Raw genomic sequence first — 57518 nt, 5'->3', positions numbered from 1 at the left:
CTCGCCCGAATCCATCGGCGCATCGGGCAGGTTGATCTCCTTCATGGAGACCTCGCAGGCCAACTCCTCGTCGTACGCCAGCCAGACGCGGCCCATACCGCCCGCGCCCAGCGTGCGCAGCAGCCGGTACCGCCCGCCGATCAGCCTGCCTTCACCCCGACCCGGTGTGTCCCCCGACATACAGCCTCCCCCGAGACAGCGCGCCTCCCCCGAGGACGCGTGCGTTCTGTCTCTCGAAGGTAGCTTCGCACGTACCACTGACAGGAGACCTTTTGCGTACCAATCACGCCAGAACCGACACATCAGGCTCATCGGCACAGATACACATCAGTCGTGTCGCTCCCGACCGGTCGCCGACGACGAGTTCACGTCATCCGGCGGGCCCGGAGCACCGCTGCGTCGGCCGCAACGGCCCGCCTCCCGGCGCCTCCTGGCGCCCCATGGCGTCACCGTGACGTCAGTGCGCCACGGGCTCGATGAATCCCTGCTCGACCAGCAGCCGGATCTGGGCGGGCGTCCGGTCGCGCAGCAGCACCGGGTCCTCTCCGACCAGCTGGGCGATGGCGTCCAGGATGCGTCCGGCGCTCAGTGTGCCGTCGCAGACGCCCGCGAAACCGGCGCCGACCGTGTCGACCTTCGTGGCCCGCCGCATCCCGCGGTGCTGGCGCAGCACGACGTGCTCGGGGTCCTCGGCGCCGGGCAGCCCGACCTGCTCCTGCACGATCTCGCCGCCCAGCCTGAAGTGCGCCGCCAGCAGGGCCGCGTCGTCGTGCTCACGCAGATAGTCGACCCGCTCGAAGTGCGCGCGCACGGTGTCGCCGAGCGGCTGCTCGACGGAGTGCGGCCACTCCTCCAGGACGACGGAGGGCAGCTCCGCGTCCGACCTGCGCAGCGTGATCCAGCCGAAGCCGACGGCCTTCACCTTGCGCGCCTCGAACTCGTCCAGCCAGGCGTCGTACCGCGCCTGGTACTCCACGGGATCGGCGTGGTGGTCGCCCGCGTCGCGCAGCCACAGTTCGGCGTACTGCGTGACGTCCTGGACCTCGCGCTGCACGATCCACGCGTCGCAGCCGCGCGGCACCCAGGAGCGCAGCCGGTCCTGCCAGTCCTCGCCCTCCACGTGCTGCCAGTTGGCCAGGAACTGGGCGTATCCCCCCGCGTTCAGCCGGTCGCCCGCCTGCGACACGAGCGTGCGGCACAGATCGTCCCCGCCCATCCCGCCGTCGCGGTAGGTGAGCCGGGCGCCGGGGGAGATCACGAAGGGCGGGTTGGAGACGATGAGGTCGAACGTCTCGTCGCCCACCGGCTCGAAGAGGGAGCCCTCGCGCAGGTCTGCCGCCGGAGCGCCGGACAGCGCGAGCGTGAGCGCGGTGATGTGCAGCGCGCGGGGGTTGAGGTCGGTCGCGCTCACGCGCGTGGCGTGCTGTGCGGCGTGCAGCGCCTGGATCCCGGAGCCGGTGCCGAGGTCGAGCGCGGAGGCGAAGGGGCCGCGCACGGTGATGCCCGCGAGGGTGGTGGACGCGCCGCCCACTCCGAGTACGACGCCTTCGTCATGGCTGCCGATGCCGCCGGCCCCGCCGACCGCGCAGCCCAGGTCCGAGACGATGAACCAGTCCTCGCCGCCCGGTCCGCCGTACGGCCGTACGTCGACGACCGCCGCGACCTCGTCCCCGCCGACGCGGGTCAGCCAGCCGCCCTCCAGGCAGTCCTCCACCGGCAGAACGTCCGCCACGCGCGCGTGCGGCACGGGCTGCTGCAGCAGGAACAGCCGTACGAGGGCTTCCAGCGGGGAGTCGCCCCGGGTGGCCCGGAGCGCGGGCACGGTCTCGCTGCGGGCCAGCGCCGCGTACGCGGGGGCGCCGAGCAGGTCGAGCAGCCCGTCGGCGCTGAAGGAGGCGCCCAGGAGGGCGTCCCGCAGCCGTGCGGTGACGTCGGTGCGGTCGGACGAGGGCAGCGGTGCCAGGCTGGTGTTACTCACCCGCCCATTGTGACCCGCCCCCGGCGCCGCGCGGGTGGGCCCGCGCCGGAGGGCCTGAGCGGCCCCCGGCGCCGGGCAGCGGATCCGCCGGGGTTCAGCTCTTCGACGCCGAGGCGGACGGGGACGCGCTCTTGCAGCTCTCCTGCTTGGCCATCGCCTTGCCCACGTCGCCCTCCTCCAGCTTCGCGAGGGCGTCGTTGCCGCTCTGGCTCAGCTTGTCGAGCTGGGTGGCGATCCCCTTCAGACCGTCGGCGAACTTCGCCTGGTCCTTGGTGTCGAGGTCGTCGACCTGCTTCTTGAGATCGCCGTACGACGCGGAGATGGTGTTGAGCTCCTTGACGGCGTCCGTCTTCTTCTTCTCGCCGCCCTCCACGTCCGGCGCCCCGGCCTTGTTCACGGCACTGCCGATCGCCTTGTAGGCGTCGGACATGTCCTGGAAGGCCTGGGCGTCGGTCTTCTGGACGTCCGCCGGGGTGCTGTTGTCCGAGGTCTGCTTCTGGATGGCGGTGTTGGCGGCCGAGATCTTCTTGGCCTGCGGCTTCACCGCGTCGCAGACCTGCTTGGCCCAGGCGTTCAGCTTGTCGCTGTTGTCGTCACTGCTGCTGCATCCCGACAGCGCCAGTACCAGTACCGCACCGCCGGACAGCGCGGCCGCGAGCTTCTTGTTCACCGGGTTGGTCCCTTCCATGGCTCTCGGCCCCGGAACATACACGCCAATCGGGCGACACCACCGTGACGAACATCCGTTTGGACCGTTATTGAAGCCATTTGCACCAGGCGGGGAACGGGCGAGATAAGGCTCACGAAACAGGGCGTACACACAGGCATACACACCGGCGTACGCACGGACGGGCGGGCGGACGGCACGTCAGTACGTACTGTCCGCCCGCCCGTTGGACGGAAACCGCTCAGCCGGACCCGGGGGCTACGAGACCACCGCCGGATCGACCGGTTTGGCCACCCGCTCGGAGTTGCCCTCGTCGCCCACCGCGATGCCGCGCCGCTTGGACACGTACACCGCGCCGATGATGACGGCGAGCGAGAGCACCGCGATGAGGACCCGCATGCCCACGCTCTTGTCGTCGCCGTAGCTGAATTTGACCACTGCCGGCGCGATGAGCAGCGCCACCAGGTTCATCACCTTCAGGAGGGGGTTGATCGCGGGTCCCGCGGTGTCCTTGAAGGGGTCACCGATCGTGTCGCCGATCACCGTCGCGGCATGGGCCTCGCTGCCCTTGCCGCCGTGGTGGCCGTCCTCGACGAGCTTCTTGGCGTTGTCCCACGCGCCTCCGGAGTTGGCCAGGAAGACCGCCATCAGCGTGCCGGTGCCGATGGCGCCCGCGAGGAAGGCGCCGAGCGCGCCCACCCCGAGCGTGAACCCGATCGCGATCGGTGTCAGTACGGCGAGCAGACCGGGCGTGGTCAGCTCGCGAAGCGCGTCCTTCGTACAGATGTCGACGACGCGCCCGTACTCGGGCTTCTCGCTGTAGTCCATGATCCCGGGGCGCTCACGGAACTGCCGCCGCACCTCGTAGACCACGGCCCCGGCGGACCGGGACACCGCGTTGATCGCCAGCCCCGAGAAGAGGAAGACGACCGCGGCGCCCGCGATGAGCCCGACCAGGTTGTTGGGCTGCGAGATGTCCATCATCAGGTTCATCGGGGCGCCCGGACCCGACACCTTCTGCCCCACGTCGTTCGCGGCCGTGAGGATGGCGTCCCGGTACGAGCCGAAGAGCGCCGCCGCCGCCAGTACCGCGGTGGCGATGGCGATGCCCTTGGTGATGGCCTTGGTGGTGTTGCCGACGGCGTCCAGGTCGGTGAGCACCTGCGCGCCCGCGCCCTCGACGTCGCCCGACATCTCGGCGATGCCCTGCGCGTTGTCGGAGACCGGCCCGAAGGTGTCCATGGCGACGATGACGCCGACCGTGGTGAGCAGGCCCGTTCCGGCGAGGGCCACCGCGAACAGCGCCAGCATGATCGACGTACCGCCGAGCAGGAAGGCCCCGTAGACGCCGAGGCCGATCAGCAGCGCGGTGTAGACGGCCGATTCGAGACCGATCGAGATACCGGCGAGGACGACGGTGGCCGGGCCGGTGAGCGAGGTCTTGCCGATGTCCTTCACCGGGCGACGGGTCGTCTCGGTGAAGTAGCCGGTCAGCTGCTGGATCAGCGCGGCCAGCACGATGCCGATGGCGACCGCGAGGAGCGCGAGGATCCGCGGGTCACCGGCCTTGCCGAGGATGGCCTCGTCGGTGACACCGTCCAGGTCGGCGTACGAGGACGGCAGATAGACGAAGACGGCCACGGCCACCAGCGCCAGCGAGATCACCGCGGAGATGAAGAAGCCACGGTTGATGGCGCTCATCCCGCTGCGGTCCGCACGGCGCGGAGCGACCGCGAAGATGCCGATCATCGCGGTGAGTACCCCGATCGCGGGCACGATCAGCGGGAAGGCGAGCCCGGAGTCCCCGAACGCCGCCTTGCCGAGGATCAGCGCGGCGACGAGCGTGACGGCGTACGACTCGAAGAGGTCGGCGGCCATACCGGCGCAGTCACCGACGTTGTCGCCCACGTTGTCCGCGATGGTCGCGGCATTGCGCGGATCGTCCTCCGGAATGCCCTGCTCGACCTTGCCGACCAGGTCGGCGCCGACGTCGGCGGCCTTGGTGAAGATGCCGCCGCCGACACGCATGAACATGGCGATCAGCGCGGCGCCGAGACCGAAGCCCTCCAGGACCTTCGGCGCGTCGGCCGCGTACACCAGCACCACACAGGAGGCGCCCAGCAGACCGAGCCCCACCGTGAACATGCCGACGACGCCGCCCGTACGGAAAGCGATCTTCATGGCTTTGTGCGAGACGGCGGTGAGATCCTTTTCGGGCTCACCCTCCGCCGGGGTCGCTTCCCGTGCCGCGGCGGCCACGCGGACATTGCTGCGTACGGCGAGCCACATGCCGATATATCCGGTGGTCGCCGAGAACGCCGCGCCGATCAAGAAGAAGACCGATCGGCCGGCACGCTGATTCCAGTCGTCCGCGGGCAGCAGCATGAGCAGGAAGAACACCACGACGGCGAATACCCCGAGGGTACGCATCTGCCGCCCCAGGTAGGCATTCGCGCCCTCCTGGATCGCGACCGCGATCTCCTTCATGCTTTCGGTGCCCTCGCCCGCCGCGAGCACCTGGCGGACCAGGACCCCGGCGACGGCAAGCGCCGCAAGGGCGACGACCGCGATCACCACGACGATGAGACGGTTGTCGTCTGTCAGTACTGCGGCTGCGAAGGTAGTGGGCTGGTCAAACTGATGAGGGGTAGAAAGCCCCGCCATTCGTCCTCCTTGACGCTTGGACCGAGCTCAAGATGTGGACGGATTGTAGGTACCGGATCCTGATCAAAACAGTGCGCGGTAAGCGGAATTGGCCTTCGCATGCCCTTCAGCAAATGATCCGGGGATCCACAGGGGGCTCGAAAGTGGTAATGCCTCAAACGCATTGACGCCAGGTCCATTGGCATGCGGCGCGACGTATAGCTGATCGTATTGCTGATCGTAATCCGGATCGTGAATTCATTCACGAAATAGGGGTGGCTTGATCCGGAGGGCTGCGCCGCACTCCGGAGACGTTCCCGGGGGCGGCTGTCGACACCTGGGGGGTAGTCTCTACGGTCCGCCAGGGGGCCGGGGCGGTGGCTCTGGGCTGCGCCGCTGACCCGCGTCGGTCAGCGGCCGGGCCGGGCAACGGCACGGGCGCTGTCCGGCGATACGGCACTGTGTCGCCGGACAGTCGCCGGGCATGCCAAAGGGCCCTGGTGAGCAGGGCCCTTTCGCACAGGTTCAGGCAGTACCAAGAGGGGTGGATCAGGGAACGAGCGTGGCCGGCGGCGTGGTGGGCCAGCTCATCCTGATCAGTCCGCCGTTCTCACCGGCGGTCACTTCCACGTCGTCGACGAGGCCGCTGATGACCGCGAGGCCCATCTCGTCCTCCTCGGTCTCGACGTCCGCGCCGTCGGCTCCGCCATGGGCACCCGGCGACGTGTCACCGGGAACCGTGTGCGGCGCCTCATCACCGACCTCGATGGAGAACAGCTTCTCCTCCTCGATCAGCGAGACCCGCACCGGCGCCGAGATTCCGGCGCTTTGATGCAGGCCGACGGCCCGGGTGCAGGCTTCGCCGACGGCGAGCCTGACCTCGTCGAGGACGGCCTCGTCCACTCCGGCCCTGCGCGCCACCGCTGCCGCCACCAGTCGGGCGGTCCTGACGTGCTCGGGCAGCGCGCTGAAGCGGAGTTCAACGGTGGCCATGCATCCCCCTCGGAACTACGGGCGTGCGGTCGGGGGGTCGGGTCGCCGAGACCCGACCCCCCTCCATTGACTTCTGCCTCCCGGGCCGCGCCCGGGATTCGGCTGTGGCGGCTGACCGGCCAGTCAGCAGGGACGGGCCGGACCGTGGCCGCTCAGTCGGTGGCCGCCACCGCTTCTTCGACCGAGGTGTGGATCGGGAACACCTTGGTGAGACCGGTGATGCGGAAGATCTTCAGAATGCGCTCCTGGTTGCAGACCAGCCGGAGCGAACCCTCATGGGCACGCACCCGCTTCAGGCCGCCCACCAGGACGCCGAGACCGGTCGAGTCGAGGAAGTCCACGCCCTCCATGTCGACGACAAGGTGGAAACTGCCGTCGTTCACCAGCTCGACCAGCTGTTCGCGCAACTTGGGCGCGGTATATACATCGATTTCGCCACCGACCTCGACGACCGTACGATCGCCGACGGTACGGGTCGACAGGGACAGGTCCACGGATCCTCCAGCACCTTGCTAATCGAGCGGTCATCCCAAGGGACACCTCGGCGGAGCCCCCGGGACGGTTCGCCAGCCGCGATGGCATTCAATCACTTACCGGCAGGGGTGCACGACGCCTTGGGCCCATTGTCCGTCATGCCAGTGACACACTCGATGCCGATGGCCAATAATCTCCGACCCGATCGAACCTCGACGGACACCGCGTCCCGCCCCTCGCCGGGCGAGATCCTGGACCGGCTGGCCTCTGGGCCGAGCCGGGCTTCGCGCATCACTCATACGGAGCACTTGCCCCCACGTGAGGGTCGCCATGCCGTGTGGCCCGACCGGATCCGTTCCGAGGTCGTCGCGGCGGTGCAGTCCGCCGGTATCGAACACCCCTGGGCCCACCAGGCACTCGCGGCCGAGCACGCCCTGGACGGCGAATCGGTGATCGTCTCCACGGGTACCGCCTCCGGCAAGTCCCTGGCGTACCTCGTCCCGGTCCTGTCGACACTCCTCGACGGTTCCGAGGCACCGAACGGCCGCGGCGCGACCGCCCTCTACCTCGCCCCGACCAAGGCACTCGCCGCGGACCAGCGCCGATCCGTGAAAAAACTCTCACATCCGCTGGGCCACGCCGTCCGTTCCGCGGTCTACGACGGGGACACCCCCGTCGAGGAACGCGAGTGGGTACGCCAGTACGCCAACTACGTCCTCACCAACCCCGACATGCTGCACCGCGGGATACTCCCCTCCCACCCCAGGTGGGCCTCCTTCCTGCGCGCCCTGCGCTATGTCGTCATCGACGAGTGCCACACCTACCGGGGTGTGTTCGGGTCACATGTCGCCCAGGTGCTGCGCCGACTGCGCCGCCTGTGCGCCCGTTACGGCTCCTCCCCCGTCTTCCTCATGGCCTCGGCCACCGCCGCCGAGCCGTCCGTCGCCGCCTCCCGCCTCACCGGCCTGCCCGTGGTGGAGGTCGCCGACGACGCCTCGCCCCGCGGTGAACTGGTCTTCGCCCTCTGGGAACCGCCGCTCACCGACCTGCACGGCGAGAAGGGCGCCCCGGTCCGCCGCTCCGCCACCGCCGAGACCGCGGACCTCCTCACCGACCTGACCGTGCAGGGCGTCCGCTCGGTGGCCTTCGTACGGTCCCGCCGCGGGGCCGAGCTGATCTCGGTGATCGCCCAGGAACGGCTCTCCGAGGTCGACCGCTCCCTGGCCCGCCGCGTGGCCGCCTACCGCGGCGGCTACCTCCCCGAGGAACGCCGCGCCCTCGAACACGCCCTCCACTCCGGCGAACTCCTCGGCCTCGCCGCCACCACCGCCCTCGAACTCGGCATCGACGTCTCCGGGTTGGACGCCGTCGTCATCGCCGGCTACCCGGGCACCCGTGCGTCCCTGTGGCAGCAGGCAGGCCGTGCGGGCCGCTCCGGACAGGGGGCGCTCGCGGTGCTGGTGGCCCGTGACGACCCGCTGGACACCTTCCTCGTCCATCACCCGGAAGCCCTGTTCGACCAGCCGGTGGAGTCCACCGTCCTCGATCCGGACAACCCGTACGTCCTCGCGCCCCACCTGTGCGCCGCAGCGTCCGAACTCCCGCTCACCGAGGAGGACTTCGACCTCTTCGGCCCGACCACCGCCGAACTCATGCCGCAGCTGGAGGCCGCGAAACTGCTCCGCCGCCGCACGAAGGCCTGGCACTGGACCCGCCGGGAACGGGCCGCCGATCTGACCGACATCCGCGGCGGAGGCGGCAACCCGGTGCAGATCGTGGAGTCCGGCTCCGGACGGCTGCTGGGCACGGTCGACGCCGGGGCCGCGCACACCACCGTCCACGAAGGCGCGGTCCACCTCCACCAGGGCCGCACGTACCTGGTGGACGAACTGCATCTGGACGATTCGGTCGCCCTGGTCACGGAGGCCAACCCGCCGTATTCGACGGTCGCCCGTGACACCACGGCCATCTCCGTCCTGGAGACGGACGTCGAGATCCCCTGGGGCGACGGCCGGCTGTGCTACGGCTCCGTCGAGGTCACCAATCAGGTCGTCTCCTTCCTGCGTCGTCGTCTCATGACCGGAGAGGTGCTCGGCGAGACGAAACTCGATCTGCCTCCCCGCACGCTCCGTACGCGTGCCGTGTGGTGGACGGTCACCGAGGACCAGCTCGACGCCGCCCGGGTGAACCCCGAGATCCTCGGCGGCGCCCTGCACGCCGCCGAGCACGCCTCGATCGGCATGCTGCCGCTCTTCGCCACCTGCGACCGCTGGGACATCGGCGGCGTCTCCGTCCCGCTGCACCCGGACACCCTCCTGCCCACCGTCTTCGTGTACGACGGCCACCCCGGCGGCGCGGGCTTCGCGGAGCGCGCCTTCCACACCGCCCGCGAATGGCTCACCGCCACCCGCCAGGCCATCGCCTCCTGCGAGTGCGACGCAGGCTGCCCGTCCTGCATCCAGTCCCCCAAGTGCGGCAACGGCAACGAGCCACTGCACAAGCGGGGGGCCGTGCGGCTGCTGACAGTTCTCCTGCAGGGAGCACCGCCGGCACCGGCTGAACCGGAATCACCGGAGGCACCGGAGGCACAACTCTGCGAAGGTCCCTCCGAAGCGGCGCAGCGACAGGACGTCGGCCGGCCGGACGCCGCCGTCACCGCGGCCGGGCCCGCGGAGGGTCAGGGCCCGGAGCCACGGGGCCGGCCGGACCTGCCCGTGACCTCACCTCGGCCGTCAGCGGCCCCCGCCCCGCCTCGACCGTGACGTCCGCGATCTCGCCCCGGACGGCGCACCGCACGATCCGGGTCCCCTGCGCCCGTGCCACACGGTCCGCCCGGGCGCAGGCCTTGGTCCCGCCGTACAACCAGTGGTCGGCCGCCGCGAGCGCCGCCAAGTCGGCCGCGCCACCGGCACGATGACGGACCACCACCGCCTGCCCCATCGTGAGCACGGCACCGAAGACCACGCACAGCACCGCGATCGCGCCGACGGTCCAGACGGTCGCCGACCCCCGGTCCGACACCACCCCCGCCGCCCACGGCCTCGTACGCCACCCGAGGCCGCCTCTCCTCCCAGCTCCCGGCGTTCTGAGCCCCCTCCGTCTCTCCGCCGTCCCCGCCGTTCTCACCGAACCGCCCCGACCGTCTCCTCCGCCAAGGCGGTTGCCTCCTGTGTGAGGTCGAGGGTCAGCGCGTCCGGACCGGGGGTCTCGGCCCGTACCCGGACGTGCACCAGGTCGCCCTCGCGTCGGACCGAGATCCTGGCACCGCTCGGCGCCGCCCGGCGGGCGGTCTTCAGCACCGTGCCCGGCGGTTCCTGCCGGGCCGCCGCGCGAGCGCCGGCCCGGGCCGCGTCCACGCACTGGATCAGCGCGGCCGCGGCCAGCAACGCCCAGACCAGCGCCATCGTGAACGCGACCAGCACGGGCAGCACCACAGCCGCCTCCGCCGTCACGAAACCGCGGTCCCGGGTCACCGACCTCTCACCCGCACCCGCCCTCACACTCGCACTCGCACTCACCTCAGAACTCCCCACTGAGCGCCCGTCCCACGATGTCCTGCAGAAACCCGCGCACCTGCCCGCTGGTCAGCACCTCGTAGAGCAGCGCGGCGAACCCCACCGCCGCGATCAGCCCCATCGCGTACTCGGACGTGACCATCCCGGCGTCCCTCCGCACCGACCCTGCCCGTCCCACCCGGGCCCGCCCCTTCAGAACCCACGCCCACGCCCGCGCCTGAACCCGAACCCGCACTGCCTTGTCCATCCGAACCCCCGTACAGCTCTGTCCCGTTGACCTTTGAACCGCGACCCTCGGCATCTGGCCTATGGCCGCTGACCTCTGCCCGCTGACCTCGCTCACGCGTGGCTCAGCCCGTCATCCGTCGCCCCCGTCCGTCACCCCCGTCCAGCACCCCCGTCCAGCACCCCGCTCGCCAGCCCGAGCACCACCGGCAGTACGCCGATCGCGATGAACGCGGGCAGGAAGCACAGCCCGACGGGAGCGGTGATCAGGACACCCGCCCGTCGCGCCCGTGCCGTAGCGGCGCGCCCCCGTTCCGCACGGGCCTCGGAGGCGAGGCGCGCGACCGGTACCGCCGCCGGTACTCCCGAATCGCCGGCCCGCTCCAGCAACCGGGCCAGCCCCCGGGCCCCGGGCAACGCGGCCAGTGCGGTCCAGGCCTCCGCCGGTTCACCGCCGAGTCGTACCTCGGCCGCTCCCCGCGCCAGCCGCGCTCCCACGGGCCCCTCCAGCGCCTCCCCCACCGCCCGGGCAGCCACGACGGGACTCGCGCCCGCCGCGATGCAGGCGGCCAGCAGATCAGCGGCAAGGGGCAGTTGCCGCGCGGCCCGCGCCGCGTCGAACTCCGGCTCCGACGCCGACGCCGATCCGCGCCGCCACCGCCACATCCCGAACGCGGCCACAAGTCCCACCGCGGCCCCGGCCGTGCCCCCGACGAACACCCAGCAGGCGAGCAGGGCGCCGATCACCGGCAGCCATCGCCGCACCACGTCACGCAGCTGCGAGCGCAGCCCGAAGGAGGCGTCCTGCCCAACCGGTTCGCGATCGTCGGCCAGGATCGTCAGCAGGGCCTCCGAGCGCCTGCGGACCCTCCGCTTCCGCCGTGCCGCTCCCAGGGACCGGGCGAGCGCCCACAATCCCGCCGCCACCCACACCGCCGCCCCCAGCCTGTGGACAACCTCCGCACTCATCCGTCCTCCGCTCCCCGTACGATCCGCAGCGCCCACCACAGGCCGACGCCCTCCAGCAGACCGCCGACCAGCAGGCAGCCGAGGCCCGCACCGGTGTGCAGAACGATGTGCAGCGGGTCGGCGCCGAGCGCGGTGCCCAGGAGCAGCCCGAGCGCCGGCAACCCCGCGAGCAGCACCGCGGTCGACCGGGCGCCCGCCAACTGGGCCCGCAGGTCGGCGCGTTGGTCCCGCTCGGCGCGCAGCGCCCCCTCCAGCCGGTCGAGCCCGGCGGCGAGACCCGCACCCCGGTCCACGGCGACCCGCCAGCAAGCGGCGAGCCCCAGCAGTCCTTCGGCCCCGGGCCGCCTGGAGGCGTCGGTGAGCGCGCCCGGCACATCCCCACCGAACCGCGCGGCCGCCAGGACCGACGCCTGTACGTCCCCGAGCCCTCCCGAGTCCTGGGCGGCGCCCAGCAGCGCCTCGCCCGGCTGCCGTCCGGCCCGGACTTCCCCCGCGAGCGCCCCGCACAGCGCGATCACCGCGGCGGCCCGCCGTTCCCGCGCCCGCCGCGCCGCTCCGGCCCGCCGGGCCCTGCGTACCAGGGGAACTCCGAGCGCCCCCAGGACCACCGGCACAACAGACGCTCCCAGCAGGCCGACCACCGACCCGGCGACCAGCGCCCACCACTCGCCCCGCGTCCCGTGCAGCCGCCGAAGCCACTCACCGGTTCGCAGCGCCCGGCTCCACGGCGACGACGGCGACGGCGGCCGGGGCCCGGTCGCAGCCGCCCCGCCACCCGCACACACCAGCCGCGCCCGCCGCGTCCCGTGCCCGCCCCCACCCATCACCCAGACCGCCGTCCCGGCACACGCCACCGCCACCACCACCGACACCCCGGCGACCCCCGTCACAACCCACCCCTCCGTTCGCTCACGCCACCCACGTCTCTCACGCCTCCCATGCCGCCGAGCAGCCCCCGCAGCCGCTCCCACCCGCGCCCGTACGTGAAGGCCTCCGCGCCCCATCGCAGTGCGGGCACCGTCACGACCAGTCCCGCCGGATCCCGCTCCAGCACATGGACCTCGGCGATCCGCCGCCGCCCGGCCCGGTCGCGTACGAGATGGAGCACCACCGACAGCGCCGCCGCCACCTGGCTGTGCAGCGCGGCCCGGTCGAGACCGGCGGCCGTGCCCAGGGCCTCCAGACGGGCCGGTACGCCGGAGGCGGCGTTGGCGTGCACCGTTCCGCAGCCGCCCTCGTGTCCCGTGTTCAACGCGGCCAGCAGCGCCACCACTTCGGGCCCCCGGACCTCGCCGACCACCAAGCGGTCCGGCCGCATGCGCAGCGCCTGGCGCACCAGGTCCTGGAGCGTGACGAGCCCGGCGCCCTCCTGGTTGGGCGGTCTGGATTCCAGCCGGACGACATGGGGGTGGTCGGGGCGCAGCTCCGCCGAGTCCTCGGCGAGCACGATCCGCTCCCCCGGCCCGACGAGGCCGAGCAACGCGCTGAGGAGGGTCGTCTTGCCGCTGCCCGTGCCACCGCTGATCAGGAACGAGAGCCTCGCGTCGAGCAGCGCGCGCAGCAGCCGGTCCCCGCCGGGCGGTACCGTCCCCGCGGTCACCAGTTCGGCGAGGGTGAACGCCCTCGGCCGGACGACCCGCAGGGACAGGCAGGTCGAGCCGACGGCGACAGGCGGCAGCACCGCGTGCAGCCGGGTGCCGTCGGGCAGCCTGGCGTCCACCCAGGGGTGGGCGTCGTCCAGGCGCCGCCCGGCCACGGCCGCGAGCCGCTGTGCGAGGCGCCGTACGGCCGCCGCGTCCGGGAAGGACACGGCGGTCAGTTCCAGGCCGCCGCCGCGGTCCACCCACACCCGGTCGGGCGCCGAGACCAGCACATCGGTCACCGAGGGGTCGTCGAGCAGCGGTTCCAGCGGGCCGCTCCCCACCAGCTCCGACCGCAACCGCTCGGCCGCACCGAGGACTTCGGCGTCCCCGAGCACCCGCCCCTGCTCCCGCAGGGCCTGCGCCACGCGCGCGGGAGTCGGCTCGCCCCCGCTCGCGGCCAGCCACTGCCGGACCCCGTCCAGCAGTCCCGTGTCGGAGGCCGGGCCGCCGTGCGGCGGCCCGCCCACGAGCGGCCCCGGGCCCGGGCGGCCGAGTGTTCCGGCGCCTGGGCGGCCGAGCGGCCCCATGCCCGGGCGACCGGGGGTGCCCGGGTCATTGCGCCCTCCGAAGAAGCGGCCCCTCGACGACCCCGCACGCACCGGAGAACCGTCACGCAGGCCCGTCCCCCCGCTCATACGCCCCCTCCGGCGACCGCGGCCCGCTCCCAGAACGCCGAGCAGAAGCGGGCGAGCGGCCCGCGGCCGTCCCCGCCGGGCGGAGCTCCGCGCTCCTGGGCGGCCGGCAGCCCTGTCTCCGTGGGCACCTCGCCCATCAGGGGCAGTCCGAGAAGCCGGGCCACCTCACGGTCGTCCAGACCTGGCGCGTACGGCCCGCGGACCGCGACGCGCAGGTCCCTCAGGACCATGCCGACCGCGGACGCCACCCGTCCGGCCGCCGCGACGGCACGCAGCTCGGCCGGGACGACGAGCACTCCGAGGTCGATCTGGGCGAGAGCCTCGGCGACCCCTTCGTCGATCCGGCGCGGCAGGTCGACGACCACCACCCCGCCGCGCCGTCTGGCGGCGGCCAGGACCGCGCGGACCGCTTCGGGCGCCACGGTGACGCAGTCGCCCCGGTCCCAGCTGAGGACGCGCAGGGCGTGCAGTGAGGGCAGCGACTCCTCCAGGGCGCCCCCGCCGACGCGTCCGTGCGAGGCGGCGAAGGCGGGCCAGCGGAGCCCCTCGACGGATTCACCGCCGAGGAGTACATCGAGTCCGCCGCCCAGCGGGTCCGCGTCGACAAGGAGCGTGCGGGCGCCCTGGCGCGCCGAGGTGACCGCGAGCGCGCAGGCGAGCGTGGACGATCCGGCGCCTCCGCGGCCGCCGATCACGCCGACGGTGAGGGCGGGCGGTCCGACTCCCTCGGCCACGTCGGCGATGCGGTCGACCAACCATTGTTCGCCATCCGGCAGCATCAGCACGTGGTCGGCGCCGATCTCCACAGCCCTTCTCCAGACCCCCGGATCGTCCTGATCCCGACCCACCAGGACGACTCCGCGGCGGCGGGTGGCGCCGCGCACCCGGCGCGAGGCGTCGTCGCCGACGAGCACCAGCGGTGCCGTGTCCCAGCCGCCGCCGCGCTCCGGCACCCCGTGATGGACTTCGGGCCGGGCGCCGGCCGCGGCGCACAGCCGCAGCAGGTCGTCCAGCAGATCCGCGTCCTCGGTGACGATCAACGGTCCGCCCTGCCGCCCCTCGGCGGCCGACGGCCGGTCGTGTGTGATGGCTCCCGCCACGCTCTCCAGCCCCCTTCGCTGCTTCGTCGCGGGACCCCTGCGGTCCCGCGAATCCCGCCCAGCGCAAGAGCGGCCAACCGGCCCTCCATATGAACCGCCGATACGAACCGGCCATAGCCGCCGAACAAACGGAACCGGCCATGAACTTCCGCAAGCGGTACGCGCTGGAATCACGGTGCAGCGAAGCCGGAAATCGTGTGGATCTTGCTCGATAACTGTGGACAACTCGGCGCCTGTGAATATCGCCTTCACCCAAACCGGTGACCGTTGTACGACTTCCTCGCGCTTCCCTCACGCGATCCCACAGCTACGGACAGTGACGAATCCTGTGCGGAGACAGAGAAACGCCGGGCCCCGCAGTGCGGGGCCCGGCGTTCTCAACAACGGACGGGAAAACCCGTCCGGACATGCGACGACCCCCGCCGGGGGGGAGAGCGGGGGTCGTCCCCACGGTTTGACTCGGGGGGGGAGGAGCCAAACCGGGTTAGCACGGTCGCGAACGATCCGTGACTTCCATGGTGTACCCGAGAGCTCTCTCAGGCAAACCCACACGTCCCACACTAGCCCGAATGGCGGGCGCATATGCTCAACCCGTGGAAAACCACTCCTTGCCTCGTACAGCGGCCTTCTTTGACCTGGACAAGACGGTCATTGCGAAGTCGAGCACGCTCACCTTCAGCAAGTCGTTCTACCAAGGCGGCCTGATCAACCGCCGGGCGGTGTTGCGTACCGCATATGCCCAGTTCGTGTTCCTCGCCGGCGGCGCCGACCACGACCAGATGGAGCGCATGCGCGAGTACCTGTCCGCGCTGTGCCGCGGCTGGAACGTCCAGCAGGTGAAGGAGATCGTCGCCGAGACCCTGCACGACCTGATCGACCCGATCATCTACGACGAGGCCGCCTCCCTCATCGAGGAGCACCACACCGCCGGCCGCGACGTCGTGATCGTCTCCACCTCCGGCGCGGAGGTGGTAGAACCGATCGGCGAACTCCTGGGCGCCGACCGGGTGGTGGCCACCCGCATGGTCGTGGGCGACGACGGCTGTTTCACGGGCGAGGTGGAGTACTACGCGTACGGCCCCACCAAGGCCGAGGCCGTCAAGGAGCTGGCCGCGTCCGAGGGATACGACCTGTCGCGCTGCTACGCGTACAGCGACTCGGCGACCGACATCCCGATGCTCTCGGCGGTCGGCCACCCCCACGCGGTGAACCCGGACCGTGCGCTGCGCCGCGAGGCCCTCACGCGCGCGTGGCCCATCCTCGACTTCAACCACCCGGTGCGCCTCAAGCAGCGGCTGTCCGTGACACCCCGCCCGGCCATCGTCGCGGCGGCGGCCATAGGGGCGGCGGCGGCCACCGCGGGGCTCGTCTGGTACGCCAGCAGGCGCCGCGCGGCGGTGGGCTGACACCGCCGAGGAGGCACCACTCCAGCCCCCTCGGCCCTCATGGGCCTCTCCTTGTTCACTTCTTCGGGCCTGCCATCCGGTTCGCCCGGTTCTGTCCGCAAAAGTAAAGAAGTACGGCGAGGGGTTCCGCTTGCCCCGGACCAGGAGTACAAAGGGATTAACGGCCCGCGAGACCAAGGACATCCGAAAGGATCACCTTCAAACGCAACCGAGGCCCCACGGACCGCGCATGAACACCGGGCACCCACGCGACGTCGACCCGTCGATTACGGGCCAGCCGCACCAGGCGACGGGCAACAGTTCCCGACCTGATGGGCAACACTCCGAGGACGCCTGGTACCCCGGTGGACATGCCAGCGGCGGTACGGAGATCCGTACCGCCGCAACCCTGTTCAGGGACCCGAACCGCACCCGAGCGGTACCTACGCAGCGCCCCGCTGCAGCGCCTCGCACACAGCCGTCGACTCCCTGGCGCCGAGTTCGACCGCCTTGCCGCAGTGGGCGATCCAGGCCGCCATCCCGTCCGGAGTGCCCGAGGCGTAGCCGTCGAGAGCGGCGGCGTAGGCCGCCCGTCCGAGTTCCGCGTGGCCGACCTCCGGCGGGCAGACCGACTTGGGGTCGAGACCGCTGCCGACCAGGACGATCCGTTCGGCCGCGCGCGCGACCAGGCCGTTGTGGGAGCCGAAGGGGCGCAGCGCGAGCAGTTCGCCGTGCACCACGGCGGCGGTCACCAGGGCGGGCGCCGAACTCCCCGCGATGACCAGCCGCGCCAGACCGTCGAGCCGGCCCTCGACCTCACCGGCGTCCGGCAGGGGGAGCCCGACCAGCGGGGGTCCCGCGGCGCCTGCCGCCGGGGTCTCCGTGGCCGGCTCCCCGTCCCGTCGCGGACGTCCGACCGCGTCCCCGTTGTCGGCGGCGGCCACCAGATGCAGCCTCGCCAGCACCCGCAGGGGCGACTGCCGCCAGATGGACAGGAGTTCACCCGACTCGGCGGTCAGCCTGAGGGCCGCGCCCACCACCCTGGCCTGGTCGTCCCCGCTGAAGTCGGCCCTGCGGCGCACCTCTTCGAGGGCCCAGTCCGCGCCGGACAGCGACGCGGATCCGCGGGAGCCCCGCAGTGCGGCCTCTCCGGTGATCTCGTTGCTGCGGCGCCGCATGATGCGGTGCCCGTAGACCCGGTCCACGGCCTTGCGCACGGACTCCACGGACTCCGCCACACCGGGCAGTGTGCCGAGCGCCGCGAGGGGGTCGGCGTTCGTACCTGTCGCACCCGCTCCTGTCGTACTCATGAGTACGACCCTACGCACCCCCGGCCCGTGCTCCACGAACGAGTGGTCTTCTTCACGTCCGGCGACCCCGCGGGCCAGCGGCACGACTACGCTACATGAACATGAAAATTGCTTTCGTTGGGAAGGGCGGCAGTGGCAAGACCACCCTGTCCTCGCTCTTCGTCCGTCACCTCGCGACCACCGGGTCGCCGGTCGTCGCGGTGGACGCCGACATCAACCAGCACCTCGGCCCGGCACTCGGCCTCACCGACACCGAGGCGCGGGACCTGCCCGCGATGGGCGACCGCCTGGGCCTCATCAAGGACTACCTGCGCGGCTCCAACCCGCGTATCGCCTCCGCCGAGACGATGATCAAGACCACGCCGCCCGGCGAGGGCTCCCGGCTCCTGCGGGTGCGCGAGGACAACCCGGTGTACGAGGCCTGCGCACGTCCGGTGGAACTCGACGGCGGCGCCGTTCGTCTGATGGTCACCGGGCCGTTCACCGAGGCCGACCTGGGAGTGGCCTGCTACCACTCCAAGACGGGCGCGGTGGAACTGTGCCTGAACCACCTCGTCGACGGCCCCGGCGAGTACGTCGTCGTGGACATGACGGCAGGCTCGGACTCCTTCGCGTCCGGCATGTTCACCCGCTTCGACATCACGTTCCTCGTCGCGGAGCCCACCCGTAAGGGCATCTCGGTCTACCGGCAGTACAAGGAGTACGCGCGCGACTTCGGCGTCACCCTGAAGGTCGTGGGCAACAAGGTGCAGGGCCAGGACGACATCGACTTCCTCAGGGGCGAGGTCGGCGACGACCTGCTGCTGACGGTCGGCCACTCGGACTGGGTACGCGCCATGGAGAAGGGCCGTCCGCCCCGCTTCGAGGAGCTGGAGGACGGCAACCGCCGTGCGCTGAGCGCTCTCCTGGCGGCTGCCGACGCGACCTACGAACAGCGCGACTGGGAGCGCTACACGCAGCAGATGGTCCACTTCCACCTGAAGAACGCGCAGTCGTGGGGCAACGAGCGCACGGGGGCCGACCTGGCCGCCCAGGTCGACCCCGCCTTCGTCCTGCGGGAGGCCGAGACCGCCACGGCGTGAGCCGCACGCCGTCCGGGCGCTACGGCTTGACCGCCGGGGCGCCCGGCACTCCCTTCGGGGCCGGAGCGGGGGCCGGCCGGTCGGACAGGAACGACGCCCAGTCCTGCTTCGGGGACTGGCCCACCTTGAGCGTGCGGAGCTTGTCGAGGGTCTTGGGGTCCTGGGCGTCGAGCCAGTCGGCGAGCTGCCGGAAGGACACACACCGCACCTCGCGCTTGGTGCAGACGCGCTCGATGGTCTCCTCGATGGCCCGCATGTACGTGCCGCCGTTCCAGGACTCGAAGTGGTTGCCGATGATCAGGGGCGCGCGGTTGCCCTCATAGGCGCGGGAGAAGCCCTTGAGCAGACCGTCGCGCATCTGGTCGCCCCAGTACTCGTGCTTGCCGGGATCGCCCTGGGACGTGGTGCCCGACTGGTTGACCATGAAGTTGTAGTCCATGGTCAGCGTCTCGAACCCGCGGCCCGGGACCGGGACGAGCTGCATCGACAGATCCCACAGGCCCGCCTTCTTCTTGGGCCAGACCTGGTCGTTGACGCCGCTGGTGTCGTAGCGGAAGCCGAGTTCGCGGGCGGCCCGCATGAAGTTCTTCTGCCCCTCCAGACAGGGCGTGCGGGCGCCGATGAGCTCCTTGTCGTAGTCGAAGGGCAGCGGTGAGCCCTTCGCCGTACCGGTGTTGGTCTTCCAGGACTTGACGAAGGACTTGGCCTGGGCGATCTCGTCCTTCCACTCCCCGACCGACCACTCGCCCACTCCGCCGCCGCTGCCGCAGAAGTGGCCGTTGAAGTGCGTACCGATCTCACTGCCTTCGAGCCAGGCGCCGCGCAGTTGCTTCACGGTGTCCCTGATGCCCTGCTCGTCGTTGAAGCCGATGTCGGAGCGCCCAGGCGAGTGCTGCGGCGGCCGGTACAGATCACGCTTGCCCTCCGGGAGCATGTACACGCCGCTGAGGAAGTACGTCATGGTCGCCCGGTTGTCCTTGGCCACCTTGCGGAAGTGTGAGAACAGCTTCTGGCTGTCCTCGCCGGCCCCGTCCCAGGAGAACACCACGAACTGCGGTGGCCGTTGCCCGGGCTTCAGCTTCGCGGGCCGGGGCAGCCGCGGCTGCGCGCCGGTGAACGCGGTGGAGCCGTCGCCGATCAGCCGGACCGGGTTCTTCGGCGCCGGAGCGCCCACGGCCTTCCTGGCGCCCTGCGCGCCCTCGCCCCGCGCCCCGTCACCGTGGGCTCCCTCGCCCCGTGGCCCCTTCCCGGCGCCGGTGTCGCCGATCCCGCATCCGGCGAGCGCCGCGGCACAGACCGCGATGACGGCGACGCCCGTGGTGAACCTCTGAGTGGCGGCCATGTTCCGCCCACCTTCTTCCTTCAATCGGGACAAAACAGACGGCGAGGCCAAGGTCGCAGGGGTCCCGGAAGGAGGCGGTACGACAAGCCGATCAAAATGACTAATCACTCTCCGGAGTGAACCAATGGACTATTTGCGCTATTTTTCCTGACACGTCCTTTACTCTCCATTACGATTCATTTACCGAGCGTTGATAAATCCCGCCGCTGTACGCCGTGACCCACGGCCGCGCCCCCAAGCGACCGCGTAGCCCCGGAAAGACGGGAACCATGACTGCCTTCGTCCCCACTCGCACCGACGACTCTTCGCACACCCCGGACGAGGGGCGGCCGCACAGCCCCCCTCCGCCCGGCCGCCGCACTGCCCTGATCCCACGGATCCCCCGGCTCCCGAAGCCTCCTCGGCTCCCCCGGATCGCGGGCGCCGACCTGTCCGCCTCGGTCGCCGTCTTCCTGATCGCCCTGCCCCTGTCCCTGGGCATCGCCCTCGCCACCGGAGCACCGCTGCAGGCGGGGCTCGTCGCCGCCGCCGTCGGCGGGCTCGTGGCCGGCCGCCTCGGTGGCTCACCGCTCCAGGTGAGCGGACCCGCCGCGGGACTCACCGTGGTCACCGCCGACCTCATCCAGAAGTACGGATGGCGCACGACCTGCGCCATCACCGTCCTCGCCGGACTGGTCCAAGTCGGCCTGGGCTTCCTGCGGGTGGCCCGTTCCGCACTGGCCGTCAGCCCCGCGATCGTGCACGGCATGCTGGCCGGTATCGGCATCACCATCGCCGTCGCCCAGCTGCACATCGTGCTCGGCGGATCCCCGAGCAGCTCGGTCGTCGACAACCTCCGGGCGCTGCCCGCCCAGTTGGCGCACCCCCAGGTGGCGGCGCTGTCGATGAGCGCCCTGACACTGTCCGTCCTGCTGGCCTGGCCGCGCGTCCCCGGGCGCGTGGGGCAGCTGCTGCGCACCGTCCCGGCCGCACTCGTCGCCGTCGCCGCGGCCACCACGACGGCCGCGCTCGCCGCGCTCACCCTCCCCAAGGTCGATCTGCCGTCCTGGCGGAGTCACGCGCTGGCCGGACTGCCCGAGGGTCCGGTGCTCGGGATCGTGGCCGCCGTGCTCACCACCACGCTGGTGTGCAGTGTCCAGTCCCTCCTGGGCGCCGTCGCCGTGGACAAGCTCACGGCCAGACGACCGGCCCAGCAGGGGCGCTCCGACCTCGACCGCGAGCTGCTGGGACAGGGCGCGGCCAACATCGTCTCCGGCACGCTCGGCGGGCTCCCCGTCGCGGGCGTGGCCGTACGGAGCTCGGCGAACGTCCACGCGGGCGCCGTCAGCCGGAACTCGACGATGCTGCACGGCGTCTGGATCACGGTGGCCGCGCTGCTGCTGGTGCCGCTCCTGGAGCTGATCCCCCTCGCGGCACTGGCCGCCCTGGTGATGGCCGTCGGCATCCAGATGGTGTCCCTGCACCACATCCGCACGGTCACCCGCCACCGAGAGGTGCTGGTGTACGCCGTCACCACCCTCGGCGTCGTCGTCCTCGGAGTCCTTGAGGGCGTCACCCTCGGGATCGCCATGGCCGTCGGCGTCGCCCTGCACCGCCTCACCCGGACGCGGATCACCCGCTCGGTGGGCCCGGACGGCGTCCACCACGTGCGCGTGCGCGGGCAGTTGACGTTCCTCGCCGTGCCCCGCCTCACCCGCGCACTGCATCTGGTGCCGCCGGGGGCCGAGGCGGTGATCGAGCTGGACGGCTCCTTCATGGACCACGCGGCGTACGAGTCGCTGCACGACTGGCAGAGCGCGCACACCAACCGCGGCGGCTCCGTCGAGCTGACCGGGCGCACCGGAGCGCGGCTCGCGGAACCGCGCACCAGGGACGACGACGGGCAGACGGCGCACTGCCACTGCCGCCCCTGGACGCCCTGGCGCAACCACCACTGCGAGAGCCCCGAGACACCGCCGCCCGGTGGACACCGCAGCGGGCATCAACTGGCGAGCGGCATCAGCACGTTCCAGCGCAACACCGCGCCCCTGGTGCGCGGCGAGCTGGCCCGGCTGGCCCGGGAGGGCCAGCAGCCCTCACAGCTCTTCCTGACCTGCGCCGACTCCCGGCTGGTCACATCGATGATCACCTCCAGCGGCCCCGGTGACCTCTTCGTCGTCCGCAATGTCGGCAACCTCGTGCCGCCGCCCGGCGAGGAGAGCGGCGACGACTCGGTGGCCGCCGCGATCGAGTACGCGGTGGAGGTGCTGCGGGTGCGGTCCATCACCGTGTGCGGGCACTCCGGATGCGGGGCGATGCAGGCACTGATGAACACCGAACCGGGAGGCGCCCGGACGCCGTTGAAGCGGTGGCTGAGACACGGACTGCCGAGCGTGGAGCGCATGACCGCCGAGGACCGGCCCTGGACCCGGATCGCCGGACGCGCGCCCGCCGACGCCACCGAGCAGCTCTGCCTCACCAACGTCGTGCAGCAGCTGGAGCATCTGCGGGCACACGAGGCGGTGGCCCGGGCACTGGAGCAGGGCACGCTCGAACTGCACGGGATGTACTTCCACGTGGGCGAGGCCCAGGCCTACCTCCTCACGGAAGCCACCTCCCACGACGAAGAGGAGGGTGAGCTCTTCGACAGGGTCGCGGCGACGGCCCTGTCCGACACCCAGGGCTGACGCGTCGGCACCGCGCGACACCCCGCGCCTGAACCGCTCCCTTCCCTCGTCCGTGCACACGTGTGGCCGCCCGTTTCGGCGGGCAGGCCACACGCACACAGGATCCCGCGCACCCGATCCGGCACACAGGTCTAAACCAATTCTCGGACGGCCCTTGTCACCAGGGGCCCGCGTCTGATGAGCTGTGGCCCGGGACACAACGGGCGCCCCTGGCACAGCACCGCAAGGGAGATGTCGTGAGCAACGAAAGCCTGGCCGACCTGCTGAGCGAGGAGGGGGAAGTATGAGTGAGCCGTCCTCCCTCTCCAACCTGCTCAAGGAAGAACGCAGGTTCGCGCCGCCCGCCGACCTGGCCGCGAATGCCAACGTCACCGCGGAGGCGTACGAGCAGGCCAAGGCTGACAGGCTCGGTTTCTGGGCCGAGCAGGCCCGCCGGCTGACCTGGGCCACCGAGCCGACCGAGACCCTGGACTGGTCGAACCCTCCGTTCGCGAAGTGGTTCCAGGACGGCAGGCTCAACGTCGCGTACAACTGCGTGGACCGGCATGTCGAGGCCGGCCACGGCGACCGGGTGGCCATCCACTTCGAGGGTGAGCCCGGTGACAGCCGTGCCATCACCTACGCCGAGCTGAAGGACGAGGTCTCACGCGCGGCCAACGCCCTCACCGAGCTGGGGGTCGAGAAGGGCGACCGGGTCGCCGTCTATCTGCCGATGATCCCCGAGGCCGTCATCTCGATGCTGGCCTGCGCCCGCATCGGCGCCGCGCACTCGGTCGTCTTCGGCGGCTTCTCCGCCGACGCCATCGCCACCCGCATCCAGGACGCCGACGCCAAGCTGGTCATCACCTCGGATGGCGGTTACCGCCGCGGCAAGCCCGCCGCGCTCAAGCCGGCCGTGGACGAGGCGGTCTCCCGGGTCGACGGCGTGGCCAAGGTCCTCGTCGTACGGCGTACGGGCCAGGACGTCGCGTGGACCGAGGGCCGCGACGTGTGGTGGCACGAGATCACGCAGAAGCAGTCCGCCGAGCACACGCCCGAGGCGTTCGACGCCGAGCACCCGCTGTTCATCCTCTACACCTCGGGGACGACGGGTAAGCCCAAGGGCATCCTGCACACCTCCGGCGGCTACCTCACCCAGGCCGCGTACACGCACCACTCCGTCTTCGACCTCAAGCCGGAGACCGACGTCTACTGGTGCACCGCCGACATCGGCTGGGTCACCGGGCACTCCTACATCACGTACGGACCGCTGGCGAACGGCGCGACGCAGGTGATGTACGAGGGCACGCCCGACACCCCGCACCAGGGGCGCTTCTGGGAGATCGTCCAGAAGTACGGCGTGACGATCCTCTACACCGCCCCGACGGCCATCAGGACGTTCATGAAGTGGGGCGACGACATCCCCGCGAAGTTCGACCTGTCGAGCCTGCGGGTCCTCGGCTCGGTCGGTGAGCCGATCAACCCCGAGGCGTGGATCTGGTACCGCAAGCACATCGGCGGCGACCGCACCCCCATCGTGGACACCTGGTGGCAGACCGAGACCGGCGCGATGATGATCTCGCCGCTGCCGGGCGTCACCGAGACCAAGCCGGGCTCCGCGCAGCGGGCGCTGCCGGGCATCTCGGCGACGGTCGTCGACGACGAGGCGCGCGAGGTCCCCGACGGTGGCGGCGGTTATCTCGTCCTGACCGAGCCGTGGCCGTCGATGCTGCGCACCATCTGGGGCGACGACCAGCGGTACATCGACACCTACTGGTCGCGTTTCGAGGGCAAGTACTTCGCGGGCGACGGTGCCAAGAAGGACGACGACGGCGACATCTGGCTGCTCGGCCGGGTGGACGACGTGATGCTCGTGTCCGGGCACAACATCTCGACCACCGAGGTCGAATCGGCACTCGTCTCGCACCCGTCGGTCGCCGAGGCGGCCGTCGTGGGCGCGGCCGACGAGACGACCGGCCAGGCGATCGTGGCCTTCGTGATCCTGCGCGGTTCCGCGTCGGAGACCGAGACCCTCGTGGGAGAGCTGCGCAACCACGTCGGCAAGACCCTCGGCCCGATCGCCAAGCCCAAGCGGATCCTGCCGGTGGCCGAGCTGCCGAAGACCCGCTCCGGCAAGATCATGCGCCGGCTGCTGCGCGACGTCGCGGAGAACCGCCAGCTGGGTGACGTCACCACGCTGACCGACTCCACCGTCATGGACCTCATCCAGACGAAGCTCCCCGCGGCGTCCAGCGAGGACTGAGGCAAACCCCGTACGGACGCGGACACAGGTCTCGTACGGACGAGGACCAGGTCCCGTACGGACACGGATCGAGAAAGGGCACCCGGTGGCGGACCCGCCGGGTGCCCCTTCTCGATCACGGGTAGGCTGCGAAACACGTAAATACGTGACAACACGACGTCCGGGGTCCGAAAGAGCCCGGAGTTTTCCATAGGTGCGCCGGGAAGTCTGGTCGGCATGTGCTCTGCCCTGCCCACCGACCGGAGGTCGACCCCGTGCCCGCGCCCACCCCCCAGCCAGGCGATGACCGTCAGGCCGCCAAGAACCGCAAGGCCCTCGCACGGCTCTCGCTGCCCGAGCGGACCTTCGTCGCGGACGCGCTGCGCACGGAGACGGTCGGCGGCGTCCTCCTGCTCGTCGCCGCCGTCGCCGCGCTGATCTGGGCGAACACCCCCCTGCGGGAGAGTTACGAGGCTGTCCGCGACTTCCACGTCGGACCCGCCGCACTCGGTCTGAACCTCTCCGTCGAGCACTGGGCCGCCGACGGACTTCTCGCGGTCTTCTTCTTCGTCGCCGGCATCGAGCTCAAGCGCGAACTGGTCGCGGGCGATCTCAAGGACCCGCGGGCCGCCGCGCTGCCCGTCGTCGCCGCGCTCTGCGGCATGGTCATGCCCGCACTGGTCTACACCCTGGTCGGCGTCACCGGCGGCGGCTCGCTCGCCGGCTGGGCCGTACCCACCGCGACGGACATCGCCTTCGCGCTCGCCGTCCTCGCCGTCCTCGGTACGTCGCTGCCGAGCGCCCTGCGTGCTTTCCTGCTGACCCTCGCCGTCGTCGACGACCTCTTCGCGATCCTGATCATCGCGGTCTTCTTCACCGACGACCTGGACTTCGCCGCGCTCGGCGGCTCCGTCGTCGGCCTCGCCGTCTTCTGGCTGCTGCTCAGAAAGGGCGTACGCGGCTGGTACGTGTACGTGCCGCTCGCGCTGGTCGTCTGGGGCCTGATGTACAACAGCGGCATCCACGCCACCGTCGCCGGCGTCGCGATGGGCCTGATGCTGCGCTGCACCACCCGCGCGGGCGAGGAGCACTCACCGGGCGAACAGGTCGCACATCTCGTACGTCCCCTGTCGGCGGGCCTCGCCGTACCGCTGTTCGCGCTGTTCAGCGCCGGGGTCGCGGTGTCGGGCGGCGCGCTCGGCGAGGTGTTCACCCAGCCGGAGACCCTCGGGGTCGTCCTCGGCCTCGTCGTCGGCAAGGCGGTCGGGATCTTCGGCGGTACCTGGCTGACGGCCCGCTTCACCAGTGCGTCGCTCTCCGACGACCTCGCCTGGCCGGACGTCTTCGCGGTGGCCTGTCTCGCGGGCATCGGCTTCACCGTGTCCCTGCTCATCGGCGAACTCGCCTTCGCGGACGACCCGTCGCTCGGCGACGGTGTGAAGGCCGCCGTCCTGACGGGCTCCCTGATCGCGACCGTCGTGTCGGGCGTGCTGCTGAAGATGCGCAACGCCAGGTACCGCGCGCTGTGGGAGCAGGAGGAGCGCGACGAGGACCTCTCGGGCGTCCCCGACGTGTACGAGCAGGACGATCCGGCCTACCACCTGCGCATGGCCGAGATCTACGAGCGCAAGGCCGCCGAACACCGAAGGCTTGCCGAAGTGACGGGCGGGGCAGGCGTGGAGCACGACGGTCCGGCATGATCTGACACACACGGTCCGAAACGTACGGCCAGGACCTGACGGTCCGATACCACCGGCCGGCACATCCGGACCGCCAGGACAACGGCGCCACGACAAACAAGACAACCAAGACAACAGGGAGAACGCGATGAGCGCACCCGACGGCAGCCCGGTCGGCGCCGAACGCAGCATCGGCCAGCTGGTCGCCTCGGCGACGACCGAGATGTCCGCGCTGGTGCACGACGAGATCGCACTGGCGAAGGCGCAGCTCAAGCGGGACGTCAAGCGCGGGGCGGTCGGCGGTGGCGCGTTCAGCGCGGCCGGCGCGGTACTGATCTTCTCCCTGCCGATGCTGAGCTTCGCCCTGGCGTACGGCATCCGCACCTGGAGCGGCTGGAACATGGCCGTCTGCTTCCTGCTGTCGTTCGCCGCGAACGTGCTGGTGGCCGCGGTCCTCGCGCTGATCGGTGTGGTCTTCGCGAAGAAGGCCAAGAAGGGCAAGGGCCCGCAGAAGACGGCGGCCTCGGTCAAGGAATCGGCGGCCGTACTGCAGAACGTGAAGCCGCACCCCCGTGAGATGACCACGGTGTACCGGGTCGGTGACGGGGTCGAGGCTGTGACACGCTCGTCCTCATGACGGGCTCCTCCCTCCCTGCGGGGCAACCATCCTCGGCGCAACCCACCTCTGTGGTCCGGCTCGACGTGCCCGGCGCCAAAGAGGTGATCCACCGGGATGTCGCCGCGAACGGGGCGCGCTTCCACATCGCCGAGATGGGTGACGGGCCGCTGGTCCTGCTGCTGCACGGCTTCCCGCAGTTCTGGTGGGCCTGGCGGCACCAGCTGGTCGCGCTTGCCGACGCGGGTTTCCGCGCGGTCGCCATGGACCTGCGGGGCGTCGGCGGCAGCGACCGCACCCCGCGCGGCTACGACCCCGCGAACCTCGCGCTCGACATCACCGGGGTCGTACGGTCCCTCGGTGAGCCCGACGCCGCGCTGGTCGGCCATGACCTGGGCGGCTATCTGGCGTGGACGGCGGCCGTGATGCGTCCCAAGCTGGTGCGCAGGCTCGTGGTGTCCTCCATGCCGCATCCCCGGCGCTGGCGCTCGGCGATGCTCTCGGACATGAAGCAGACCGCGGCCGGTTCGTACGTCTGGGGCTTTCAGCGGCCCTGGATCCCGGAGCGCCAACTGATCGCCGACGAGGGCGCCCTGGTCGGCCGGCTCATCCGGGACTGGTCGGGGCCGCGGCTGCCGGAGGACGACGTCGTGGAGGCCTACCGGCGGGCGATGCTGATCCCCTCGACCGCGCACTGCTCGGTCGAGCCCTACCGGTGGATGGTCCGCTCGATGGCCCGTCCGGACGGCATCCAGTTCAACCGGCGCATGAAGCGGCCGGTGCGGGTGCCTACGCTGCATCTGCACGGATCGCTCGATCCGGTGATGCGCACGCGCAGTGCGGCGGGGTCCGGGGAGTACGTCGAAGCTCCGTACCGCTGGCGGCTGTTCGACGGGCTCGGGCACTTCCCGCACGAGGAGGACCCCGTGGCGTTCTCCACCGAATTGGTGAACTGGCTGAAGGACCCCGAGCCGGACCGCTGAGACCGCCTCGGAGGGCCGGTCGTGGGGGTTGTCGCCCCGTGCGTCACTCGGGTCCCAGGAACGTCTGTTCTACGAACGCCAATTGCCTCGCGCATAGGCCAATTGGGGGGCGTGGGGGCGGTTATCGACCTTGGGGCTGGGGCAGACGTCGGTGTATGGGCTGGACGCACGACTACAGTGACGCAGCACGCAACCGCCGCTCGATCGGCGGGCTGAGTTCCCACCGGAGGGGCGCCCCGCAGTTGCAGGGCACGGACCCCCGGCTGGGAATCCCGCACATTCTCAGGCGCCGGGCCCGGTGGGTCTCGGCGCGTTTGCGTCATCCCCGCGGCTGAACCGCCCGGGGACTTTCACTCGGGCCTTCACTCGGATCTTCACCCGCGTGGCCCTTGCCGACCGGTGACTCGCACGACCCGGGTGACGGGTTTCAGAGCGCGCAGCTGTCGCTGTCCACCTGCTGGTTGGCGGTGCGGCCCTTGGTGATGTCCTCCTGGATCTCGTCCACGGTCAGCGCGTAACCCGTCTCGGGGTCGTCGAGGGACTTCGCGAACACCACGCCGTACACCTTGCCGTCCGGGGTGAGCAGCGGGCCGCCGGAGTTGCCCTGGCGGACGGTCGCGAAGAGCGAGTACACCTCGCGCTTCACCGTGCCCCGGTGGTAGATGTCGGGGCCGTTGGCCGTGATGGAGCCGCGCACCCGCGCCGCGTTGATCGTGTACGAGCCGTTCTCCGGGAAGCCCGCGACGATCGCGCCGTCCGACCGGACCGCCGGCCGGGAGGAGAACTGCAGGACGGGTGCCTGCAGTTCGGGCACGTCGAGTACGGCGATGTCGCGCTCCCAGTCGTAGAGCACGACCTTCGCGGCGAGCCGCCTGCCCTCGCCGCCTATCTGGACGTAGGGCTCGTCCACCCCGCCCACCACGTGCGCGTTGGTCATCACGCGGCGCTGTCCGAAGACGAAGCCGGTGCCTTCGAGGACCTTGCCGCAGCTCTGGGCGGTGCCGGTGACCTTGACGATGGAGCGCTGGGCGCGGGTGGCGACCGGGCTCGTCGCGAGGGCCGGGTCGGGATCCGGCACCGGGGCGATCTGCTCGTCCGAGAAGGGGCTGAAGACCTGCGGGAAGCCGTTCCGTGCGAGGACCGAGGAGAAGCCGTCGAACCAGGTGTCGGCCTGGGCGGGCAGGGCCCGCGCCACTCCGAGGAGCACCTTGGAGCCGCGGACCTCCTTGCCGAGCGTCGGCAGCGTCGTACCGGCGAGGGCCGAGCCGATCAGCCAGGCCACGAGGAGCATCGCCACTACGTTGACGAGGGAGCCGCCCGTGGCGTCCAGGGCGCGGGCCGGCGACCAGGTGATGTACCGGCGCAGCTTGTTGCCCAGGTGGGTGGTGAGGGCCTGGCCGACGGAGGCGCAGACGATCACCACGACCACGGCGACGACGGCGGCGGTCGTACCGACCTTCGCGTCGTCCGTCACCGCGCCCCAGACGACGGGCAGGAGGTAGACGGCGACGAGGCCACCGCCCAGGAAACCGATCACCGACAGGATGCCGACGACGAACCCCTGGCGATAGCCGACGATCGCGAACCACACGGCGGCGACCAGCAACAGGATGTCCAGCACGTTCACTGCTTCAAGCCTCGCCTCATCACTTTGCGGTAGCCACGTCCTGGCCGGGGGGCCGGCCCGCCGCGCAGCGGCAGGGGGACACGGAGCCTCCCGGGAAGACACAGCACAGAGGCCACCCTGTCATGCGCGCCAGTCGAGCGGGACCTGCTTGTCGTGGTCCCAGGGGCGCTCCCAGTCGGCGTAGTGCAGCAGGCGGTCGATGATTCCGGCTGTGAAGCCCCACACCAGGGCCGATTCGACCAGGAATGCCGGACCTCGGTGGCCACTGGGGTGGACCGCCGTCGCGCGGTTGGCCGGATCCGTGAGATCCGCCACGGGCACCGTGAAGACCCTCGCGGTCTCGTTCAGGTCGACCGCGTCGACCGGTGTCGGCTCGCGCCACCAGCCGAGGACGGGGGTCACGACGAAGCCGCTCACCGGGATGTAGAGCTTCGGGAGCACGCCGAAGAGCTGGACGCCCCGGGGGTCGAGCCCGGTCTCCTCCTCGGCCTCGCGCAGGGCGGCCCGCAGCGGCCCGTCGGCCTGCGGGTCCCCGTCCTCGGGGTCGAGGGAGCCCCCGGGGAAGGACGGCTGTCCCGCGTGCGATCTGAGCGAGGTGGCGCGCTCCATGAGCAGCAGTTCGGGGCCGCGCTCGCCCTCACCGAACAGGATCAGGACGGCCGACTGGCGTCCCGCGCCGTCCTCCGGCGGCAGGAAACGGCTCAACTGGCGGGGCTGGACCGTCTCGACGGCGCGCACCACCGGGTCCAGCCAGCCGGGCAGCCCGGCCGTGGTCACGGCCGGAGCGTCGTACCGCGTGCCGTACGTGCCGTCCTGTACGTCGTGCGTGTGGCCCGCGCGCGTCATCGCCACCCCCGTTCTGCCGCTCTCAACGCCCGCGAGCGTTCTGCTGCTCTCAACGCCCGCGAGGCCGCAGATCGTTCCGTCATCCGGTGCCCCGCGAGGGTGAATCGGTCGCGGGCCCGGCGGTACCGGTCGAGGGTGAGGCGGGTGCGGCGGTGGTCGCGCCGAGCGGCGGCGCCGGGATGCCGCCCGCGTCCAGGTAGGACTGCGGGGGGTTGAGGCGCTGGCCGGGGAAGCCGCCCTTCTCGTACTTGAGGAGCTTCTTCGCCTTCTCCGGGTCCGTCTCACCCTCCCCGTACGCCGGGCAGAGCGGGGCGATGGGGCAGGCGCCGCAGGCGGGTTTGCGGGCGTGACAGATCCGGCGGCCGTGGAAGATCACGTGGTGCGACAGCATCGTCCAGTCGGTCTTCGGGAAGAGCTCGCCGATCGCCCGCTCGATCTTGTCGGGCTCCTTCTCGGCGGTCCACTCCCAGCGTCGTACGAGGCGCTGGAAGTGGGTGTCGACGGTGATGCCGGGCCGGCCGAAGGCGTTCCCGAGGACGACGAAGGCGGTCTTGCGGCCGACGCCGGGCAGTTTGACCAGGTCTTCGAGACGGCCGGGCACCTCGCCGCCGAAGTCGTCCCGCAGGGCTTTGGAGAGGCCCATCACCGACTTGGTCTTGGCCCGGAAGAACCCGGTGGGCCGCAGGATCTCCTCGACCTCCTCCGGGTTCGCCGCGGCCAGGTCCTCGGGCGTCGGGTACTTCGCGAAGAGCGCCGGTGTCGTCTGGTTCACCCGCAGGTCGGTCGTCTGCGCCGACAGGACGGTGGCGACGACCAGCTGGAAGGGGTTCTCGAAGTCCAGCTCCGGGTGGGCGTACGGGTACACCTCGGCGAGCTCGCGGTCGATACGCCGGGCCCGCCGGACGAGAGCCGTGTGCGACTCGTTCCGGGGAGGCCTGGCAGGGGCGACCCGCTCGGGGGCCACGGCTTTCTTGACGACCGCGGACTTCTTGACGGCCGCGGACTTCTTGACGGCCGCGGACTTCTTGACGGCCAGGGTCTTCTTGACGGCCAGGGTCTTCTTGACAGGCGTGGCCTTCTTGGCGACGGCGCTCTTCTTGACCGGTACGGACTTCTTGACGGCCGCGGCTTTCCTGACCGGCGTGGCCTTCTTGACGGCCGTGGTTTTCTTGCCCGACGCGGACTTCTTGGCAGGCGTGGCCTTCTTGGCGGCCACGGTTTTCTCGACCGGCGCGGCCTTCTTGGCGACCGCGGTCTTCTTGGCAGGTACGGACTTCTCGGCTGACACGGTTTTCCTCACGCGGGCGGCTTTCTTGGCGGAAACCTTCTTGACAGGTGACTTCGCCGGCGCGCTCTTCCTCGCGGTCTCCTTGGCGGTCCTCTTCGCCGCGGCGGCCTTCTTGGCGACCGCGGCCTTCTTCGCGGCCGCGGCCATCTCCGAGGCAGCGACCCCCGCGGCCTTCCCGGCGGCCCCCGCCGCGGTCGTCGCCGGTCGCGACCCTGCCGCTTTTGTCGTTTTCTTCGCTCCACCGGAGCCCTGTTCGCCCACAGCGGAATCACGACGTACACCCACGCGCCCAGCCCCCTTGGCCTGTGCTCTCACCGGCGATTTGGACACCCGGCCAGCCTAGAGCCCACCACCGACATCTGCCCCGGCCACCATCCATCAGCCCCCAATTGGCCCCCTGCCGCACTGTCGGACACGCCGGTGCGGCAGACTTGTGACTGATCACACTGTTTGGACCGTCCAGCAAAACGGGGAACACGGACCCCTGGTACACCGGGACCAAGATCCCCTGAGCAGGTCGACAAGGAGAGAACTCGTGGACGACGTTCTGCGGCGCGCCCCGCTCTTCGCGGCGCTCGATGACGAGCAGGCCGCGGAGCTCCGCGCCTCCATGAGTGAGGTGACCCTCGCACGCGGTGACGCGCTCTTTCACGAGGGCGACCCCGGAGACCGCCTGTACGTGGTCACCGAGGGCAAGGTGAAGCTGCACCGCACCTCACCCGACGGCCGCGAGAACATGCTGGCGGTCCTCGGACCCGGCGAGCTCATCGGTGAGCTGTCGCTGTTCGACCCGGGCCCGCGGACGGCGACCGCCTCAGCGCTGACCGAGGTGAAGCTGCTGGGCCTCGGCCACGGCGACCTCCAGCCCTGGCTGAACGCACGGCCCGAGGTGGCCGCCGCCCTGCTGCGCGCGGTCGCCCGGCGGCTGCGCAAGACCAACGACCAGATGTCCGACCTGGTCTTCTCCGACGTGCCGGGCCGGGTGGCCCGCGCGCTCCTGGACCTGTCGCGCCGCTTCGGCGTGCAGTCCGAGGAGGGCATCCACGTCGTGCACGACCTGACCCAGGAGGAACTGGCCCAGCTGGTCGGCGCCTCCCGCGAGACGGTCAACAAGGCGCTCGCCGACTTCGCGGGCCGCGGCTGGCTCCGCCTGGAGGCCCGCGCGGTGATCCTGCTGGACGTGGAGCGCCTCGCCAAGCGTTCGCGCTGAGCGCTCGGCCCAGTGCTTGCGCGAGCCGTACAGCTCGGCTCGGCTTCTTGCTGGCCGTACCGCTCGACTTCTTACTGAAGGGCCCCGCCGAACGGCGGGGCCCTTCGGCGTCGTGCTGGAAATGACATGCCCCCGCCGCCGCCTCCGGGCACAGTGGTGCCATGGCGGCGGACAAGGGGCTCGATGCCCTGGGCTACATCAGGCGCGAAGGCTCCCTCGGGCGGGTACCGACGGCGTTCCGGCCTGTCGTCGCCGCGGCCCGCGACCGGGTGCTCGACGTCTTCGGAGGGCGGCTGCACAGCGCGTACCTCTACGGATCGGTCCCGCGCGGGTCCGCGCGCGTGGGCCGTTCCGATCTCGACCTGCTGCTCGTTCTGCGCGAGGAGCCCACGGAGGCGGACCGGGCGGACGCACGCACGCTCGACGAGGCCCTCGACAAGGAGTTCACCCAGATCGACGGGGCCGGGACGCTGCTGACCGGACGGGCGCAGGTGCTGAGCGACCTGGAGCGGCACGACCTCGGGTGGTTTGTCGCGTGCCTCTGTACGCCGCTGCTGGGCGAGGACCTCGCCGAGGAGCTGCCGCGCTACCGGCCCGACACCCTCCTCGCCCGCGAGACGAACGGCGAACTCGCGCTGCTCCTCCCCCGCTGGCGCGAGCGGATCGCCGCGGTCACCGGGGACGCGTGGGCCGCTGGGGCCGATGGGGCGGACGGCTCGCAGGAGGCGGCCCTGCGGCCTCTGGTGCGTTACATGTCCCGCCACCTCGTCCGGACGGGTTTCACGCTCGTCATGCCCCGCTGCAACGGCTGGACGAGCGATCTGACGGAGATGGCCGAGGTGTTCGCCGCGTACTACCCGGAGCGGGACCACCCGCGGCGGGCCGCCCAGCTGCGGCAGGCCGCCGTGCTCAGCCGCGAACCGGTCGGCGACCGCGTCGTCCTGCGGTCGTACGTCGACGACCTCGGGCCGTGGCTCGCCGAGGAGTACGCGCGCGTGCACGGCGTCAAGACCCCGTGTCCATGAGAGCCTCGCGGGGCGTCACTCAAGGCCGATGAGCCCGTGCTCCTTGAGGTAGTCCAACTGCGCCCGTACCGACAGCTCCGCCGCCGGCCACAGGGACCGGTCCACGTCCGCGTAGACGTGCGCGACGACCTGGGAGGGGTCCGTGTAGCCGTCCTCGACGGCCGTCTCGACCTGGGCGAGGCGGTGGGCGCGGTGGGCCAGGTAGAACTCGACGACGCCCTGGGCGTCCTCCAGGACCGGCCCGTGGCCCGGCAGGACCGTGTGCACGCCGTCGTCGACCGCCAGGGACCTCAGCCGCCGCAGGGAGTCCAGGTAGTCGCCCAGGCGCCCGTCGGGGTGGGCCACGACGGTGGTGCCCCGGCCCAGGATCGTGTCGCCGGTCAGTACGGCCCGGTCGGCGGGCAGGTGGAAGCAGAGCGAGTCGGCGGTGTGGCCGGGCGTCGGTACGACCCGCAGCTCCAGGCCGCCCGTCGTGATGACGTTCCCGGCGGCCAGGCCCTCGTCGCCGAGCCGCAGCGCCGGATCGAGCGCCCGTACCTTCGTGCCCGTCAGCTCGGCGAACCGCGCCGCGCCCTCGGCATGGTCAGGATGCCCGTGCGTCAGCAGGGTCAGGGCGACCCGCCTGCCGGCCTTCTCGGCGGCGTCCACGACAGCGCGCAGGTGTACGTCGTCCAGGGGCCCCGGATCGATCACCACCGCCAGTTCGGAGTCCGGCTCGGCCACGATCCAGGTGTTCGTGCCGTCCAGGGTCATCGCGGACGCGTTCGGGGCGAGGACGTTGACGGCGCGCGGGGTGGCGGGGCCGGAGAGCACCCCGCCGCGCGGCTGGCCGGGAAGTGCTGCGGCGTCGGTCATGCGGAGGCTCCACCCGTCGGGATGTGCTTGGTGAACTCGTCGTGGCCCGGCCAGCTGAGGACCAGCTCGCCGTCCACCAGCTTCGCCTGTGCCAGGACGGGTGTCATGTCCCGCCCGGGCGCCGCCGCGAGGGCCTCGGCGGCGGTCCCGTACGCGCCGAGCTGGCGCAGGGTCGCGATGGTGGGCGGCATCATCAGGAGGTCGCCCCTGTCGTAGCCGTCCATCGCCTCCGAGGGGCGGATCCAGACGGTGCGGTCGGCCTCCGTGGAGGCGTTCCGGGTGCGCTGGCCCTCCGGGAGGACGGCCACGAAGAAGAACGTGTCGTAGCGGCGGGGCTCGAACTCGGGGGTGATCCAGCGCGTCCAGGCGCCCAGGAGGTCGGAGCGCAGCACGAGCCCCCTGCGGTCGAGGAACTCGGCGAAGGACAGGTCACGGGCGACCAGCGCCGCCCGGTCGGTCTCCCAGTCGTCCCCGGTGGTGTCGCCGACCACGGTGTCCGCGGCCGGGCCCGCGAGCAGGACGCCCGCCTCCTCGTACGTCTCACGGACCGCCGCGCAGACGATCGCCTGGGCGGCGGCCTCGTCGACGCCGAGCCGGGACGCCCACCACGCGCGCGTGGGGCCCGCCCAGCGGACGTGCTGGTCGTCGTCCCTGGGGTCCACCCCGCCGCCCGGATACGCGTACGCGCCCCCGGCGAAGGCCATGGAGGCGCGTCGGCGCAGCATGTGCACGGCGGGACGAAGGCCGGTGTCCCCGGAACCCGGACCGGTCTCCTGCGAGACGGGGCCCGGGCCGGTGTCCTTGAGCAGCATGACGGTGGCCGCCCGCCTGGGGACGACCGGTGTGAGCGTGCCCTCCGCGAGCGCGCGAATCCTCTCGGGCCACTCCGGGGGGTACCACTGCCCATTCGCCATGGGCGGAGGCTATCCCGGAGTGAGCTGATGTTCGAGAGACAACGATCGCTCCCTCCGGAGAGCCGAAAGAGCCGAAGAGCCGGAGAGGCTTACGCCTCCGTCAGCTCCACCTGGATCTCGACCTCGACGGGCGCGTCGAGCGGCAGCACCGCCACGCCGACCGCGCTGCGCGCGTGCACGCCCTTGTCGCCGAGGACCTCGCCCAGCAGCTCGCTGGCGCCGTTCAGGACGGCGGGCTGGCCGGTGAAGTCGGCCGCCGAGGCGACGAAGCCGACGACCTTCACCACGCGCGCGATGCGGTCGAGGTCGCCCGCGACGGACTTGACCGCCGCGAGGGCGTTCAGCGCGCAGGTGCGGGCCAGTTCCTTGGCCTCCTCCGGGGTGACCTCCGCGCCCACCTTGCCGGTGAGCGGAAGCTTGCCGTCCACCATCGGGAGCTGGCCGGCCGTGTACACGTACACGCCCGACCGCACGGCGGGCTGGTACGCGGCCAGCGGCGGTACGACGGCCGGCAGGGTCAGTCCCAGTTCGGCCAGTCTCGCCTCGACAGCGCTCACGCGGCCCGCTCCCGCTTCAGGTAGGCGACGAGCTGCTCGGGGTTGTTCGGCCCGGGCACGACCTGGACGAGCTCCCAGCCGTCCTCGCCCCAGGTGTCCAGAATCTGCTTCGTGGCGTGGACGAGCAGAGGCACGGTTGCGTATTCCCACTTGGTCATGGGGGCGACTGTATCCGCTGGCGCGGGCCGCCCTTCCTGGACCTCCGTCCGCCGCCGGGCCGGTGCAGGGGCGGTGCGGGGCCGATGCGGGGGTGTCGGGCGGGCCGATGACTGGGCAGGGCGGTCCCTGGGCACCCGTATGCGAAGCAGGGCCCCAAGGCCACCGCACCATCCAGTGAGGAATTAGGCTCGAAGACGTGAGCAGGCTTCAGGTCGTCAGCGGCAAGGGCGGTACCGGAAAGACCACGGTCGCCGCAGCACTCGCGCTCGCCCTCGCGACCGAGGGCAAGCGCGCCCTTCTGGTCGAGGTCGAGGGCAGACAGGGCATCGCGCAGCTCTTCGAGACGCAGGCGCTGCCCTACGAGGAGCGGAAGATCGCCGTCGCTCCCGGTGGCGGGGAGGTGTACGCACTCGCCATCGACCCCGAGCTGGCCCTTCTGGACTACCTCCAGATGTTCTACAAGCTCGGCGGCGCGGGCCGCGCCCTGAAGAAACTGGGCGCCATCGACTTCGCGACCACCATCGCGCCGGGCCTGCGGGACGTGCTCCTGACGGGCAAGGCCTGTGAGGCCGTACGCCGCAAGGACAAGCGCGGGCGGTTCGCGTACGACTACGTGGTGATGGACGCGCCGCCGACCGGGCGGATCACCCGCTTCCTGAACGTGAACGACGAGGTGGCCGGGCTCGCCAAGATCGGCCCGATACACAATCAGGCGCAGGCCGTGATGCGCGTGCTCAAGTCGCCCGAGACCGCCGTGCACCTGGTGACGCTCCTGGAGGAGATGCCCGTCCAGGAGACCGCCGACGGCATCGCGGAGCTGCGTGCCGCGCGGCTGCCGGTGGGGCGGACCATCGTGAACATGGTGCGGCCCGCGATCCTGGACGAGGCCGACCTGGAGCTGGCGCGCGAGACGCCGCGCACGGCCGTCGCCAAGTCGCTGTCGGCCGCCGGGCTCGGCGGCGCGCGCCGCGGCGGGGTCGCGGAGCGCCTGGTGGAGCCGCTGCTGAACCAGGCGGACGAGTACGCCGAGCGGTACGCGCTGGAGCGCGAGCAGCGCGCGGTGCTCCAGGGCCTGGAGCTGCCGCTGCACGAACTCCCGTTGCTCGCCGAGGGCATGGACCTCGCGGGCCTGTACGAACTCGCCAAGGAACTGCGTCAGCAAGGGATCTCATGAGTCAGGACCCGGCCCGCGCAAACGATTCTTCCCGCGAACGTGCACGCGAAGGCGAGGCCGCCGCCCGGCGGGCGTCCGACCCCGCCCGTGCGATCGACACCGCGGCCGCGTCCTCGGCCGTCCTGGGGGTCGACGCGCTGATCGACGACCCCGGGACCCGCATCGTGGTCTGCTGCGGTTCGGGTGGCGTCGGCAAGACGACCACGGCGGCGGCGCTGGGGCTGCGGGCCGCCGAGCGCGGCCGCAAGGTGGTCGTCCTGACCATCGACCCGGCCCGCAGGCTCGCCCAGTCGATGGGTATCGACGCACTCGACAACACCCCGCGCCGGGTGAAGGGCATCGACGACTCCGCGAGCGGCGAGCTGCACGCGATGATGCTCGACATGAAGCGCACCTTCGACGAGATCGTCGAGGCGCACGCGGACCGCGAGCGGGCCGCCACGATCCTGAACAACCCCTTCTACCAGTCGCTCTCCGCCGGCTTCGCGGGCACGCAGGAGTACATGGCGATGGAGAAGCTGGGGCAGCTGAGGGCGCGCGAGGAGTGGGACCTCATCGTCGTCGACACGCCGCCCTCGCGCTCGGCCCTGGACTTCCTGGACGCCCCGAAGCGGCTCGGTTCGTTCCTGGACGGCAAGCTGATCCGGCTGCTGACCGCGCCGGCGAAGCTGGGCGGCCGGGCCGGGATGAAGTTCCTGAACGTCGGGATGTCGATGATGACCGGCACTCTGGGCAAGCTGCTGGGCGGCCAGCTGCTCAAGGACGTCCAGACGTTCGTGGCCGCGATGGACACCACCTTCGGCGGTTTCCGTACGCGCGCGGACGCCACGTACAAGCTGCTCCAGGCGCCCGGTACGGCGTTCCTGGTCGTCGCGGCCCCGGAGCGGGACGCGCTGCGCGAGGCCGCGTACTTCGTGGAACGGCTGGCCGCGGAGGAGATGCCGCTCGCCGGTCTCGTGCTGAACCGGGTCCACGGCAGCGGTGCCACCCAGCTGTCCGCCGAGCGCGCGCTCGCCGCCGCGGAAAATCTTGCCGAGGCCCGCATTGTGGATCAGGTGGGCGGGAAAGCTGGACTTCGTAACTCTCCCGACACGTACGGCAGTTCAGAACCACCCGCTACCGAAACCGCCGTTCCCGAGGCTCCCTCCTCCGACGCAGGCTCCCCCGCCGCGGACCGGACCAGTGCCGACGGAGCCGGAACGGACGACGACCGCAGCACGAAAGGCAGCCCGGAAGGCCGCACCGTCGAACAACTCACCGCAGGCCTGCTGAGGCTGCACGCCGAACGTATGCAACTGCTCTCCCGCGAGCAGCGCACACGCGATCGCTTCACCGCGCTCCACCCCGAGGTGGCGGTGGCCGAAGTGGCCGCGCTGCCCGGCGATGTGCACGACCTCGCGGGGCTGCGGCACATCGGGGACCGGCTCGCGGCCGACGCGTCGTCGGCCGAAGCTTCTTGAGCCCGGGGAACGCGCACCCCGGGCAACGCTTGCTGCGCCCCTGAGCCCGAGGCCCGCTTCCTGAGCCTCTCGGGGTCACGGGGCGGCCCGGTGGGACCTACGCCGCCGTCGTGCAGGTCGCCGTAGGTCACGTATGTCAGACCACGTATGTCGGGTCACGTATGTCACGTACGCCGTCGTACGGGGGTCACGTGGACGTCACTCGTACCTCCGAGGACGCCACTCGCACCTCTGGCGCATACGGAACCGCTGCGAGTCCGCCGCGTGCGCGGAGCCCGGTCAGCCCACCGCTGCGTAGTTCTCGTACACCTCTTCCTCGTCGAGAGGCAGGATTCCCGCCCCCCGCTCGTACTCGGTACGCGCGGTTTCGAGCAGCCTGCGCCAAGAGGTGACGGTCGGTCGCCTGCGCAGCAGTGCGCGGCGCTCCCGCTCCGTCATCCCTCCCCACACGCCGAACTCGACGCGGTTGTCCAACGCGTCGGCCAGGCACTCCGTGCGCACCGGGCATCCGGTGCACACTGCCTTCGCCCGGTTCTGCGCTGCTCCTTGAACGAACAGTTCATCCGGATCGGTAGTGCGGCAGGCCGCCTGCGCACTCCAGTCGGTTACCCAGCCCATACCGGCGCCGTCCTCTCCCGAATCGAGGCTCCCCCACGGCGGCAGCGGCATATTCACCGCCACCAGTTCAGGACGTTACGGAAGGTGGGCACAGTCAACCAGCCCCTTCGGGCCCAATCTTGAATGGCCCGAATGGACTATGGGTACGCGACAGATCACCCAACGGAGTGACCCGACGACATACGTGACTATCCCGGCAAAGCGGGGCAGTTGAGGTGCGTCACAACGGGCACCAGGTGACACATAAGGCGGATTCGGGCACGCCCTCAACAAAAAAGTCGAGTGTCGACCGAACCGATCAGGGGTCGCCGGACGTATTGATACGTGGCCCTACTGCTGTGACAGTTGAGAGCAGCTTAGGCCAATGCCTATACGCGTGTCCGGCGAATGAGAACGTAGGCTGCCCTCATGCCAAAGAAGCGCTCGGGCGGTGGTCTGTCTCCCACGCAGCAGGCCGCCAAGTTCCTCGGTGTCAGTGTGCTCGCGGGGGCCGTCATGGCCGGGATCGCGGTGCCGGCGTTCGGTGCGCTCGGCCTCGCGGCCAAGGGTTCGGTCGAGGGGTTCGACGAGATCCCGGCCAACCTGAAGCGGCCGCCGCTGAGCCAGCGCACCACGATCCTGGACAACCAGGGCGGTCAGATCGCCACCGTCTACTCACGTGACCGCACGGTGGTCGACCTCAAGGACATCTCGCCGTACATGCAGAAGGCGATCGTCGCGATCGAGGACGCGCGGTTCTACGAACACGGCGCGGTCGACCTCAAGGGCGTCCTGCGCGCCCTCAACAAGAACGCGCAGAGCGGCAACGTCTCGGAGGGCGCCTCGACGCTCACCCAGCAGTACGTGAAGAACGTCTTCGTGGAGGAGGCCGGCGACGACCCGACGAAGGTCGCGCAGGCCACCCAGCAGACCCTCGGCCGCAAGGTCCGCGAGCTGAAGTTCGCGATCCAGGTCGAGGAGGAGCTGGGCAAGAAGAAGATCCTTGAGAACTACCTGAACATCACGTTCTTCGGGCAGCAGGCCTACGGCGTGGAGGCGGCGGCCCAGCGCTACTTCTCCAAGTCCGCCAAGGACCTGGAGGTGCAGGAGGCCGCGCTGCTGGCCGGCATCGTCCAGTCACCGAGCCGGTACGACCCGGTCAACGACGAGGCCGAGGCCACGAAGCGGCGCAACGTGGTGCTGCAGCGCATGGCCGAGGTGCACGACATCTCGCAGGCGGAGGCCCGCGCCGCGAAGAAGAAGCCGCTCGGTCTGAAGGTCAGCAAGCCGAACAACGGCTGCATCACGGCCGTCAAGGACTCCAGCTTCTTCTGCGACTACGTGCGCAAGGTGCTCCTGACCGACCCGGTCTTCGGCAAGACCCAGAAGGCCCGGGCCAAGGTCTGGAACCAGGGCGGTCTGACGATCCGCACGACGCTCGACCCGCAGGCGCAGAAGTCGGTCCAGACCTCGCTCAAGGACCACGTCAACAAGTCGGACAAGGTGGCGGCGGCGTCGACGCTGGTCGAGCCCGGCTCCGGCAAGATCCTGGCGATGGGCCAGTCGAAGCCGTACGGTCTCGACAAGAACGAGACCGTGATCAACTACTCGGTCGACCAGAAGATGGGCGGCTCGAACTTCGGCTTCCCGACCGGTTCGACGTTCAAGCCGTTCCTGGCCGCGGCGGCCCTGGAGGGCGGCAAGCCGGTCACGCAGTCCTATCCGGCGCCGTACGAGATGCCGTACCCCGACAGCGTGCAGGCGTGCGGCGGGAAGACCTGGCGCAACAGCGAGAGCGCGAAGGTCGAGAACGAGGACGAGTCGGAGGTCGGCCCGTACGCGCTGAAGAAAGCCATGGCGCTGTCGGTCAACACCTACTTCGTGCAGATGCTCGAAGACATCGGGATGTGCCCGGTGGTGGAGATGACGGACAAGCTGGGCGTGGTGCAGGGCAACGGCACCAAGCTGCCCGAGCAGCCCTCGTCGATGACCCTCGGCTCCACCGGTATCTCGCCGCTGACCATGGCGAGCGCGTACGCCGCCTTCGCCAACCGGGGCACGTACTGCACGCCGGTCGCGATCGCGTCGATCAGCCAGAAGCTCGGCGGCGAGAAGAAGTCCCTGCCGGTTCCGAAGTCGTCGTGCTCGCGCGCGATGTCGGAGACCACCGCGGACACCGTCAACACGCTGCTGAGCGGTGTGGTCGACTCCGGTACGGGTCAGGAGGCCGGTCTCAACGACCGCGCCAACGCGGGCAAGACCGGTACGACGGACTTCCGCAAGAACGCCTGGTTCGTCGGCTACACGCCGAACCTGTCCGGCGCGGTCTGGGTCGGCAGCGCCACCCAGAAGGTCAAGATGGTCAACATCACCATCGGCGGGACCTGGCACGAGAAGGTCTTCGGTGGCGCGGTACCGGGACCGATCTGGAAGGACGCCATGACCGGCGCCCTGTCCGGCAAGGAGTCCCCGGGCTTCAACCTCGTCAACATCCCCGACCCCGAGAAGGACCGGGACAAGGACCGGGACCGGGACCGGGACGACAACGGGAACGGCGACAACAACGACAACGGGAACGGCAACGGGGAGAACCGGGGAAATGACAACGGGGGTGGCACCGACGGTGGCCAGCCCCAGATCCCCACGCCGACCTTCTCCATCCCCGACGAGTGGACGATCGGCGGGAACGACAACGGCGGCGGGAACGGGAACGGTGGCGGCGGCAACTGGCCGTAGCCCGGCCTGACTTCCGCCCGGCCGGCCGCTGCCCGGCTACCCGGCTGTCTGCCGTTCTGCTTGTACGCCGATGGGGGCGCCCCTTGTTCTTGGGGGCGCCCCCATCGGCGTACGGTGCGGCCAGTCGGAGTGTTCGGGGCTCAGCCCGCGAGGCGCTTCTTGACCTCCGCGGCGACGCGACCGCCCTCAGCGAGACCGGCCACCTTCGGGTTCACGATCTTCATGACCTGGCCCATGGCGCGCGGGCCCTCCGCGCCGGCCGCCTTCGCCTCCTCGACCGCCTGCGCGACGATCTGCCGCAGCTCGTCGTCGGAGAGCTGCTTGGGCAGGTACTCGGCGAGCACCTCGCCCTCCGCCTTCTCGCGCTCGGCCGACTCGGCACGGCCGCCCTGCGCGAAGGCGTCGGCCGCCTCGCGGCGCTTCTTCGCCTCCTTGGCGATCACCTTCTGCACCTCGTCGTCGGAGAGTTCGCGCTTCTGCGTACCCGCGACCTCCTCCTTCTGGACGGCGGCGAGGGTCAGCCGGAGCGTCGAGGAACGGAGCTCGTCGCGCCCCTTGATCGCGGCGTTGAGGTCTGCCTGCAGCTTCGACTTGAGCGTGGTCATGGGGTGATTGTCGCAGGTGTGGTGTCACGGCCGCCCGGGGATTTCGGCCGGGCCTCCCGCAGGCCGCCCGTGGGCCGCCCGTGGGGTTCGGGGCGTCCAGGGTCTGACACGATGGGCGTATGCGCGCGCGATACGGAGTACCACTGGGAATCGCGGCGGCTGGTGCCGCCGGTCTGCTCTACTCGGCGGGGTTCGAGGCCCGCTCGTTCAGACTGCGGCGGGTGACGGTCCCGGTGCTGCCTCCCGGGATGCGGCCGCTGCGCGTGCTCCAGGTCTCCGACATCCACATGGTGAGCGGGCAGCGCAAGAAGCAGCGCTGGCTGCGTTCGCTGGCCGGGCTGCGCCCCGACTTCGTCATCAACACCGGGGACAACCTCTCGGACCCCGAGGGCGTACCGGAGGTCATGGACGCCCTCGGCCCCCTGATGGAGTTCCCCGGCGCGTACGTCTTCGGCTCGAACGACTACTACGGGCCCACGCTCCGCAACCCCGCCCGCTACCTGTTCGAGAAAACACAGGGCCGGCACGGGCTGAACGGCAACGCGCCCGCCGTCAACGTCGTCCACAACCCGTGGGAGGAGCTGCGCGACGGCTTCGACGCGGCGGGCTGGCTGAACCTCACGAACGTCCGGGGCTCGCTGAAGATCGACGGCTTCGAGATCGAGCTGACCGGGCTCGACGACCCGCACGTCAAGCGCGACCGGTACGCGCGCGTGGCCGGCGGCCCGTCCGAGGCGGCCGACCTCTCCCTGGGCATCGTGCACGCGCCGTACCTGCGCGCGCTGGACGCCTTCACCGCGGACGGCTACCCGCTGATCCTGGCGGGCCACACGCACGGCGGGCAGCTGTGCATCCCCTTCTACGGCGCCCTGGTCACCAACTGCGACCTGGACACCGACCGGGTGAAGGGCCTGTCCACCTACACGGAGGCGGAGTCGGACCGGACGTCCTACCTGCACGTGTCGGCGGGCTGCGGGACGAGCAGGTACACCCCGGTACGTTTCGCGTGCCCACCGGAGGCGACGTTGTTGACGCTTACGGGGCGGGGGGCGGCGTAGGGAGGCGGGCTCCGCTCCGCGCAGGGGGACGGGAGGGGGCCCTCCCGCCCCCCCCACCCATCCGGTTCAATCCGCCTCGCCCCATTTGTCCACCCCTCCTAGCGTGAGGGGATGACCACCCCCATACCTGCGGACATCCCGGACATCCCCAGGATCCCCGGCATAGCCGCCAGCGCCGCCGCCTCCGCCGTCCCCGTCGTGCCCGCGTACGCGGTGGTCCCGCGCGTACGCCGCCCCCTGGTCGCCGCCTTCCGCCTCCTCGTCGCGGTGGCCGCGGCCGCGGGCGTGGCGCTCGATCTGCTCCTGGGCGACCCGCTGCGCGTCCTGAGCTACGCCACGGTCCTGAGCAGCGTCCTGGTGGCCGCGGTGTTCACCGTCTCGGCCTGGCGGGCATGGAAGGCCCGCCACCCGCTGCGACCGTCCGTCACCGCCTGCACCTTGCTGTACGCGGTCGGGACGGGCCTGCTCTACCACCTGATCCTGGCCGACGACGCGACCGCCTTCTCCATGACGGGCGACGCCACGGCGCTCACCGGCTGGCACGCGGCCACGAACCAGCTGCTGCACACGGTGATCCCGGTGGCGGTCGCGCTGGACTGGCTCCTGCTGACCCGCCCGGGGGCGCTGCGTCTGCACAGCGCGGCCGCCTGGATGATCCTCCCGGTCGCGTACCTGGCGTACACCGTCACCCGGGGCCTGCTCCTCCCCCCGGGCACGGCGGCCCGCTACCGCTACCCCTTCCTCGACGTGTCCGAGCACGGGTTCGTCGAGGTCCTGGGCAACGTCACGATCCTCGGCCTCGCCTGCTACGCCCTGGCCGTCCTCCTCGTCGCCCTGGACCACATCAGGCCCGGCCCACGCCGCCACCGCGCCCCGGAAAACCGGATTTCGTCTCCGGCCACCGGTGGGCTAAAGTAAACGACGTCGCCACGGCACACACCACGCAAGTGGCCCGCCACCAGCGACATCGGGGTGTAGCGCAGCTTGGCAGCGCGCTTCGTTCGGGACGAAGAGGTCGTGGGTTCAAATCCCGCCACCCCGACAGTGAAGTACCAGGTCAGGGGCCTGATCCGCTTAGCGGGTCGGGCCCCTGAGCGGTTTATAGGACCTCCTGGGAGAAATTCGGGAGGAAAATCTCGGATGTCGACACCTATTGACGCGTCTTCAGCTGCTCCTACAGAACGGCGTTCAGGTGTGTCGCGCGGCGGGGGACGCGGACGCCCGGGCATCGGACCCCTGGCTCACCCCTCGGGCGCGAGAGCCACTGCTAGCGGCTCCGCCCGCATCTTCCGTGTGATGCGCGAGAGCGCGCCTTCGATGCCAGGCGTGCCGACAGCAGTTTCTGGGAGGAAGCTTCGCTGCCAGTAGCTGCTCTCAATGCGGCAGAACCCTAGCTTCCATCAAGGCCGGCGCACAGCGCGGGCACGGCCAACTCGACGGCACGGTCTGCCTCCTCCCCGCTCCGAGCTGGACACCAGCAGCGACACCTCCGGCGCGAAGGTAGGGACGCCAGCGGCAAGCAAGGCTGAGACTGGCCCATGACACGTCACTTTGTCATTCGTCACGTCCCGTAGTCAGTTTCAAGTCGAACGGACTGAACTTGTAGTCCGCTGGCAAGTCCGACCAGGCTCCACCTGGGAATGTGACGAATGACTCCCCCTTGTTAGTGATATCCGTATGCCCTTCCTTTCCATCCGCCACCCAAAGGAGCCGCGCTTTCCACTCCACGTACTCGTGCGACTGACTCACAAGCAGCAACACTTCTGGCTCACCAGAGGACACCTTGTAAGGGAAATCGATCGACTTCTCCTCCGGGTCAGTCGACTTTCTGAGCGTGAAGTTCGGTTTTCGCTCGTCGAGATTCACATCAAATAGACGGGGAGGAACCCCTGCACCGCAGCCCATAGGGAATTCCATTGTGTGGCCAGTCAGCTCCTTTTTCGTTTGCACGAAAACCTCAAGACCCGTCAGAACGATGACCCGCTCCTCCTTCCCTGTCACCGTCACCTCGACCTCATCGCCGGTTGGGACCTGGGACCCGGTTGACTTCAGGACTTCATCGGCGATGGGATCTATGTCATTCGGATTCGGGTTGCTTCCGAGTTGGGAAATCTTATCGATCAGCACATCAGCCACCTGATGCACATCTCCTGATATTAGCCAAGTGTTGCACGTCGACCACCGTGATGCCTTAGCAGTCACGGCCGGAGGCTTGGGTCCATCATCATTGAAGATCCCCTGAATAAGCGACACGCCTCCCTGCTGCAACCATCCCCCCAGCGCACCTACTGCCACAGCCGAGACAGCCGCCACGAATCCCGGACTCCGCCACCATGCCCTAGCCGTGTTGTTTCCTCCCGCGCCAGATCCATCACCGTTTCCTCCGCTTCCCCTCTGGTCGACCATTCCCTGCTCCCCCCTCCAATTCCTGCCTACGCAACCACATCACGGGTGCAGCTCGCCTTTTCATTACCTCCACCAAATCTCAGCATATAGATCGACAAGATGTTGGCCACTCATTTCAGAAATTCGATCGACGACGATCGAATCTTCATTTTTGATCTCTTCGACGGATGAAGTATGCGACCGTCGACGATCCAGAGCGTGTCGACTCGGCAGCGAGGAGGGCGCGTCGCAGTGGGTGCGCAGGGAGAACGGATCGGACCTAGCAGGCGCCTGCGACCGCGATCATCTGAAGGTCGCGGCGCCCCGGGCTGGCTGGCTCCATGTCGAGACCGCCGGATGGCCACCTAAGTTACGGGGCCATCCGGCATCTGGGGGTTTACTGGCGAACTCTGAGACGATCCCGCAAGAGGTCATCGAGCACTGACACCGGTGACGAACCGCACATGGATAACCGCGAGTCCAGTGAGGCCTCCCACTCGACAGTGAGGTGAACCTTCAGCTGTTCGCGCATCTCCCGGGTGATGTGCGAGTAGCGCGCCTGTACCGAGCCGTCGATGTGGCCCATGCGCTCGTCTATTAGCTTCGGCGGGGTACGGAACCCCTCCATGCGCGTCTTGTGCGTGTGGCGCAGGCCGTGGGGGGTGAGCCCTTTCGCGACCGGCACCCAACAGGCGTCCGCTCGTGCTTGAGATCCTCTCCCCCGAACAGGTACGCCCGGCCAGGGGTCGGCGAGCAGCGGGACCGGCCGCGCATCTTGCGGGGCCTTCTTCGGGTACCAGCCGGAGGTAGCTGGCGTGAAGAGCCAAGTAGCGAACCCGTTCCGTCGCCAGTGCGCAGCCCGGTCTACGGCACCCCCGCCTCGGGTGAACCCGAGAGCTTTGACGGCCTCCCGTACTCGTGCCTTGGTGGCTTCAGCAACGAACTCCGGTCGGTTGAGGACGTTGGACACGGTGCCCGTGGAGACGCCGGCACGTCTCGCCACATCGACCACCTTCGCGCCGATCTCGCCCGTGCGAGAAACGCCCTGCCCACGGAACATGTAGGTGTTGGCGTGGCAGGCACACGGCTTGGGCTGAGTGCGCGCGACGTGACCCGTCCAGAGGCACGTGAGCCACTGTGGCGCGTCGATGGTGCGGTAACTGTCGTCCTCGGGAGGGCAACGTTCGCTCTCTCTCCCCCCCGAGTCGAGTTCATAGCGTTGCCATTCCACGCGTACTGCCGCTCGCCGGATGAACTCGGTCTCCAGCCCGACGATTTCGCCCCAGCGCATGCCTGTGCAGCCCTTGGTGACGACAGCAACGAATTCGTCGTCGCGCCCGGAGAAGAGAGACGCGCGCTCAGGGCACAGGAGGATTCCGAGCGGATCCGTGACGACCTTTTCGGGTCCGCGGTCGCGTGACCGGCTCGCGCGTTTTCCCCTGCCACGCCGCTTGGTAGCGGGGTTGGCGCTGATGAGTTCGTCGTCTACCTCGTCTTCGAGGACCAGGTGAAGGGTGCCGCGCCACGTCATCACGCTCGATATGGCGTAGAGAGCCTTCTCCTTCTTCTTCCACGCGTCGACGTCCGTGCGCTGGATCGAAGCAAGCGGGTGGTCCTCGAACTCCGGAATTAGGTTTTCTTCCAGGTGCCGACGGTAGTTCTGCATTGCGGACGCGGCGCGATCCTGCCCTGCGTACCACCCCGAGGCGTACTCGCCGAAGGCGATCTGACCGGCTTCCGGATCCTTCCACGTGCGGCCCCGCACCTTGGCTTCTTCGGCATCGGCGGCTTGCTTGGCTTCGCGCTTCGTGCGGAAGCGAATGCCGTTCTCGTCGAGTACCCTGCCGTACTTGCCCTTCGAGATTTTGAAGCGGCCACGCCAGTACGTGCCGCGATTCTCCGGAAACCCCATGTTTCCCCTGATCACGAGCGATGGGGGGAGCCGAAAACGACTCCCCCCATCGCGGCCTTTCGCCAGTTCGTCAGACGGCGTTGCGCATCCGTCGGGGGCGTCGCGCCCTCAGTTACGGCGCTGGCACATGATCCGCGGGCGCGTCGAAGTACTTTGACCTCGGCGCGCAGGGCAACCAACTCGTCGTAGCGCTCCGTCTTGTCCTCACCGCACCACTCCCGCACCGTGCGCAGGGCGGCTGCCTCCGCTTCCAGCTTGCGGTCGTCCCGACGCTGGTACGAGTAGTAAGCCGGGCGAGCCCGCTCCTCGTTCAGTGCTTGCTACTTGCGGTCCACCTCGGGCAGGATCTCCTCGGCCAGGAGCCGGGCGACCTGCCGTGCGATCCGCTCGGCAACCAGCCAGCCCGCCGTGCAAAAGCCGTTGCGGTCCTCGTGGACCATGGGATCACCCCGTAGGCCGGTGGGATCTGTGCCAACAAGTGGTGCCGTCTCGTCGAGCTGGCCCAACTCCAGGACCCCCGCGTCAGCCACCGCTCTACGCAGACGCAAGTGGCCCTTGGGCCGGACGAAACCGAGAATCGTCCGGGGCACCTCGACGCGCTACCCCGGACTTCCCTCGACGCCTCGGCCAGAGCCAGCTCCGCCGTGTCATCCGCTCTGAAGGACTCGACGTCATTCCACAAGGCCACCAGGCAGGTGGGGCTCACCCACTCCTGCAGGCCAGCCTCATATGTCTGATTTCCGCCGTCCCACCGGCAGGAACCTGAGAGAAGATCACGGTCAGCTGCTTCCAGGGGGATCTCACATGACCGACCAGCACAACCGCACCTGCGGGCGCCCAACCCGCTCCGGTAGCCCGTGCAAGATCCGGATATCGGGCTCGGACGTGGCGTGCGGCACGCATTCCATGGAGCAGGACAAAGCCGTGGCCGAGGCTCACCGACGCGGATGGAGTGAAGGCTACAAATCCGGCAGCGAGAGCAGCGCGAGCTCTTCCAACTCCCGGATCGAACGACTGGAACAGCGCGTCAAAGAGCTTGAGGAACAACTGGACGACGCGAAACGCGTGTACGAGATCGACGGCCATCAGGTTGTGGATGTCGGCGGATACGCCTACCGCTGGCGCGGGAGCACACCGCTTGAGGTCGGCGACCGGGTACTGCTGCCCGAGAACTACGTGAGTCGCATGAAGAACGGGCCCGGCTCCACCCTGGGTGTGGTGAGCAAGCTCGGCACCACCTATCGCGGGCCTCTGTCCGACATCGTCAGACGAGCGCCCGCGACGGGCGAATAAGGCGAAGTCTCCATCAATTGGGCCCAATACGAGCACTAGTCTTCGAGGAAGCGCACTCGGTGGGTCGCACTCTGTCCCAGGACGCTACGCCTCTGCGGCTCCCATGAGAGCAAGATCATTAACTGTCAAGGTTCTCCCCCAGCGTGGAGCGTGTCCTGGCGATCTCGGACTCGGCATGTTCGTGAGCATCGTGGGCCCGGTCTGCAGCCCTTTTCCCGATGGCCAGGAATCCGAAGAGCCCCGTGACGAGCCCAACCAGGACTGCGCTGACGCTCGCGACACGGGCAGCTGAGACCGCGTAACGAAGATTCAAACGGGCTGCGCCTCGCTGTCCCTGCACCCATCGTTTCCTCGCGGAGTCGGCAGCATTGGCCGCGCCCGCAGCGCAGACCTCGGTCAGAGCCGCGAAAACGAAGGCCGATGCCATGACGCCGCTCAAGGCCGAGCCCACGCCGACGAGAACTCCTCCGACACGGTCTCCCGTCGACGGCCGGTCTGTAAGAAGAGCCGCACCGATGCAGTAGCCGGACATCCCGAATAGCGAGACAGCGAGCCAGGTCCAGCCGAGCAACGCCACTCCTGGCCCCACCTCTCCCACTTCCTCCGATTGATCCCCACCAGGACGTTCCTTCTCGTTACGCTGGTGCCCCTGGGACGCCTGAGACTCGCGATCCCGCCCGTGGTCCGGTCTGGACGTCTGGTGGTTGTTGACGTCTCCATACACATTGCCCGCGATGAACACGCCGGGCCCGCGATTGTGCTGCCCGCTCCGGCTCTCAGAGTCAGTCGTGTCTGCCATGCCCCGCACCGTGGTTGATGGTCAGACCGCCTTCAACATTTCCGTTGATGAAGGTGCCCGTACCGTGATTGTGCTGGTTGGCCACGGAGATCTGACGATCCTGCCGGGCCAGAGACACCAGTTCCGCATACGCGACCGGTTCCGACTCCGCGAGTCGTACGAGCACGGGAGCCCACGTGATCGCGGCGGCCCGTACGACGGCCTCACGGTGGCCCGCCGGGGCCTGGACCACAGCGGTCCGATCTCGGTCCAGACGCTCAAGCTGAGCCGCTGCCTCGTCCTCTTGACCGCTGCGTCGGATCAGACGGCCAATGACCTCACGGACCCTCTGGTACCCGTCCTGGGTCGCCTGGGTGAGGAAGGCCGCGGCCATGGTGGTCGCCGCGAACGTCACTTCGTCCACTTCGGGTCCCCCCAACTGGTCGCAGCACTGTACCCACGCGTGCCGCAGGTGGTAGCCGGAACGGTTCATCCCGCATCTCAGACCGGCTCAAGGGGTGCTCGGACTCAACTCAGCAATCCGCCAATGGCGTTGGCGAGCGCTTCGCCTCCTTGCTGGACTGCAGTGTCCACAACCAGCGCGGGCAACGCCTGTGCGATCCCGCGCAGTGTGCCGACCTGAGGCGCATCGGGGGTCGCGAGTGAGGTGTCGACGGAGTCCGCCATCGCGCGCAGGACGGTGACGTTCTGCAAGTCCACCGCGTTGCGGTCGACGTCCGCGCGGAAGGCGGCGAGGAGGCCGCGCACAGCGTCGACGTCGACAGTGCCTTGTACCGAGGCGGACTGATGGATATGGGAGTTGTTCTGTCCCACCACGTTCTGTAACGGTGCGTTGTTGGCACCGCCGATGCTGATGCCCGAGCCATGGTCCGGAACGGGTTCGGGGCGACGCCGTCCTACAACCACTACTTGCCTCCCTGATTCTTGTTGTCCTGGCCGACACCACTGATGCCGCTGCCGGCGACATTCTGGATGGGGGCGTTGTTGTCCCCGTAGACGAGGATGTTGTTGGTCACGGTGGCGACCTGCCGTTCGTACACAGCCAGGTCGATCCCCTGCTCGTCGAGGTACTCGGCGACGGTCCGGAAGACACAGGACTGAATCAGAACAACGTGCCTCTTGGCGTCGTCGCTCTGGTGCATGTCGGTGACTTCCTGGGTGGAGTACCGGTCGCGCAGGCTCACCGGGTCTTCTTCCTCTGCGCGGCCTTCGGCCTTCTCGCCAAGGCGGGCGACCAGTCGCCACACGGCCAGAGGGCCCATGACCGTGTCCAGGAGTGACTGCGCGGCAAGCCACTTGAGCAGATGCGCTCCACGTGTCCGGGCCGGTTTGGCAGTCACCCGTAGCTCGTTGTAGAGCGGTGTCATCACGTGTGGCCGGATCGTCAGCCGCAGCTCGCCGGCCTCCAATGCGGCATGTACGAACACGCTCACCACGATCTGTCCGTCCCAGCTGATGCACTGGGCCCGCAGATACAGCCGGTCCGGCACACCGGAAGGGGACCTGCGTCCCAGACCGCTCAGGTCGGACAGCTCCACCTTCGTCGCACGGGTGCGCTGCAGCCATCGAGCCGCCGGCAGGCCGAGTATGCGTTCCATCGAGAACCCGGGAAGCGGATCAGTGATCTCCCTGGCGCCGCGGCCCAGTTCGTTGAGGGCGGTGCCCACGCGTCGGAGAAGTTCCGCTTCTCCGAACGGTTTGACCGAGTCCTCGGCGTCTTTGGCCTTTAGGGGGATGCTGATGCGAGCAGGCCCCCAGACATCGCGTCCGGCGCCGACAAACTGCTCCGAGGCATCGTAGGGCAACGCCAACTGCGACTGGTCCTTGCTGATGTGCGACATCCTGCGTCCGGTCTTGGCCGCAACCCACGGCAAGCCATCGGACGACACGCCTTCTCGCGCCAGGGCACCCAGCGCAGCCCTTGCCACAAGCCGGTCGGCCGCATACGCCAGTGCGACGACCGCCGCCAGCCCGAAGGGGAACAAGGCCAGTTCGAGTCGCAGCTGGAACACGTCGGCGCCTACGGGTCCGTATGGCAGGAGTACGAGCAGCCAAGGGGTTAGCAGCACGGCATACGCCAGGCGGCGCGAAGGCGCCCACCCTGTCCGGCCGGCCCTGCGGAGTGCACGGAAAGCAGCCCACCGTAGGAACAGAGCGACGACGACGGCAGCAGCCCAGATCGCGAATGCCCACGGCACCGTATAGGCGACCAGCCCACACAAAACCAGGATGCATGCGCGCCGCGCCCACCGGCGGCGGCGCGCACGAAGGCTGTGCGCCGTCACCGGAACAAGGTCGAAGCCGTAGGACGGCACAGGCAACGGCGGACCGTGCAGCACGTGGTCGACAACCCACTGCGCAGTCGGTTCGCCCAGGGGCGGACAGTCGTCGCTGCCCTCCAGATAGATCGGCCGCCTGGTACTGCGCCGAGGCTTCTTGGCCTTACCCGCTTTGCCTCGAATTCTGCGCCACCACGCCTTCACGGCCTTCACCCGGTCAGGACGCGCATAGACGGCCTGGCACAACAGCTGCGTCACTTCGGACGATGTGGGGTCCACCTCCGCGGTGCGATTGACCCCCGAAGCGACAGGGTTCACCTGAACCGGGACGGCAGGCCACTCGGCCTCCTCCGCCCGCGCCCTCCCCCGAGCACGCACGCCCCAACCCACCGCCATCCCGCTCCCCCGTTCATCGACAGGCGGGCATCTTCACGGTGGACGGCAAGAACCGCCAGAGCACAAACGCGACAATGAGCGCAATCTTTCCGGATAGCTGAGGATTGGCCGAAATTGCCTCCGATTTACCTGGCATCCAGGCCGGGCCCTGGTGCCGCTGCAGGTAGCCACAGGCGCGAGGTTGGGCACCGAAGACATATCCCATGCTGCCGGGACGTAGCATCCCGACGGTGTCCATCATGTCGTGGCCCTCGCGTGGTCGACCGAGTGCAGGAGCAGCAGGTCGATGGCGGGCACGTACGTGCGGCGCCGTGCGGTCCGGCCCTGCCGACCGCAGAGTTGTTGCGACCGCGTACGGCAGGCGCAACTCAGTGGACGCTCCGCGCAGGCACTGCGTCCGAGACACCTCGACGACGCCGTTCCATCACCAGCAAAGCGGCCTGGTGCGAGCCGATCTCGCCTGCGCCGCCTGCCACACGCCGCCCGCCTCCGTCGCATTCAACAATCTGACGCAGCCCGGCCGACTCCCCCTGCCTCGTCTGATCAATCTGGAGCCACCACAGTCGGATGAGCCTTCCGAAGTTCTGCGGCTGAGAAATTATCGACGATGGGGACTTCGGCAATCGACCGCTACCGGTACCTCTGTTGCATTGCGGGCGTACGGAGAGCAGCGATACGGGTGCATCGAGTGACCCTCGCGGGTCCACTGTGCAATGAGGGATGCCGAATGTAAACATTCTTCACACGATTAGGTGACCCGACAGGGGTTTCGCGCTGAGGTGATTTCGACGGGAATCCGGTCTGGTCCGAGCTTCCGCCTGTGGGAGTCCATGATCGCCATGGGAAGGTTGTGCGACCCAGACGGCAACGACACGTGGCGGCTGATCATTCTCGACTGCATCACTCCCTGTTTTCGTTCTCTCTCCACAAGAATCTCTCGCGATTTTCAGGTCGAGCGAGAAGATCTTCAATCAGCCATGGTGACAACCGCATTGGAGGTATGGGAAGGCACTGTCATGGACACCTCACCACGCCACATCAGGGACCGAATGGTCAAGGCTACCTTCGATCTGGCCTTCCAGCTTGGGAATACCACCTGCTCTGACTTCTCGGTGGATGACGTCGGGGTATTGATCCAGCCGGATTGGAATGCCCAGGACTCCGCGCTCAGGGCATCGTCAATCGATGTCAACACTGTCCGTGACGCCGACGTCGCGGAGCAACTCAGAGGTGAGCGAATCGGAGCTCTGCTTCATGTGCAGGGCCACTCCGAAGTCCTTCGCGGTCTCCACGAAGGACTTCGCGACGGTAGCCGTTCGGGGTCAGCCAGCCGGTCAGTGCGCTCTTCGGAGTTCTCACGATCCCGGATCTCGAACCCGAACCTCTACTACTGCATATCTGATCTCTACCCTTCGTTCATCGGGCTCTGAGAGGCCGCGTACGTGATGGGTATCGCCGACTCTGCTGCGCATCGGCTCATCAGGGCAGGGCAGTTTCCTTTCCCTGCGGCGAGGGCGGGACGGGGCTACAGGATTTCAGTCAGGGCCCTCATACACCGCAAAAACATTTCAGACACCATCGTCCATGTAGACGATGTTGAGAACGGTGCCCTCCACGCGAGCGGCGGGCTATGAGCCATGCTGTCGTCTGCTGAATGCAGTTTTGCTCTTCCGCGAGAAGTTCCGGGGCAAGGTCAAACTCTGGCAGGGCGTTCGGGGTGACCATGAGTCTGCCCTAAGTTGTTAGGTGGCTCTGAAGATGCGCAGACTGGTGGTCAGCAGGCGCCACTACGCTCGCCGGTCATGGACTGGCTGGAGCGTGCCGCGAGACTGAGGCAGTGGACCAGGAGCGGGACCCGTGCTCCGCACAAGCCGTTGCTGTTGCTGTACGCCCTCGGCCGGTTCCAGCAGGATGCCGCCGGCGAACTGCGGTACAGCGCGGTGGAGGAGGATCTGCAGCGGCTGCTGACCGAGTACGGTCCGCCGAACAGGACCACTCCGGCCTACCCGTTCCACCACCTGGTGAGCGACGGCGTGTGGGAGGTACGCACCGATCGCGGACCGGGCAGCCCCGGCACCGGGGTGCGGGAGTTGCGGACCGCGGGGGCCGCGGGGCGACTGGCGCCGGAGCTGCGGGCGGCGCTGCGACGTGAACCGGCACTGCTCGGCCGGATGGCACGGGTCCTGCTCGACCTGCACTTTCCCCCTTCGCTCCACGCCGACCTGTGCGATTCCGTCGGCCTGGAGCTGGAGTCGGCGGAGGCCGGAACCGGACAGTTCTCGGCGGCCGCGCGGAAGCGGCGGGATCCGCTGATGCGGGAGCGGGTTCTGACGGCCTACGAGTACCGGTGCGCCTTCTGCGGCTACGACGGCAGGATCGGCGCGGTGCCGGTCGGGCTGGAGGCCGCGCACGTGCGCTGGTGGGCCTTCGACGGCCCGGACGACGTCGAGAACGGGCTGTGTCTGTGCTCGCTGCACCACAAGCTCTTCGACATGGGCGTCCTCGGTGTCGGTGACGGCCACCGCGTTCTGGTCTCCCAGCGTTTCGTCGGCCACAGCCCAGCCGCCCGCGAACACGTCATCGCGCTCGCCGACCGGCCACTCATCGGGCCTCAACCGGGCGCCCCGCCCGTCGCGGCGATCCACCGCTCCTGGCACATCAGTCAGGTTTTCCACGGCAGCCCCCGCCCCTCCGCAGCCGCCTGATCACTGGTGGGCCTGTCACTGACGGGCTCATCACTGACGATGAGCCTGCGGCAGTACTTGGCAGAGCCATACAGTGCTGGCATGTTCGAGACGATCCGTTGGCGCTGTCACGCGCGCGTGGCCGACCGCCGTGGTGCCGAGCGAGTGGTCGAGCGCATCGGGGATCTGATGCCGCACACCACCGCGGCGTGAGGTTGTTGTCGCCCGCCTGCTCGGCGGCAGTGGGTGTCGGGAGTCTGGCCCTCGCCGCGGTGGGGAGCTGGAGTGGCCTCCTGCTGGTCGTGCGGGGGCAGGTCGTTCCCGGGTGGGGCGTGAGTGCGGCGCTCCTCGTCATGGCGCTCGTTCTTCGGCGGGCGCTCGCCCGGGCGGATCAGCCGGCGCCGGTGACTGCCGCGCGCCTCCCGCGGAAGCGAACCGGGCGAGCCGTGTGGGTACCGCTGGGGACTCGGCTGCTGATCGTCACGGCGGTGTTCGGTATCGCAGGTGGAGCGGTGGGCGATCTCGTCATGGGCGCGGAGTACCACGTGCTGCGTCCCACGGGGCCGGGAAACTGCACGGCAGTGGTGCGCGAGGCATCCTTCCTCATGAGCGGCGGCGGCGAGGCGTACGCCGTGGGGCGCACCGGTCTGGCCCTTGGTGTGGCGGGCTCCTGGACCGTCGACGATGGTTATCGGCCTGTCGACTCAGGCACGTACGCGTTGGAGTGGGGGCGGGACGGTGGTCTTCTGCGGATCAGCGGCACGAGCACCGACCCCGTCGTCAGCGGGGGTTCGGCCGACATCGACTGCGGATGGTGAGCCGCCACCGGCGACCGCTCACGACGACGGCAGTCCGGCCTTGGCCGCCGCAGCAGGTGTCGGCAGGATGCGCAGTCATGTAGGCGAGAGCTGTCGGCGATGAGGTGTGGAGCCGCGCCGGAAAACTGTCATCGGTGTTCACCGTGCACCGTGGCGAGCAGCGGGAGTCGTACGACGCCCGGAGGAGAGGCCGCGGCCCGGGACGCCGGCCGCCGTTCACGGTGGGCCCATGGAGATGCGCGGGACTCCTTTCGATGTAGCCCGCTCGGGGGCGTACGGGGGCCGAGCTCTTCGTCGAACTGCTCTTCCTCGTCGGGATGTTGCGCATACCGGTGCTCGTCTTTCAGAGAGGTACGTGGGTCCCGTTCGCCGGCTCCGGCGTCTGTCTGTTCCGGGAACTCGGCCGCGCCAACAGCGCGCTCGGTGAGCTCTCCGTTCTCCGGAACGAGCAGCGGCAGGAGCCGGCCCGGGACCACACCCTCCACCGACGCGGCCGGGTGTCACTCTCTCCCCCCCCCCGGTCAGATCGGGACCGCCACCCCCGTGAACGTCGTCTCCGGGGTCTGGGGGGTCGTGAAGCGGGCGTTGACCAGGTACAGGCGGTTGGCGAAGCGGGCCGCCGTGGTGGGGACGTCGAAGCGGGGGTCCGTGATCGTGCCGGTCAGGGTGGCGTGGGTCGAGGACCGGTTCAGGTGGAACACGCTGATCACGTTCA

General features: G+C 69.7%; 51 protein-coding genes and 1 tRNA gene (2 of these 52 cut by a window edge). 21 read left to right on the top strand and 31 right to left on the bottom strand.

The window, feature by feature from the left end; genetic code table 11:
* The 6 genes from C6Y14_RS20460 to bldG form a co-directional block, all read right to left on the bottom strand.
* Window positions 1–180: the beginning of a serine/threonine-protein kinase gene (locus C6Y14_RS20460; protein WP_107018165.1), read on the bottom strand. It extends 2115 nt beyond the left edge of the window; 180 of the gene's 2295 nt are visible here — the first part of the coding sequence; the start codon lies at window positions 178–180; the stop codon falls past the left edge of the window.
* A 277-nt stretch (window positions 181–457) separates the two neighbouring features.
* The gene (locus tag C6Y14_RS20455; protein ID WP_107018164.1) at window positions 458–1978 is read right to left on the bottom strand and encodes a DUF7059 domain-containing protein; all 1521 of its coding nucleotides are present in this window, start codon (window positions 1976–1978) and stop codon (window positions 458–460) included.
* 94 nt (window positions 1979–2072) lie between these two features.
* Entirely contained in the window at window positions 2073–2666 is a 594-nt protein-coding gene (locus C6Y14_RS20450; RefSeq protein ID WP_107018163.1) for a small secreted protein, read from the bottom strand.
* Between the two features lie 237 nt (window positions 2667–2903).
* Window positions 2904–5309, bottom strand: a complete 2406-nt coding sequence (locus tag C6Y14_RS20445) for a sodium-translocating pyrophosphatase (RefSeq protein WP_107018162.1) — start codon at window positions 5307–5309, stop codon at window positions 2904–2906.
* Window positions 5310–5837: 528 nt separating this feature from the next.
* Entirely contained in the window at window positions 5838–6281 is a 444-nt protein-coding gene (locus C6Y14_RS20440; protein ID WP_107018161.1) for an ATP-binding protein, read from the bottom strand.
* Window positions 6282–6433: 152 nt separating this feature from the next.
* Window positions 6434–6775, bottom strand: a complete 342-nt coding sequence (gene bldG / locus C6Y14_RS20435; RefSeq protein WP_003975386.1) for an anti-sigma factor antagonist BldG — start codon at window positions 6773–6775, stop codon at window positions 6434–6436.
* 81 nt (window positions 6776–6856) lie between these two features.
* Here bldG and C6Y14_RS20430 point away from each other — a divergent pair, with 81 nt between their 5' ends.
* Complete coding sequence (locus tag C6Y14_RS20430; protein ID WP_225891176.1) at window positions 6857–9517, top strand: DEAD/DEAH box helicase; 2661 nt, start codon at window positions 6857–6859, stop codon at window positions 9515–9517.
* On the opposite strand, the gene C6Y14_RS20425 is transcribed toward C6Y14_RS20430, so the two are convergent.
* From C6Y14_RS20425 to ssd, 7 genes are all read right to left on the bottom strand, one after another.
* On the bottom strand, window positions 9408–9779 hold the full coding sequence (locus tag C6Y14_RS20425) for an Rv3654c family TadE-like protein (protein WP_107018159.1): 372 nt from the start codon (window positions 9777–9779) through the stop codon (window positions 9408–9410). The two genes, C6Y14_RS20430 and C6Y14_RS20425, sit on opposite strands and share 110 nt — an antisense overlap.
* 98 nt (window positions 9780–9877) lie before the next feature.
* A complete protein-coding gene (locus C6Y14_RS20420) occupies window positions 9878–10228 on the bottom strand; it encodes a TadE family type IV pilus minor pilin (RefSeq protein WP_107018158.1) in 351 nt (116 codons plus the stop codon).
* A 46-nt stretch (window positions 10229–10274) separates the two neighbouring features.
* Entirely contained in the window at window positions 10275–10412 is a 138-nt protein-coding gene (locus C6Y14_RS45875; RefSeq protein WP_404828806.1) for a DUF4244 domain-containing protein, read from the bottom strand.
* 236 nt (window positions 10413–10648) lie between these two features.
* Window positions 10649–11464, bottom strand: a complete 816-nt coding sequence (locus tag C6Y14_RS20410) for a type II secretion system F family protein (protein WP_107018157.1) — start codon at window positions 11462–11464, stop codon at window positions 10649–10651.
* Entirely contained in the window at window positions 11461–12354 is an 894-nt protein-coding gene (locus C6Y14_RS20405) for a type II secretion system F family protein (protein WP_225891175.1), read from the bottom strand. Before C6Y14_RS20405 ends, C6Y14_RS20410 begins: the two co-directional genes overlap by 4 nt.
* Entirely contained in the window at window positions 12351–13742 is a 1392-nt protein-coding gene (locus tag C6Y14_RS20400; protein WP_225891174.1) for a TadA family conjugal transfer-associated ATPase, read from the bottom strand. The genes C6Y14_RS20405 and C6Y14_RS20400 overlap by 4 nt, the downstream gene beginning before the upstream one ends.
* Window positions 13739–14842, bottom strand: coding sequence for a septum site-determining protein Ssd (gene ssd, locus C6Y14_RS20395; RefSeq protein WP_107018156.1), 1104 nt, complete (start codon window positions 14840–14842; stop codon window positions 13739–13741). Before ssd ends, C6Y14_RS20400 begins: the two co-directional genes overlap by 4 nt.
* A gap of 569 nt (window positions 14843–15411) precedes the next feature.
* Here ssd and C6Y14_RS20390 point away from each other — a divergent pair.
* Window positions 15412–16248, top strand: a complete 837-nt coding sequence (locus tag C6Y14_RS20390) for an HAD family hydrolase (RefSeq protein WP_107018155.1) — start codon at window positions 15412–15414, stop codon at window positions 16246–16248.
* A gap of 422 nt (window positions 16249–16670) precedes the next feature.
* On the opposite strand, the gene C6Y14_RS20385 is transcribed toward C6Y14_RS20390, so the two are convergent.
* Window positions 16671–17537 carry a Fic family protein gene (locus tag C6Y14_RS20385; RefSeq protein ID WP_107018244.1) on the bottom strand — a complete coding sequence of 289 codons (867 nt, stop codon included), beginning with the start codon at window positions 17535–17537 and terminating at the stop codon, window positions 16671–16673.
* 101 nt (window positions 17538–17638) lie between these two features.
* On the opposite strand from C6Y14_RS20385, the gene C6Y14_RS20380 reads away from it, so the two are divergent.
* Window positions 17639–18619 (top strand): ATP-binding protein, encoded by a 981-nt coding sequence (locus C6Y14_RS20380; RefSeq protein ID WP_107018243.1) that lies wholly within the window; start codon window positions 17639–17641, stop codon window positions 18617–18619.
* 19 nt (window positions 18620–18638) lie between these two features.
* On the opposite strand, the gene C6Y14_RS20375 is transcribed toward C6Y14_RS20380, so the two are convergent.
* Window positions 18639–19961 (bottom strand): polysaccharide deacetylase family protein, encoded by a 1323-nt coding sequence (locus C6Y14_RS20375; protein WP_107018154.1) that lies wholly within the window; start codon window positions 19959–19961, stop codon window positions 18639–18641.
* A gap of 269 nt (window positions 19962–20230) precedes the next feature.
* On the opposite strand from C6Y14_RS20375, the gene C6Y14_RS20370 reads away from it, so the two are divergent.
* The 6 genes from C6Y14_RS20370 (at window position 20231) to C6Y14_RS45080 (ending at window position 28461) form a co-directional block, all read left to right on the top strand.
* A complete protein-coding gene (locus C6Y14_RS20370; protein WP_107018153.1) occupies window positions 20231–22627 on the top strand; it encodes a bifunctional SulP family inorganic anion transporter/carbonic anhydrase in 2397 nt (798 codons plus the stop codon).
* 283 nt (window positions 22628–22910) lie between these two features.
* Window positions 22911–24869, top strand: coding sequence for an acetate--CoA ligase (gene acs, locus C6Y14_RS20365; protein WP_107018152.1), 1959 nt, complete (start codon window positions 22911–22913; stop codon window positions 24867–24869).
* Window positions 24870–25123: 254 nt separating this feature from the next.
* Window positions 25124–26548, top strand: coding sequence for a Na+/H+ antiporter NhaA (gene nhaA, locus C6Y14_RS20360; RefSeq protein ID WP_107018151.1), 1425 nt, complete (start codon window positions 25124–25126; stop codon window positions 26546–26548).
* A 127-nt stretch (window positions 26549–26675) separates the two neighbouring features.
* The gene (locus C6Y14_RS20355) at window positions 26676–27164 is read left to right on the top strand and encodes a phage holin family protein (protein WP_107018150.1); all 489 of its coding nucleotides are present in this window, start codon (window positions 26676–26678) and stop codon (window positions 27162–27164) included.
* Window positions 27161–28126 (top strand): alpha/beta fold hydrolase, encoded by a 966-nt coding sequence (locus tag C6Y14_RS20350; RefSeq protein WP_107018149.1) that lies wholly within the window; start codon window positions 27161–27163, stop codon window positions 28124–28126. Before C6Y14_RS20355 ends, C6Y14_RS20350 begins: the two co-directional genes overlap by 4 nt.
* A 155-nt stretch (window positions 28127–28281) precedes the next feature.
* Window positions 28282–28461, top strand: coding sequence for a hypothetical protein (locus C6Y14_RS45080; RefSeq protein WP_107018148.1), 180 nt, complete (start codon window positions 28282–28284; stop codon window positions 28459–28461).
* 92 nt (window positions 28462–28553) lie between these two features.
* Here C6Y14_RS45080 and C6Y14_RS20340 read toward each other — a convergent pair whose 3' ends face one another.
* The 3 genes from C6Y14_RS20340 to nth all read right to left on the bottom strand — a co-directional run bounded on the left by C6Y14_RS20340 (window position 28554) and on the right by nth (window position 31899).
* Complete coding sequence (locus C6Y14_RS20340) at window positions 28554–29753, bottom strand: MarP family serine protease (RefSeq protein WP_107018147.1); 1200 nt, start codon at window positions 29751–29753, stop codon at window positions 28554–28556.
* 120 nt (window positions 29754–29873) lie between these two features.
* Window positions 29874–30599: an NUDIX hydrolase gene (locus C6Y14_RS20335; RefSeq protein WP_225891173.1), complete on the bottom strand. Its 726-nt coding sequence runs from the start codon at window positions 30597–30599 to the stop codon at window positions 29874–29876.
* 79 nt (window positions 30600–30678) lie between these two features.
* Window positions 30679–31899, bottom strand: coding sequence for an endonuclease III (nth, locus tag C6Y14_RS20330; RefSeq protein WP_450152392.1), 1221 nt, complete (start codon window positions 31897–31899; stop codon window positions 30679–30681).
* Between the two features lie 523 nt (window positions 31900–32422).
* Here nth and C6Y14_RS20325 point away from each other — a divergent pair.
* Window positions 32423–33097 carry a Crp/Fnr family transcriptional regulator gene (locus C6Y14_RS20325; protein WP_016642758.1) on the top strand — a complete coding sequence of 225 codons (675 nt, stop codon included), beginning with the start codon at window positions 32423–32425 and terminating at the stop codon, window positions 33095–33097.
* Between the two features lie 161 nt (window positions 33098–33258).
* Window positions 33259–34122 (top strand): nucleotidyltransferase domain-containing protein, encoded by an 864-nt coding sequence (locus tag C6Y14_RS20320; RefSeq protein ID WP_107018146.1) that lies wholly within the window; start codon window positions 33259–33261, stop codon window positions 34120–34122.
* Between the two features lie 15 nt (window positions 34123–34137).
* Here the strand turns inward: C6Y14_RS20320 and C6Y14_RS20315 are convergent, their stop codons facing one another.
* The 4 genes from C6Y14_RS20315 to C6Y14_RS20300 form a co-directional block, all read right to left on the bottom strand.
* Window positions 34138–34977 (bottom strand): MBL fold metallo-hydrolase, encoded by an 840-nt coding sequence (locus C6Y14_RS20315; RefSeq protein WP_107018145.1) that lies wholly within the window; start codon window positions 34975–34977, stop codon window positions 34138–34140.
* Window positions 34974–35891, bottom strand: a complete 918-nt coding sequence (locus C6Y14_RS20310) for an NUDIX hydrolase (RefSeq protein ID WP_107018144.1) — start codon at window positions 35889–35891, stop codon at window positions 34974–34976. Before C6Y14_RS20310 ends, C6Y14_RS20315 begins: the two co-directional genes overlap by 4 nt.
* An 89-nt stretch (window positions 35892–35980) precedes the next feature.
* A complete protein-coding gene (locus tag C6Y14_RS20305) occupies window positions 35981–36448 on the bottom strand; it encodes a RidA family protein (protein ID WP_107018143.1) in 468 nt (155 codons plus the stop codon).
* Complete coding sequence (locus tag C6Y14_RS20300) at window positions 36445–36606, bottom strand: DUF4177 domain-containing protein (protein WP_107018142.1); 162 nt, start codon at window positions 36604–36606, stop codon at window positions 36445–36447. The genes C6Y14_RS20305 and C6Y14_RS20300 overlap by 4 nt, the downstream gene beginning before the upstream one ends.
* Window positions 36607–36803: 197 nt before the next feature.
* On the opposite strand from C6Y14_RS20300, the gene C6Y14_RS20295 reads away from it, so the two are divergent.
* Window positions 36804–37781, top strand: coding sequence for an ArsA-related P-loop ATPase (locus C6Y14_RS20295; RefSeq protein WP_107018141.1), 978 nt, complete (start codon window positions 36804–36806; stop codon window positions 37779–37781).
* Window positions 37778–39241 (top strand): ArsA family ATPase, encoded by a 1464-nt coding sequence (locus C6Y14_RS20290; RefSeq protein ID WP_199854786.1) that lies wholly within the window; start codon window positions 37778–37780, stop codon window positions 39239–39241. The genes C6Y14_RS20295 and C6Y14_RS20290 overlap by 4 nt, the downstream gene beginning before the upstream one ends.
* Window positions 39242–39520: 279 nt before the next feature.
* Here the strand turns inward: C6Y14_RS20290 and wblA are convergent, their stop codons facing one another.
* Window positions 39521–39859, bottom strand: a complete 339-nt coding sequence (gene wblA / locus C6Y14_RS20285; RefSeq protein WP_055515737.1) for a transcriptional regulator WblA — start codon at window positions 39857–39859, stop codon at window positions 39521–39523.
* Window positions 39860–40267: 408 nt separating this feature from the next.
* On the opposite strand from wblA, the gene C6Y14_RS20275 reads away from it, so the two are divergent.
* A complete protein-coding gene (locus C6Y14_RS20275) occupies window positions 40268–42574 on the top strand; it encodes a transglycosylase domain-containing protein (protein WP_107018140.1) in 2307 nt (768 codons plus the stop codon).
* 140 nt (window positions 42575–42714) lie between these two features.
* Here the strand turns inward: C6Y14_RS20275 and C6Y14_RS20270 are convergent, their stop codons facing one another.
* Window positions 42715–43179: a GatB/YqeY domain-containing protein gene (locus C6Y14_RS20270; RefSeq protein WP_107018139.1), complete on the bottom strand. Its 465-nt coding sequence runs from the start codon at window positions 43177–43179 to the stop codon at window positions 42715–42717.
* Window positions 43180–43298: 119 nt separating this feature from the next.
* Between C6Y14_RS20270 and C6Y14_RS20265 the strand changes: the two genes are divergently transcribed.
* The 3 genes from C6Y14_RS20265 to C6Y14_RS20255 all read left to right on the top strand — a co-directional run bounded on the left by C6Y14_RS20265 (window position 43299) and on the right by C6Y14_RS20255 (window position 45279).
* Window positions 43299–44237 carry a metallophosphoesterase gene (locus tag C6Y14_RS20265; protein WP_107018138.1) on the top strand — a complete coding sequence of 313 codons (939 nt, stop codon included), beginning with the start codon at window positions 43299–43301 and terminating at the stop codon, window positions 44235–44237.
* Between the two features lie 111 nt (window positions 44238–44348).
* Complete coding sequence (locus tag C6Y14_RS20260; protein WP_107018137.1) at window positions 44349–45155, top strand: Pr6Pr family membrane protein; 807 nt, start codon at window positions 44349–44351, stop codon at window positions 45153–45155.
* Between the two features lie 50 nt (window positions 45156–45205).
* Window positions 45206–45279: transfer RNA gene (locus tag C6Y14_RS20255), tRNA-Pro, on the top strand.
* 512 nt (window positions 45280–45791) lie between these two features.
* Here C6Y14_RS20255 and C6Y14_RS20250 read toward each other — a convergent pair.
* The 3 genes from C6Y14_RS20250 to C6Y14_RS45710 form a co-directional block, all read right to left on the bottom strand.
* Complete coding sequence (locus C6Y14_RS20250; protein ID WP_159074288.1) at window positions 45792–46643, bottom strand: hypothetical protein; 852 nt, start codon at window positions 46641–46643, stop codon at window positions 45792–45794.
* 376 nt (window positions 46644–47019) lie between these two features.
* On the bottom strand, window positions 47020–48534 hold the full coding sequence (locus tag C6Y14_RS20245; RefSeq protein WP_107018239.1) for a helix-turn-helix domain-containing protein: 1515 nt from the start codon (window positions 48532–48534) through the stop codon (window positions 47020–47022).
* A 320-nt stretch (window positions 48535–48854) separates the two neighbouring features.
* On the bottom strand, window positions 48855–49064 hold the full coding sequence (locus tag C6Y14_RS45710) for a hypothetical protein (RefSeq protein ID WP_318658063.1): 210 nt from the start codon (window positions 49062–49064) through the stop codon (window positions 48855–48857).
* Window positions 49065–49338: 274 nt separating this feature from the next.
* On the opposite strand from C6Y14_RS45710, the gene C6Y14_RS20235 reads away from it, so the two are divergent.
* The gene (locus C6Y14_RS20235) at window positions 49339–49827 is read left to right on the top strand and encodes a hypothetical protein (RefSeq protein WP_225891172.1); all 489 of its coding nucleotides are present in this window, start codon (window positions 49339–49341) and stop codon (window positions 49825–49827) included.
* Window positions 49828–50609: 782 nt separating this feature from the next.
* Here C6Y14_RS20235 and C6Y14_RS20225 read toward each other — a convergent pair.
* The 3 genes from C6Y14_RS20225 to C6Y14_RS20215 form a co-directional block, all read right to left on the bottom strand.
* Window positions 50610–51029 carry a hypothetical protein gene (locus tag C6Y14_RS20225; protein ID WP_159074287.1) on the bottom strand — a complete coding sequence of 140 codons (420 nt, stop codon included), beginning with the start codon at window positions 51027–51029 and terminating at the stop codon, window positions 50610–50612.
* A 104-nt stretch (window positions 51030–51133) separates the two neighbouring features.
* Window positions 51134–51532: a hypothetical protein gene (locus C6Y14_RS20220; protein WP_107018133.1), complete on the bottom strand. Its 399-nt coding sequence runs from the start codon at window positions 51530–51532 to the stop codon at window positions 51134–51136.
* Complete coding sequence (locus tag C6Y14_RS20215; RefSeq protein ID WP_225891171.1) at window positions 51532–53163, bottom strand: hypothetical protein; 1632 nt, start codon at window positions 53161–53163, stop codon at window positions 51532–51534. Before C6Y14_RS20215 ends, C6Y14_RS20220 begins: the two co-directional genes overlap by 1 nt.
* 968 nt (window positions 53164–54131) lie before the next feature.
* On the opposite strand from C6Y14_RS20215, the gene C6Y14_RS44155 reads away from it, so the two are divergent.
* From C6Y14_RS44155 to C6Y14_RS44730, 3 genes are all read left to right on the top strand, one after another.
* Window positions 54132–54731 (top strand): hypothetical protein, encoded by a 600-nt coding sequence (locus tag C6Y14_RS44155; RefSeq protein WP_159074286.1) that lies wholly within the window; start codon window positions 54132–54134, stop codon window positions 54729–54731.
* A 372-nt stretch (window positions 54732–55103) separates the two neighbouring features.
* Window positions 55104–56006, top strand: a complete 903-nt coding sequence (locus C6Y14_RS20205; protein ID WP_107018131.1) for a phosphorothioated DNA-binding restriction endonuclease — start codon at window positions 55104–55106, stop codon at window positions 56004–56006.
* Window positions 56007–56473: 467 nt separating this feature from the next.
* Window positions 56474–56803, top strand: a complete 330-nt coding sequence (locus tag C6Y14_RS44730; RefSeq protein ID WP_213084354.1) for a hypothetical protein — start codon at window positions 56474–56476, stop codon at window positions 56801–56803.
* 521 nt (window positions 56804–57324) lie between these two features.
* Here C6Y14_RS44730 and C6Y14_RS20195 read toward each other — a convergent pair.
* Window positions 57325–57518: the final stretch of an SMP-30/gluconolactonase/LRE family protein gene (locus tag C6Y14_RS20195; RefSeq protein WP_107018129.1), read on the bottom strand. It continues 781 nt past the right edge of the window; 194 of the gene's 975 nt are visible here — the last part of the coding sequence; the start codon falls outside the window, past its right edge — the gene reads right to left on this strand; it ends in the stop codon at window positions 57325–57327.

The organism is Streptomyces dioscori (genome assembly GCF_003024195.1).
In the GTDB taxonomy this organism is placed as follows: domain Bacteria; phylum Actinomycetota; class Actinomycetes; order Streptomycetales; family Streptomycetaceae; genus Streptomyces; species Streptomyces dioscori.
Note: the sequence above shows the minus strand (reverse complement) of the source record. Positions and strands in the feature narration are given on the sequence as shown.

What these genes read in the sequence shown, in the direction of transcription:
- C6Y14_RS20275 (WP_107018140.1), top strand. Translation starts at nt 40,268, where the DNA reads ATGCCAAAGAAGCGCTCGGGCGGTGGTCTGTCTCCCACGCAGCAGGCC.
- C6Y14_RS20260 (WP_107018137.1), top strand. Translation starts at nt 44,349, where the DNA reads ATGACCACCCCCATACCTGCGGACATCCCGGACATCCCCAGGATCCCC.
- C6Y14_RS20245 (WP_107018239.1), bottom strand. Translation starts at nt 48,534, where the DNA reads ATGGGGTTTCCGGAGAATCGCGGCACGTACTGGCGTGGCCGCTTCAAA.
- C6Y14_RS20320 (WP_107018146.1), top strand. Translation starts at nt 33,259, where the DNA reads ATGGCGGCGGACAAGGGGCTCGATGCCCTGGGCTACATCAGGCGCGAA.
- C6Y14_RS44155 (WP_159074286.1), top strand. Translation starts at nt 54,132, where the DNA reads ATGATCGCCATGGGAAGGTTGTGCGACCCAGACGGCAACGACACGTGG.
- C6Y14_RS20445 (WP_107018162.1), bottom strand. Translation starts at nt 5,309, where the DNA reads ATGGCGGGGCTTTCTACCCCTCATCAGTTTGACCAGCCCACTACCTTC.
- C6Y14_RS20450 (WP_107018163.1), bottom strand. Translation starts at nt 2,666, where the DNA reads ATGGAAGGGACCAACCCGGTGAACAAGAAGCTCGCGGCCGCGCTGTCC.
- C6Y14_RS20400 (WP_225891174.1), bottom strand. Translation starts at nt 13,742, where the DNA reads ATGAGCGGGGGGACGGGCCTGCGTGACGGTTCTCCGGTGCGTGCGGGG.
- C6Y14_RS45080 (WP_107018148.1), top strand. Translation starts at nt 28,282, where the DNA reads ATGGGCTGGACGCACGACTACAGTGACGCAGCACGCAACCGCCGCTCG.
- C6Y14_RS20355 (WP_107018150.1), top strand. Translation starts at nt 26,676, where the DNA reads ATGAGCGCACCCGACGGCAGCCCGGTCGGCGCCGAACGCAGCATCGGC.
- C6Y14_RS20430 (WP_225891176.1), top strand. Translation starts at nt 6,857, where the DNA reads ATGGCATTCAATCACTTACCGGCAGGGGTGCACGACGCCTTGGGCCCA.
- acs (WP_107018152.1), top strand. Translation starts at nt 22,911, where the DNA reads ATGAGTGAGCCGTCCTCCCTCTCCAACCTGCTCAAGGAAGAACGCAGG.
- C6Y14_RS20300 (WP_107018142.1), bottom strand. Translation starts at nt 36,606, where the DNA reads ATGACCAAGTGGGAATACGCAACCGTGCCTCTGCTCGTCCACGCCACG.
- C6Y14_RS20335 (WP_225891173.1), bottom strand. Translation starts at nt 30,599, where the DNA reads ATGACGCGCGCGGGCCACACGCACGACGTACAGGACGGCACGTACGGC.
- C6Y14_RS20235 (WP_225891172.1), top strand. Translation starts at nt 49,339, where the DNA reads ATGACCGACCAGCACAACCGCACCTGCGGGCGCCCAACCCGCTCCGGT.
- C6Y14_RS20350 (WP_107018149.1), top strand. Translation starts at nt 27,161, where the DNA reads ATGACGGGCTCCTCCCTCCCTGCGGGGCAACCATCCTCGGCGCAACCC.
- wblA (WP_055515737.1), bottom strand. Translation starts at nt 39,859, where the DNA reads ATGGGCTGGGTAACCGACTGGAGTGCGCAGGCGGCCTGCCGCACTACC.
- C6Y14_RS20375 (WP_107018154.1), bottom strand. Translation starts at nt 19,961, where the DNA reads ATGGCCGCCACTCAGAGGTTCACCACGGGCGTCGCCGTCATCGCGGTC.
- C6Y14_RS20390 (WP_107018155.1), top strand. Translation starts at nt 15,412, where the DNA reads ATGGCGGGCGCATATGCTCAACCCGTGGAAAACCACTCCTTGCCTCGT.
- C6Y14_RS45875 (WP_404828806.1), bottom strand. Translation starts at nt 10,412, where the DNA reads ATGGTCACGTCCGAGTACGCGATGGGGCTGATCGCGGCGGTGGGGTTC.
- C6Y14_RS20250 (WP_159074288.1), bottom strand. Translation starts at nt 46,643, where the DNA reads ATGGTCGACCAGAGGGGAAGCGGAGGAAACGGTGATGGATCTGGCGCG.
- C6Y14_RS20315 (WP_107018145.1), bottom strand. Translation starts at nt 34,977, where the DNA reads ATGACCGACGCCGCAGCACTTCCCGGCCAGCCGCGCGGCGGGGTGCTC.
- C6Y14_RS20440 (WP_107018161.1), bottom strand. Translation starts at nt 6,281, where the DNA reads ATGGCCACCGTTGAACTCCGCTTCAGCGCGCTGCCCGAGCACGTCAGG.
- C6Y14_RS20410 (WP_107018157.1), bottom strand. Translation starts at nt 11,464, where the DNA reads ATGAGTGCGGAGGTTGTCCACAGGCTGGGGGCGGCGGTGTGGGTGGCG.
- C6Y14_RS20265 (WP_107018138.1), top strand. Translation starts at nt 43,299, where the DNA reads ATGCGCGCGCGATACGGAGTACCACTGGGAATCGCGGCGGCTGGTGCC.
- C6Y14_RS20205 (WP_107018131.1), top strand. Translation starts at nt 55,104, where the DNA reads ATGGACTGGCTGGAGCGTGCCGCGAGACTGAGGCAGTGGACCAGGAGC.
- C6Y14_RS20380 (WP_107018243.1), top strand. Translation starts at nt 17,639, where the DNA reads ATGAAAATTGCTTTCGTTGGGAAGGGCGGCAGTGGCAAGACCACCCTG.
- C6Y14_RS20310 (WP_107018144.1), bottom strand. Translation starts at nt 35,891, where the DNA reads ATGGCGAATGGGCAGTGGTACCCCCCGGAGTGGCCCGAGAGGATTCGC.
- C6Y14_RS20270 (WP_107018139.1), bottom strand. Translation starts at nt 43,179, where the DNA reads ATGACCACGCTCAAGTCGAAGCTGCAGGCAGACCTCAACGCCGCGATC.
- C6Y14_RS20370 (WP_107018153.1), top strand. Translation starts at nt 20,231, where the DNA reads ATGACTGCCTTCGTCCCCACTCGCACCGACGACTCTTCGCACACCCCG.
- C6Y14_RS20290 (WP_199854786.1), top strand. Translation starts at nt 37,778, where the DNA reads ATGAGTCAGGACCCGGCCCGCGCAAACGATTCTTCCCGCGAACGTGCA.
- C6Y14_RS20385 (WP_107018244.1), bottom strand. Translation starts at nt 17,537, where the DNA reads ATGAGTACGACAGGAGCGGGTGCGACAGGTACGAACGCCGACCCCCTC.